A 57671-nucleotide genomic window follows, 5' to 3' on the forward strand; every position below is an offset into this window, starting at 1 on the left:
TTGGGTTTGAGCCGGTCTACTTCTGTGTCACGAAATTGCGCGTAGGGTGCCGGCTTGAAGCAGATGGCAATCTCGGTGCTGCGGGCACTCATGCGCTTGCCTGTCCGCAGGTAGAACGGCACACCCACCCAACGCCAGTTGTCGACCATGACTTTGAGCGCGACGTAGGTTTCCGTGGTGCTGTCAGGCGCCACCCGGTCTTCCTGACGGTAGCCGGTAACGTCCTTGTCACTCATCTGGCCTTTGGCATATTGGCCACGCACCGAATTGGCCAGCGCTTCTTCCTCGCTCCAGGGCCGAATTGCGCCGACCACTTTGGCTTTTTCGCCACGAACGGCGTCGGCGCCGAATGCTGCCGGAGGCTCCATCGCAACCATCGCCAGCAACTGGAACAGGTGATTGGGCACCATGTCACGCAGCGCCCCGGTGTGTTCGTAAAAACTGCCGCGCGTCTCGACACCGACTGTTTCAGCCGCAGTGATCTGCACGTGGTCGATGTAATGGTTGTTCCAGAACGATTCGAAAAGACCGTTGGAGAAACGGCTGACCAGAATGTTCTGCACCGTCTCTTTGCCCAGATAGTGATCGATTCGGTAGATCTGTTTCTCGCTCATGACTTTGAGCAGGCAGCCATTGAGTTCGACCGCACTGGCAAGGTCCGAGCCGAACGGTTTTTCTATGACGACACGGCGAAACCCGCCATCGGTTTCCTGCAGCAGACCCGAAGAGCCCAGACGCTGAGCGACTTCACTGAAAAAGCGAGGTGCGGTAGCGAGGTAGAACACCGCATTCGCGGTGCCCGTGCTCTCGATCTTGCTGGCGATATCCTGATACGTCGAATCATCAAGAAAGTCGCCCTGCACGTAGCTGATACGCTCGGCCAGTTTGCTCCAGAGCGCGGGGTCGAGCGGGTCCTTGCCACCCTCGGCGACCTTGCCGGCCGCTTCGTCGCGAATGAAATTCTCGAGTTTTTTCGCAAAATCGGCGTCGCTGATCGCGTTGTGATCGACGCCGACAATGTGCAGGCCTTCATCGACCAGGCCGTCGCGTGACAGGTTATAAAGCGCCGGCATCAGCAGCCGCTTTACCAGATCGCCGTGCGCCCCGAACAGAAACAGGGTCGTGGGCGGCGCCACTTCAGGCTGGTGCTCGGCGGTGCCCCGCGACAGGCCCATTACTTGGGTTCCTTGTGGCCACCGAATCCGAAGCGCATGGCGGACAGCATCTTGTCTGCATACGAACTGGTCTGACGAGAACGGAAGCGCGCAAACAAGGCACTGGACAGCACCGGGACCGGCACGGCCTGCTCGATGGCAGCCTCGATGGTCCAGCGCCCTTCACCACTGTCGGCAACCGAACCGGAGAACGCATCCAGTTGCGGATCCGTTGCCAGCGCATCGGCGGTCAGGTCCAGCAGCCAGGACGAAACCACACTGCCACGACGCCATACTTCGGCAATGTCCGCGGTGTTGAGGTCAAAGCGCTGCTCGGATGGCAGGTGTTCGGAGTTCTTCTGCTTGAGAAGATCGAAGCCTTCGGCAAAGGCCTGCATCATCCCGTACTCGATGCCATTGTGAATCATCTTCACGAAGTGACCGGACCCGGCAGGGCCTGAGTGAATGTAACCACGCTCCGCACGGTCATCTTCCGAGACTCGCCCCTTGGTACGCTCGATTGAACCCAGGCCCGGCGCCAGTGTTGCGAACAGCGGGTCCAGACGCCGAACAACGGCATCTTCGCCACCGATCATCATGCAATAACCGCGTTCAAGCCCCCAGACGCCGCCGGAGGTGCCGACATCGACGTAGTGCAGGCCTTTTTCGGTGAGTTCCTGCGCACGACGGATATCGTCTTTGTAGAAGGTGTTGCCGCCGTCAATGATCACATCGTCGGCTTCAAGCAACTGGCTGAGGGCCTGAATGGTGTCTTCGGTGGGAGCGCCAGCAGGGAGCATTACCCAGATCGCACGGGGCTTGTCGAGCGCGCCGACCAGTTCGGCCAGGTCAGCGACAGCAGTGGCCCCGTCATTGGCCAGGGCGCTGCGTGATGCCTCATCACGGTCGTACACCACGGTAGTGTGGCCGTCCAGCATCAGACGCCGCGCAATATTGCCGCCCATGCGGCCCAGCCCAATAATCCCAAGTTGCATGAAGGTGCTCCCAAATCATAAAAAGGTGCCTCACCTGCCGTACAGCGCATCGACAGAATGTGAGCATGCTGGTTAGTCAAGCGAGGCGGAACGTCGGTTCCCTTGAAGGAACGGCGAAGACGATAACGCCCTCCGTTGGTGCATTTTGTCGTGATCAAGAAACATTCGCGACAATTAAAAAGAAAAAAGTTCCAAAATCATGCAAAAGAAATCAAAATCGGTGCCGATAGAGAGGGTAAGCAGCGACGCTCACGGATCGAAAGTCATTGCCACGGACCTCTCTGAGGTTGAATCCGCCATTTGCGAGGTGAGCAATGGGTACTTTACTGCCAGCAGTTGCACCACAAACCCTGTATGTCACGATCCGTCGCGACGAGTTGCGTTTACTGAAAGAAGAGCGCGATCAGCTTCAGCGAAAGGTCGCCCACTTGAACATGATGCTACAGCAATCCCAACTGTCCGCGCCCGGCGCAATGATTCACGCCTGACCACAGTTGCATTGCGATTCAAACCGCACCGCGGCAAGCCTCGATACGCTGGCTTGCCCGCCTGACCTGCTTTAAACGCCCCCGCCCTTCCCCTTGAAGAAAACGCCGCCGCAGCCCTCTATTCTCATGCCATGCAGTTCATGCGACGGCAATGGCTAAAGCGACTTTTGCCAGAACATTGCACGGCCCATTTCCGGGTTCAACTGATAATTGTCAAAGCCGAGCTTTCTGTAGGCACCCTGGGCAACTTCGTTACCTTCCAGGACCTCCAGCGTCAATTTGCAGCAACCCCGCTGACGCGCAATTTCCTCAACCTTGAGCAACATCTTCTGGCTGATGCCCAACCCCCGGTATTGCGAGATGACCGCAACGTCGTGAATATTGACCAAGGGACGGCAGGTAAAGGTTGAAAAACCTTCAAAACAATTGACCAGCCCCACAGGCTCTCCGGAAATGAAAGCCAGCACGCTGAAAGCATGCGGGCGCTTGGCGAGTTCTATGGCCAACTGTTGCCGGGTGTCGCTCGACAGAGGCCGCCCCGTACCCATGACATCCATCGAATATTCGTTCAACACAAACCCGATCGCTTCCGCGTGTACGGGATTTGTGTAACTTGCTTGCAGTACCAGTACCTCGGGGGCTTCCATTTCCATCCTCGTCAATTCGATCAGGGTGAATCAGTAAAATCAGTCAAAAGGCGATGTATCAACACAAGCTCAATGGCTGACAGGTCTGGCCGATTCTATCCTGCCCGGACCTTAAATGTTCCAACACAGGCGTAGGAAACCTCTCACAAACCCCAGAGATTTACCGCCAGACGCACTCAGAAAAGGCGCGACGCACCGACCATGCTCATTCGGCCTTTCTTCCGCTGAAGGCATGCACCGAAAACGACCCGGCCCACGGTAATTGTCGAACGATCCGACGACCGGTCATGCCTGCTGCCGGCCCGGGATTCTGCCCTTAAAGTGCGCAGCGCCCCTCGGGCCGCCTCTTGCAGCACGCCTTCCGCGTCGGCCACAAAGCCCGTTCCAGACATTCTCGGATAAAAAAGTCGAAACTTCTCCAAAACGGCCCTGTCAGGTGAATAGAGCATCTATGCTATTGGCTGACATCCGGTTATGGCGACATCACGCCGCTTTGTCACTACGCATGATCGAAACGGGTATTGATCTTGCGTAGTGTACGTATGTGTACCCGGCCATAGGAAATGGCCAATAAAAATCAAAGTGATGCACCAAGACTGTTTAAGGGGAAAGATCGATGATTAGCGCCGCTGTCAAAACCCAGAAGGGAGAGAGTTTTAACCAGCCGGTTGGCGAGCTGACTCATCTGCCTATTTTTACTGCCAGCAGCCTTCCATCGCTGCAGTTGCCTGCCTCGCCTGTTCAACCGACCTTGTCTCAGGTCAACAGACGTAAAGTGCTTTTCGTGACATCGGAGCTGGCTGACCTGGTGAAAACCGGTGGGCTGGGTGATGTGTCTGCTGCATTGCCGCGGGCCATGCGCCACTTACATGACGTGCGCGTACTGATTCCTGGCTATCCGCAAGTCATCAACAGTGGCAACCCGATTCATATCATCAGCCAGCTGGGCGGACATGCCGCGCTGCCACCGTGCAAGGTGGGTCGCATGGACATGAAAGACGGCCTTGTGATTTACGTGCTGATCTGCCCGGAACTGTACGAGCGCGAAGGCACGCCTTACGCCGACAGCACAGGTCGCGACTGGGCAGACAACCACATTCGTTTCGCGCGCCTGGGCCTGGCGGCTGCAGAGTTCGCGGCCGGTGAAGTGAAAAGCCAGTGGTGCCCGGAGCTGATACACGCCCATGACTGGCCGGCCGGCCTTGCGCCCGCCTACATGCGCTGGCGCGGGCAGGCAACGCCAAGCATTTTCACTATTCACAATCTGGCCTATCAGGGAACAGTGAGCACCGCTTCGAGCCGTGAACTGGGCATTCCTGATGAAGCGATCACCCCTGAAGGCATGGAATTCTACGGCCAGCTGTCGTTCATCAAGGCCGGCATGGCGTTCGCCAGCCATATCACCACCGTCAGCGCCACCTACGCCCATGAGATCACCACGCCTGAATTCGGCTGTGGCCTCGAAGGCTTTCTGCAAAGCAAGGCCGACAAGGGTCAGCTCAGCGGGATTCCCAACGGGATCGATGAAAGCTGGGATGCCGCGACCGACGAACACCTGATCTGCCACTTTGCGCCCAACGAATGGACCCGCAAGGAAATCAATGCTGACTACGTTCGCGAACTGTTCGAACTGGACGCCTCTTCAGGCCCATTGTTTGCAGTGGTTTCACGGCTTGTTTTCCAGAAGGGCCTGGACCTGACCATCGGAGTTGCCGAGCACATCGTCAACAATGGCGGGCAGATTGCGATCATCGGTCAGGGCGAGCCAGAGGAAGAAGAGGCAATGCGCGAGCTGGCTGCCCGCTTCCCGGGACGTATCAGCGTGCGCATCGGCTTCAATGAAACCGATGCACGACGCATGTTTGCCGGCAGCGATTTTCTGCTGATGCCTTCCCGCTACGAACCTTGCGGGCTCAGCCAGATGTACGCCCAGCGCTTTGGCTCGTTGCCCGTCGCGCGGAACACGGGCGGCCTGGCGGACACGATTGAAGACGGTGTCACCGGCTTTCTGTTTAACGAATCGACGGTTGAAAGCTACATCGGCGCTCTGAATCGCGCCTTTCACGTCTTCAAATACCCCGAACTGCTCAACGCCATGCGCTGCCGCGCGATGGCTGCACCCTTCAACTGGCGCCAGGCCGTGGAGCCCTACGCAGAGCTTTATCGTGACCTGTTGAAGAAAAACGTGAGTATTTCCAGCAACTACTAGGTTAAGGATCAACGGATGCCCCCGCGTACAGAAGAGAACTGGCGCCACGGCGCCCTTTTGTTGAACTCGGAAAACACCCGGTTTGCCCTCTGGGCGCCGGATGCCTCACATGTAAGCGTTGAATTGCAGGACGGTCAGTCTCTGGCCATGCAGCAGAAGCCGGAAGGCTGGTTTGTTCTGGAAGCTCCCTGCAAGGCGGGTACGCGGTACCGCTTTAACATTGATGGAAAGCTTGAGGTGCCAGACCCGGCATCGCGTGCGCAGGTCGACGATGTTCATTCCCAGAGCCTCGTCGTCGACCCCAACGCTTATTCGTGGCAACACACCGCCTGGAAAGGCCGCGCTTGGCATGAGGCCGTTATCTACGAGCTGCATGTCGGTGCAATGGGCGGTTACGCCGGCGTCGAGAAACACCTGCCCCGCCTCGCTGCACTGGGCATCACTGCCATAGAACTGATGCCACTGGCGCAATTCCCCGGTGATCGCAACTGGGGCTATGACGGCGTTCTTCACTACGCGCCGCAATCATCGTATGGCACGCCTGAACAACTCAAACACCTGATCGACACCGCTCACGGCCTGGGCCTCATGGTGATTCTGGACGTGGTGTACAACCACTTTGGTCCGGACGGCAATTACCTGGGCAGTTACGCCAAAGAGTTTTTCCGCAGCGACCTGCACACACCGTGGGGCGACGCCATTGATTTCCGTCGCCCGCAGGTGCGCGACTTTTTCGTCGACAACGCACTGATGTGGCTGCTCGAATACCGTATCGACGGGCTGCGTATGGACGCCGTTCATGCCATTCGCGACGAGACCTTCCTGCCCGAATTCGCAACCCGCGTGCGTGCGCAGATCGAACCGTCTAGACACGTCTGGCTGAACCTGGAAAACGAATTCAATCAGGCTAGCCTGCTCGACAAAGGTTTTGATGCGCAGTGGGACGATGACGGGCACAACACTCTGCACGTACTGCTGACCGGCGAAACCGACGCCTATTATTCGGATTTTGCGAAAGAGCCGACGCAGAAACTTGCACGTCTGCTCAGCGAGGGTTTTGTCTATCAGGGCGAAGCGACTCGTCACGGGCATACCCGGGGCGAGCCCAGCGGTCATCTTCCGCCAAGTGCCTTTGTGCTGTTTCTTCAGAACCATGATCAGATTGGCAACCGGGCATTAGGTGAGCGCCTGCCACAGCTCTGCTCGCCCGCCGCACTCAAGGCGGCCACCACCCTGCTGTTGCTTTCGCCCATGATTCCGCTGATGTTCATGGGTGACGAGTGGGCGGCGAGCGAGCCTTTCCTGTTCTTTACCAGCCATCACGGCGAACTGGCCGATGCGGTACGTGAAGGCCGTCGCAAGGAGTTTGCCGACTTTGCAGCGTTTGCGGACCCGGAAAAGCGCGAGCATATTCCAGACCCTAACGACATCAAGACCTTCGAGGCGTCACGCCCTGCTTTTGCGGCAGTGGACCTGGAAACCGACAAAGGACTGGATCACCGTCACTGGGTCGATTTCTACACCCGGCTATTGGCCCTGCGCCACCAGGAAATCATCCCCCGGCTGCCCGGCGCACGCTTCCTGGACACCCGCGTGGTGGGCGACAAGGCGGTCAGCGCACGCTGGACGCTGGGCGATGGCAGCGTGCTGTGCATCGACCTGAACCTCAGCGAAAACGCCGTTACCGCGCCGCGTTCCAAAGAGGCCCGGGTGATTTTCTCCAGCGCCGGCAAATCGTCCGAACTTTCCTCGTCAGGCATCCTCAATCCTTACACGGCCGTTGTCAGCCTGAAAGCAAGTGATGTTCTGGAGGAACAGGATGAACAATGAGCAACTGGAGAGGCTTGCGACCGAGGCCGGTTTGTCGGTGCATTGGGTGGACGCCAACGCTCGTCCACAGACCGTCAGCCCTGACGTGCTGCGCAAAGTGCTTGATGCGCTGGGCTATCCGGCTGAAAGTGGCGAGGCCATTGACGCCAGCCTGCAACGTTTGCAAAACGCCAGTCATGGCACCAGTGCCCCGCCACTGCTGACGGTGGACCAGGACAGCAACCTGAATCTGTCGGAATGGTTTGCACCGGAAACGCCTTTCACCCTGCACCTTGAAGACGGCTCTTCACTGGACGCAAAACTGACGGCAAATGGCGAGTTGCCTGCGCTTGCGCCTCCGGGCTATCAACAGCTGGACATTGCCGGACAGCACCTGACCATCGCCGTCGCACCGAAAACCTGCTTCAGCATGGCCATGGCCACCCAGGCAGCGACGCCGCGCGGCTGGGGCCTGACGGCTCAGTTGTACAGCCTGCGCCGCGACGGCGACGGTGGTTTCGGTGACACCGAAGCGCTGGAAACGCTTGTGCGCTCTGCCGGCGAGCGCGGTGCTGACGCGCTGGGCATCAGCCCGATCCATGCGATGTTCGCCAATGATCCGCACCGCTACAGCCCGTATTCACCGTCCAGCCGGTTGTTCCTCAACAGCCTGTACGCCTCCCCTGGCGCCATTCTCGGCGAACGGGCCTGGCGCCAGGCTATCGAGGACGCGGGGGTTGGCGAAGAGATAAAGCGTCTGGAGTCAGTGCCGCTGATCGAATGGCCAGCCGCAGCCGAGGCCAAATGGAAAGCGCTTCACGCGCTGTATGAAGTGTTCAGTGCCAGTGCTCACCCCTTGCACGAAGACTTCAACAGCTTCCGCCACAGCGGCGGCGAAGCGCTGGAAAATCACTGCCGCTTCGAGGCGCTGCGTGCGGAGTCCGCGACGCTGGCGATCAGCGACAACTGGCATGAATGGCCGGAGCATTTCAAGGACCCGCGCAGTAACGCTGTGGCCGATTTTGCCAAAGCGCACGGCGAACAGATCAGCTTTCACGCATTCGCCCAGTGGCTGATTGCACGAGGCCTGGAGCGCGCGCAGGTGGCTGCGCGCAGCAGCGGAATGCGCATCGGCCTGATCGCCGATCTGGCAGTGGGTGCCGACGGTGCCGGGAGCCAGGCCTGGAGTCGTCAGGACGAATTGCTGTCGGCCCTGACGGTCGGCGCCCCACCCGATATCCTCAACCGCGCCGGACAAAGCTGGGGAATCTCTGCCTTCTCGCCTGATGGACTCAAGCGCAATGGTTTCCGGGCATTCATCGAGATGCTGCGTGCCAATTTCGCTCATGCCGGCGGCTTGCGTATCGACCACGTGATGGGCCTGCAACGTCTGTGGGTCATCCCGCAGGGTTCGCCTCCCAGCGAAGGCGCTTACCTGAATTTCCCACTGGACGACATGCTCCGTCTGCTGAGCCTCGAATCGTGGCGGCACAAGGCAATTGTGCTGGGTGAAGACTTGGGCACGGTGCCTGAAGGCCTCAGTGAAAAACTCAGCGCACGGGCCATTCTGGGCATGCGCGTGCTGTTGTTCGAACAAAACAACGGCCAGTTCAAACCGGTTCTCGACTGGTCCGATCAGGCGCTTGCCACCACCAGTACGCATGACCTGCCGACGCTGGCGGGCTGGCTCAGCGAGTTGGACATCGAATGGAATGCCCGACTGGGCCACATTGATGAACAGCACGAGTCGCAATGGCGTGAAGAGCGCCTGCGCGAATCCCAGAGCCTGCGCCGCGCGTTGAGCCAGAACTCCGACAGCCTGCCAGCGGACAGCGAAGCGCCGGATCAGATCATTGATGCGAGCATTCGCTACATTGGTCATACCCGCGCGCCTTTGGTATTGCTGCCGATGGAAGATGCGCTGGGCGTCGAAGAACAGGCCAATCTGCCTGGCACCATCGACAGCCACCCTAACTGGCGCAGGCGCCTTCCCGGCCATGCGGCCTCTTTGCTCGATAACCCGAATGCTGCTCGACGACTGGAATTGCTGTCCCAATCCCGGCTGCAAGCTGCGGAGCGTGACCAATGAATCGTCCACTACAGCCTTTGCGCGCGACCCAGCGTCTGCAATTTCACAAGGATTTCACCCTGGATGATGCGGTGCCGTTGGTGCCGTATTTCGCCAGTCTCGGTATCAGCCATATTTATGCGTCGCCGTTGCTCAAGGCACGTGCCGGCTCGATGCACGGCTATGACGTTGTCGACCCGACGGTGATCAACCCGGAACTGGGCGGCGAACCCGCCCTGTTGCGCCTGGTCGCGACCCTGCGTACACACGGCATGGGGCTGATCCTCGACATCGTCTCCAACCACATGGCCGTTGGCGGTGCCGACAACCCGTGGTGGCTGGACCTGCTGGAGTGGGGACGTCGCAGCCCGTACGCAGACTTCTTCGACATCCAGTGGAATTCGCCGGACCCATTGCTGGAAGGACAATTGCTGCTGCCGTTTCTGAGCAGTGACTACGGCACGGTGCTGCAGGCCGGAGAAATTCCGCTGCGCTTCAACGCCGAGCAGGGCTCGTTTTATATCGAGCACTATCAGCACCATTTCCCGGTCTGCCCGTTGACCTACGATGCGTTGCTTGAGGCGGTGGACCACCCGCAACTGAAGGAAATGAACCAGCGTTTCACTGCACTGGCTCAATACCCACAAGCCTATGAACGCGCGCGCCAAGCCAAAGCCGAATTGGCCGAACTGGCAAATGACCCGCAGATACTCAAAGCCATCGAGCACATCCTTGCGCGGTTTGACTCCAGCCAGCCTGAGGGCTTCCAGCGTCTGCATCAATTGCTGGAGCGTCAGCATTACCGCCTCGCCAGCTGGCGCACCGCCGGTGACGACATCAACTGGCGGCGCTTTTTCGACATCAATGAATTGGGCGGACTGCGCGTAGAGCGCCCGCAAGTATTCGAAGCCACCCACGGCAAGATCTTTCAACTGGTCGCCGACGGCCTGGTCGATGGGCTGCGTATCGACCACATCGACGGGCTGGCCAACCCGCGCGGCTATGGCCGCAAGCTGCACCGCCGGGTCAAGAGCCTGTTGAAGCAACGCCCTGCCGAAGCGCAGATCGAGCACTTGCCGATCTTCGTCGAAAAAATCCTCGGGCCTGACGAACCGCTGCGCGAAGACTGGAGCGTCGACGGCACGACCGGTTACGAGTTCATGAATCAAGTCTCGCTGCTGCAACACGACCCCAAGGGCAAAGAGCCACTGGGCGAGCTGTGGAGTCGTCTGTCCGAACGCACCGCCGACTTTGATCAGGAAGTACTGGTTGCCCGGGATCTGGTGCTGCATGGCACGCTGGCAGGCGACTTCGAGAACGTTGCGCAATCCCTGCTGCAGGTCGCACGCAGCGACCTGATGAGCCGAGACCTGACACTGGGTGCGATTCGCCGCGCCTTGCTGGCGCTGGTGGTGAACTTCCCGATCTATCGCACCTACATATCGGTGTGCGGCCGCTCTGAACAAGATGACCACTACTTCCAGCAAGCAATGGAAGGTGCTCGCACTACCCTGAATGAAGGCGACTGGCCGGTGCTCGATTATCTGGCACGCTGGCTGGGTGGAGAGTCGTGGCGCAAACTGCCGCGCGGTCATCTGCGCAAGCTGTACAAGAACGCCTGCGTGCGGTTCCAGCAACTGACCTCGCCTGTCGCGGCCAAGTCGGTTGAAGACACCTCGTTCTACCGTTCTGCGGTGCTGCTGTCGCGTAACGATGTCGGCTTCCATCCGCAGCATTTCAGCGCGCCGGTTGATGAGTTTCATAACGTCTGTCTGGAGCGCCTGGAAAAATTCCCCGACAACCTGCTGACCACAGCGACCCACGACCATAAACGCGGTGAGGACACTCGCACCCGCCTTGCGGTGCTGAGCGAGTGCGCTCCGTGGTATGCCGAACAGGTCGAGCGCTGGAGACAACTGGCCGTGCCGCTCAAGGGTGATGAACCCTCGATCAGCGCAGGCGACGAACTCATGCTCTACCAGGCGCTTCTGGGCAGCTGGCCATTGAATCTCGACGGCGAAGAAGCCCACGAAAGCTATGCAAAGCGCATGGTTCAGTGGCAGGAAAAAGCCCTGCGCGAAGCGAAACTGCACAGCAGCTGGAGCGCCCCGAACCAGGCTTACGAAACAGCCTGCCGCGAGTTTTTGCAACGGCTGTTGCTTGCGCCTGAAGCGCTGGGGCTTCGTCAGTCGTTGAGTGCAACGGCCAACCGCATCGCCACCGCCGGTGCGCTCAATAGCCTGGCGCAAACCTTGCTACGCTTGACAGCACCGGGTGTCCCGGACTTGTATCAAGGCACCGAGTATTGGGATTTCAGCCTGGTCGATCCGGACAACCGGCGCCCGGTGGATTACGCGGCCCGGCAGGCATCGCTGGCAGACGAAGCCAGCGCAGCCGAGCTGTTGGAGCATTGGCAGGATGGCCGAATCAAACAGGCCTTGATCGCGAAGGTACTGAACCTGCGGGCCAGTCACCCGACGCTGTTCAGCAAGGGGCGTTACATCCCTCTTGAGATAAAGGGCAGCCACGCCGATCAGGTGATGGCGTTTGCCCGAGAGACGCAAGGAGTGCGCGCAATCATCGTAGTCCCACGCATAAGCAGTGAACTATTGGGTACTGCACAAACTCCATTGATTAATGCTGCCAATTGGGGCGACACGCGGATTGTGGTGCCGTTTGCCGATTCCGGTACTCACTGGAAGGGGCTCTTTTCTGACGTTGTCGTGATGAATGATCGGGAAATACCGCTCACTGCGGCGCTGGAAAGTTTTTCCGTCAATTTGCTTATTCAAACTACGTAATAGCTGGGAGTCTCGACATGAGTGCAGACGAAAAAAGAATTCGCGATTTCGCCTATCAGATCTGGGAGTCGGAGGGTAAACCTTCCGGCCACGATGAGCGTCACTGGGAAATGGCGCGCAAGCTGGCGGAAGCGGAAGCACTGGCGCCTAACAAGTCCACCGTGCGCAAATCGAGCAAGCCCAAGTTGCCTGAAGTGGACAGCGCCAAGGCCCCTGCGAAGGGCGCTGCCAAGCCTGTGGCGAAGTCGGCACCTGCGGCCAAGCCCGCTGCAGCACCGAAAGCCAAGCCTGCTGCAAAGGCGGCTCCCAAGCCAGCACCGAAGCCTAAACCAACGCCCGGCGCTGCCTCTGACGCACCTGCCAAACCTGCTGCCAAGAAGCCACGCAAGCCGTCTGATTCTTGAAACTCTTCTGGCCGCTCGCCAGTCCATTGCAGCAGGCCTCACTCTGATCAGAGATGAGGCCCGCTGCAACTCCACTCGTTATCTTCAGTGTTGGAGCCTCTACGGCTTCGATAGCGGTCTCGGCTGCAGAGAAAATCATTCGACGTCAGGAAGTCACCATGAATACGAAGTCCACTACCGCGGCAGATGAAAGCTCCGCTGCGCATGACAATCCTGCCAGTACACCGACGCGCATTCGTGAAGGGCTCCCCTTCCCCCTGGGTGCGAGCTGGGACGGTCTGGGCGTCAACTTTGCCTTGTTCTCCGCGAACGCCACCAAGGTCGAACTATGCCTGTTCGATTCGACCGGTGAGGTCGAACTCGAGCGCATCGAGCTTCCGGAGTACACCGACGAGATCTACCACGGCTATCTGCCCGATGCCCATCCAGGCCTGATCTATGGCTATCGCGTGTACGGTCCGTATGATCCGGAGAACGGCCATCGCTTCAACCACCACAAATTGCTGATCGACCCGTACGCCAAGCAACTGGTGGGCGAACTGAAATGGTCGGAAGCCCTGTTTGGTTACACCATTGGCCATGAGAAAGGCGATTTGAGCTTCGACGAACGCGACAGCGCGCCGTTCGTGCCGAAAAGCAAGGTCATCGACGAGGCGTATACCTGGGGCCGCGATCAGCGCGTCGGAACGCCTTGGGACAAGACCATTTTCTACGAGACCCATGTGCGCGGCATCACCATGCGCCATCCTGAGGTTGCTGAAGAACTGCGTGGCACGTTCGCCGGTCTGGGGTCGGCACCTGTCGTCGAACACATCCGCAAACTGGGCGTGACGTCCGTCGAACTGCTGCCGATCCATGCGTTTGTCAACGATCAGCATCTGTTGCAAAAAGGCATGACCAACTATTGGGGCTATAACAGCATTGCGTTCTTCGCCCCGGACCCGCGTTATCTGGCGAGCGGCAAGATTGCCGAATTCAAGGAAATGGTTGCGCACCTGCACCATGCCGGGCTGGAGGTCATTCTCGATGTGGTCTACAACCACACCGCCGAAGGCAACGAGCTGGGCCCTACCCTGTCCATGCGCGGTATCGACAACGCCTCGTATTACAGGCTGACGCCGGAAAACAAACGCTTTTACATCAACGACTCCGGCACAGGTAACACCCTGGACCTGAGCCACCCTTGCGTGCTGCAGATGGTGACCGACTCGCTGCGTTACTGGGCGTCGGAGATGCACGTTGACGGCTTCCGTTTTGACCTGGCGACCATTCTTGGCCGCTACCACGATGGTTTCGACGAGCGCCACAGCTTTCTGGTCGCCTGTCGTCAGGACCCTGTCCTGCGTCAGGTCAAACTGGTTGCCGAGCCTTGGGATTGCGGTCCGGGCGGCTATCAGGTCGGTGGGTTCCCGCCGGGCTGGATGGAGTGGAACGACAAATTCCGCGACACCGTGCGTGCATTCTGGAAAGGTGACGAAGGCCAGTTGGCCGATTTCGCTGCACGCATGACGGCCTCCGGCAACATGTTCAACCAGCGCGGTCGTCGCCCTCAGGCTTCCGTGAACTTCATCACCGCTCACGATGGCTTCACGCTGCACGACCTGGTGTCGTACAACGACAAGCACAACGAAGCGAACGACGAAAACAATCAGGACGGCAGCAACAACAACCTGTCCTGGAACCACGGTGTTGAAGGTCCTACTGAAGACCCGGAAATCAATAACCTGCGTTTGCGTCAGATGCGTAACTTCTTTGCCACCTTGCTGCTGGCACAAGGCACGCCGATGATCGTTGCCGGTGACGAGTTCGCCCGTACCCAGCATGGCAATAACAACGCCTACTGTCAGGACAGCGAGATTGGCTGGATCAACTGGGATCTGGACGAAGACGGCGAGGCGCTGCTCAAGTTCGTGACCCGTGTGATCAAGCTGCGTCAGACCTACCCGATCCTGCGTCGCAGTCGCTTCCTGGTGGGCGATTACAACGAACAAATCGGTGTGAAAGACGTCACTTGGCTTGCGCCGAATGGCGAAGAGATGAGTGTCGAGCAATGGCACGATGCCAACGGCCGCTGCCTGGGCATGTTGATGGACGGCCGCGCACAGGAAACCGGTATTCGTCGCCCTGGCGCCGACGCCACGTTGCTGCTGGTGGTCAACGCCCATCACGACGGCGTCAACTTCACACTGCCGGAAGTGCCAGAAGGTACGCATTACGAGTGCCTGATCGACACCAATCAGGATGACGCGCGCAACAAGGAGCAGTTTGCGTTCGGCTCGGACTACACCGTGACGCCGCGTTCTCTGCTGCTGTTTGAACTGAAGCGTGAAGATCAGCAATGACCGATGCCTTGAGTGAGTTTCTCGACTGGCGCAAGCATGGCTATGCCGATGCGCGTGCGCTGGGCGAGTGCTTGCAGGCATTGGTCAGAGAAGGTCTGGATCAGCTTCCCCTGCCCGCCGGTGGTCAGACACTTGAGCGCTGGCAGGCGCTGGCCTGCGTGGCAGGCCACGACCTGGGGTTGTGCAAGTTGTACGAGGGGCACACAGACGCCTTGGCTATCATGGCGGAACTGGGTGCCCCGCCCCCCGAACAATTCAGCACCTGGGGCATGTGGGCGGCAGAGCCACCGCAGGCACGGGTGAGTATCAGCGGCTCCGGCGATTCGCTTCGTCTGGATGGCCGTAAAGCATGGTGCTCAGGTGCAACTGCACTGAGCCATGCATTGATCACCGCATGGGACCCGGAAAATCGCCAGCGACTGGTCGCCGTGCCACTTGACCAGCCAGGCGTCCACTTGACCGGCGATGGCTGGCGTGCGGTAGGCATGGGTGCAACCGGCAGTGTCGAAGTGGTATTCGAACACGCCAGTGGCCAATGGGTCGGTGCGCCGGGCAGCTACGTGGGTCGTCCCGGCTTCTGGCACGGCGGCATCGGCATTGCCGCGTGCTGGTACGGTGCTTCTCGCTCGATTGCCCAGCGCCTGCTTTCACAGGTCAGCAAGCGCGAAGATCCCCATGCGTTGGCGCATCTGGGGGCGGTGGATGTAGCCCTGGCTGCCGCAATCGACGTGCTGCGCGCCGCAGCTCTTCATCTGGATCAAGCCCCCGCTGAAAACGCTGAAGTGCTCGCCCGACGCTGCCGTGCCTATGTCGAACAGGCCGCCGATCTGGTGATTCGTCATGTAGGCCGCGCCGTGGGCGCAGGGCCTTACTGCAAGGACGCCCATTTCGCCCGGCTGATCACCGATCTGCCGGTCTTCCTGCGTCAGAGCCATGCCGAGCAGGACCTGGCGGCGCTGGGCCGGTTGACCGGCACCCGGCTCCCTGTGGCGCAGACGTGGTCATTGTGAGGGCGCAGTCTGATGAGTGAAGCGTTTGTTGTCAGCGATGATGCGTCAGGTCAGGGCACGTCGCTCGCCGCCTGGAATACGTCTGGGAAATTGCGCGAACTGGCAGTCATCACTGCCGACCTGTTGGTGCCGCCCAATTGCCGGGCCGTGATCATAGCGCCGCACCCGGACGATGAGGTGTTGGGCTGCGGCGGACTGCTAAGCCAGCTCGCGCAACTGGAACGCAAGCTGCTGCTGATTGCAGTCACTGACGGCACCGCCAGCCACCCCGGCTCCAGGCTGTGGCCTGTCGAGCGACTGGCGGAAGTACGGCCCCGGGAAAGCGTCGAAGCGCTGAACCGTCTCGAGGTACCCGTTGACCAGCTTGACTGGGCGCGCGGCGGCTTGCAGGACGGCGCGGTGGCTGATCAGGAGGATCGACTGGTGGCGTTTCTCGAGCAGCATCTGGGGCCGACAGACGTGGTCTTCGCCACGTGGTCGGGTGATGGCCACAGCGACCATGAAGCCGTCGGCCGCGCCAGCGCAAGGGCCTGTTTGACCACCGGTGCGCAGCTGCATGAATTCCCTGTCTGGGCCTGGCACTGGGCCGACCCCGAAGATGAACGCTTGCCATGGGACCGCGCGCGCAAGCTTTTGCTGGACCCTATGACCCTGGCACGCAAACGCCACGCCGCTCAGGCGTTCGTCAGTCAGTTGCAGGGCGACCCCGGCATCGGTCTGTCGCCAGTGCTGCCCACGACCGTTCTTGAGCGGTTGCTGCAACCCTTTGAAGTGGTGTTCACATGAGTGTCGCTGACAGTTACTTCGACGAGCTATTCCGCGACAACAATGACCCGTGGGCATTCAAACAACGCTGGTACGAGCGGCGCAAGCGCGCACTGACGCTGGCAGCCCTGCCCCGTGAGCATTACCACGCGATATTCGAACCCGGTTGCGCCAATGGCGAGCTCAGTGCAGACCTTGCCGAGCGTTGCGACATGCTGGTGTGTTGCGACACCTCAAGCAAGGCCGTGGACCTGGCGCGGCAGCGTCTGGCGGGCATGCCCCACGCGACGGTGGTGCAAGCACGCCTGCCGCAGCAATGGCCGCAGGGCCGGTTCGATCTGATCGTGTTCAGCGAACTGGGTTATTACCTGGACGCGGATGACCTGAATCGCCTGATCGACCGAGCCCTGTCGGCCCTGTCGCCTGACGGCCAGCTGCTCGCCTGCCACTGGCGCCCTGATATAGACGGCTGCCCGCTCAACGCGCAGGCGGTTCACGACATCCTTGCCGAACGGCTATCCATGCACCGGCTTTTCAGTCATCACGAACAGGATTTTTTGCTGGACCTGTGGAGTCGTGATCAAACCTCCGTAGCAGAACAGGAGTTCTCCGATGATCGGCATTCTGATCCCGGTGCATAACGAAGAGCAGCTACTCGATTCATGTCTTGAGACGATAATGCAGGCGGCGGCGCACCCGGACCTCAAAGGCGAACGGGTCGACGTGCTGGTCGTGCTCGACAGTTGTACGGACCGCTCGGCAGACATCGCGCGTGCCCACGGCGTGATGATTCTGGAAGTCACGGCACGCAACGTTGGCCAGGCGCGGGCCGAGGGCGCGTCTTTTCTTCTCGACAGAGGTGCGCGCTGGCTGGCATGCACCGATGGCGACAGTACCGTGGCCAGTGACTGGCTCGCCGAACAGCTGGCACTGGATGCAGACGCCGTCTGTGGAACCGTCACGCCCGGTGAATGGAACAGCCATATTTCGGTGGCTGCACAAGCGGCGTACAGCGAACATTACCAGCACCGTGACGGCCATCGACACATTCACGGTGCCAACTTGGGAGTGAGCTCGATTGCGTACGTCAGCGCAGGCGGATTCCCGTCGCTGGCCTGCCATGAAGATGTGCATCTGGTCCGCCAGCTGGAATTGATCGGCGCCCGGATTGCCTGGAGCAGCCGCCCGCGAGTCACCACCAGCACTCGCCTGGACTCGAAAGCCCGAGGTGGTTTCGGCGACTATTTGCGCTCGCTGGACGCCTGACAGGCCGTCACTGATGACCCGCTGTCTGCATGCCTGAATGGTCAGGATCGGCCGAATTGAGTGCAGCACTGAAAAACCGCACGGCCTCGGCACTCAGGTTGCGATGAATGTCCTCGCGATCCACGCCGTCAGGGTCATTGCACAGCAACGGTGCAGTCGAGCGCTGTTCGTCACTGCAAGGTGCCATGAACACGAAGTGCCCCGCTCCCGCGAGCAGTTTGTAATCCGGGGCCTGTGGCAGTTTGCGCGCCAGCGCCTCGGCATTTCGGTCCAGCGCCAGCAACTGGTCGTCATCCCCGGCGTACATCAGCACCGGGACGTGTACGTCACCCAGGGTATGGCGACCGAACATCAGGCTCAGCGGCGCCATCAGCATCAGTGCGCCGACTCTCGGGTCTGCCTGAGCATGCAAGTCGTCACGGTCTGCCACCAGCTCACCCTGAGTCTTGCAGGCGTCGCGATCAGTCGGTCGTTCAATGCAATAGCGGCGCAAACGCTGCAGGTCAGGCTGCGCCCCCGCCAGAATCAGCGCGGTTTCACCGCCAGCCGAGTAACCGATCACGCCCACCTGGCGAGCATTGAGGTAAGGCGCCAGCATCGGATCGAGCAGCGCCGTGCTGATCGCTTCAGAAATTTGCAGCGGCCGCCCGTACAGATTGCTCAGGCTGCCCAAGCGGCTGTGATCGCGGTCATTGTCGCCAGGGTGTACCACGGCGACGACCACAAACCCCTGGCGTGCCAGCGCCGTGGCCAGATCATGCAGCGCCAGCGGTGTGCCAGTGTTGCCGTGGGAAAGCATCAGCAACGGAAAGCGGCCCATGGCGATTGGCGCATCTTCGCTGGCATCGACGCGGTAGCCGTGCAAGGTGCTCGACTGTTCGCTGCCCGATGACGGATAGAAGGCAATCGCCTGCACGGGCCGTGAATCGAGCGGATCGGGGAAACTCAGTTCGTGGTAACCGGCGCTCCAGGACTCGTCGGCCTGAGCGTACAGCGGAATCAGGCTATCGAGCAGGCAAACCAGCATCACTGCACAAAGACGTACCATGGCAAGGCCCAACCTTTGCAATTCCGGAAGCGTGTCCGGACAGTCCGTTATGCGCTTGTGTCGAGCATCATGCTCCAGCGCGCCACTCTCACTCAGATGAGAGTCTTCAAAGCAGAAATAGTGCATAAGCCGAGCCACAATCCGTCGGCTCTTTTTCAGCCCGGTCGAAAAGCCCTGCCTTTTGCTGAACAGCGGTTCGTTTCGATCAGCCTTAGCTTAATACCGCAGCCGCCCGTTTACCTGTAAGGAAGCTGTCAAGATTGCGACTGTGTTTACAACGGCCAATAAAAAACTCCACCCCCCGACACGATACCGCGTACGGACAGTGGAGTTTCAGTGAGTCTGTTCCCGATCAGGCGGCGAACAGCTCGCTTTCGATCTGCTGTTGAGCGGCCGCCAAGGCGTTGGCCCGAGGCTCTTCACCGTAAGCCAGACCGTGCGCGCGAACGAATTGCAGGTCGGTGATACCGATGAAGGCAAACAATGCCTTGAGCAGCTCTTCGTGACCCGCGCCGGTTGGCTGCCCTTGATGCAGGCCACCGGAAGTGGAAACAATAATGACTTTCTTGCCGCCGCACAGACCTTCAGGTCCGGCTTCGGAATAACGGAAAGTACGACCGGCCACGGCAATACGGTCGATCCACGCCTTCAACTGGGAAGGCACAGTGAAGTTGTACATCGGCGCACCGATCACCACGACGTCAGAGTCGAGAAATTGCTGCAGCGTGGCCTCGTTGGCCTCGACTTCGTGTTGCTGGGCAGCGTCGCGGGCTTCTGCCGGAGTACCCGCCGCAGCCAGGCTGGCGGCAGAGAAGTGGCCAAGCGCTTCGCTGGCCAGGTCGCGGTAGGTCACCTGGCTGTCGGCATGGGTACGTTGCCAGGCCTGAACCACTTCGCGGGTCAGTTGGCGTGACGCGGAATGGTCGCCGAGGATGCTGGAATCGAGGTGCAGGATTTTCATAACGTAGCTTCCTGATGAAATCGCCACTGGGCGAGGGAGTGGCGAGCATCCTATCCTTCATCGCAATCGATGATTAGTGGCCCTGAATGCGACTGTTCGTTCTATGTAAGGAACAATAAAGCGAATCGGGACTGAGACTCTGCTCCTTGAAGGAGGTCTCGAATACGTCCAGCAACCCTCGAACCGCAGGCAGCAAGCCTCGTCGCGAAGCAAATACGGCGTGAACGATGCCGCACTTGGGACGGTGCTCACTGAAAAGCTCGACCAAACGCCCGTTGTGCAAGGCCTCCCTGACAATCAGCTCGGGAAGCTGCGCCACGCCAACCCCCTGCAAGGCGGCTTGCAGCATCATGTCCAGGTCCGAACTGGTCAGCCTGGGCGTGTGACGCACTTCGGCATAGTGGCCTCCTTGCGCTTCCAGCAACCAACGGTGTTCATGGCTGGAAGACGGCATGTCGAGGCTCGGCATATTCGACAATTCCTCGACCGACGCTGTCGCGGACAACCGGGCAGCCAGGTCAGGATGCGCAACCAGTCGCTGAGCGCTGTGCCCTAATATCTTGACCACCAACCCGTCGTCTTCCAGAGGCGGAAAGCGCACGCGCAGTGCGATATCGATATTTTCGGTCAGCGGGTCCACGCGCCGGTTGGTGCTCTCGACCTGAACCTGCACCTTGGGATGCTCAGCCATGAATCTGGCGATGGTTTCATTGAACCCCATCGCCGCCAGCGCTGGGGGACAACTGATCACCACCCTGCCCTGAGGCTCGGATTTGGAACGCAGAATGGCTTCTTCGGCCGCTTCGGCCTCGACCATCATCGCCACGCAATGGCCGTAATAATCGCGTCCGCTTTCGGTAACGGCAAACTTGCGGGTCGAGCGGTGAATCAGGGTCACGCCCAGGCGTTCCTCCAGCCCGGCAATGCGCCGACTGAGCTTGGACTTGGGAATCCCCAACTTGCGGCTGGCAGGCGCAAAGCCCCGGCATTCGACCACCTGGACGAAATAAAACAGATCATTGAGATCAAACACCCGGTCACCTCGTTTCAAGAACGCCGAGTATGCAGCGCCGAGGCACACCGCTCAAGATCGGGATTGTCCGACGCCAGCGGATTACGCTGCGGTCAGAAAGGCCAGGACAGCAGCCGAAAAGGCTTTCCCCGCCTCGACACTGGACAGGTGAGCGGCGTGCAGTTCGATCATGCGTGCCCCCTCGATGCGCTCGACCATGAAACGCCCGTCCGCAGGCGTCGTCACCGCATCTTCAGTACCGCAGACCACCAGCACAGGCAGCTTGATGGCCATCAACTGCTCACGAAAATCCGCGTCACGCACCGCCGCACAGTTGGCGGCATATCCCTGCGGCGAAGTGCTCGCCAGCATGCCGACGACAGCCTCGACCTTCGAAGGCTCGGCACCCGCGAACCGTGGCGTGAACCAGCGCGCAATCGAGGCGTCACGCAACGCCGCCATCGCTGACGGACCGTCACGCAGCACGGTTTCGATACGCGGGTTCCAGACATCAGGGTTGCCGATCTTTGCTGCGGTGTTACACAGCACAACCCGGTGCAGGCGCTGGGGGGCGTTGATTGCCAGCCACTGGCCGATCAGGCCGCCCATCGACAGGCCGCAAAAGAACGCCCGGTCGATCTGCAACGCATCCAGCAGCGCCAGCACGTCACGCCCGTTCTGTTCAATGCTGTAGCTGCCGTCGCTGACCAGTGATTTGCCATGGCCGCGAGTGTCGTAACGCAACACCCTGAAATGCCGGTCAAACGCTGGAACCTGGTTATCCCACATGTGCAGGTCGGTGCCCAACGAGTTGGAAAACACCAGCACCGGCGCATCGGCCGGGCCTTCAAGCAGGTAGTTCAATTCACCATCGGCAAGTTGCACGGCAGGCATACGAGGCTCCACGTAAAGGCAAACCCGCACACTAATGAGTGTCGCGGCAGCATACAATCCGCTGATCGAATATTCGTGCGGCTATCGAACAGCTTACCGTTCGACGTCCTACCAGGAGGTCCATACATGCACACAGAAGACATCGCCAGATTCTGCCTCGGCCTGCCGGGCGCGCGTGAGGATTACAAATGGGGTGGCGTGCGAGTGTTTTCCGTCGCCGAGAAGAAGATGTTCGCAGTCATGGACCTGGCCGGTCAGGCGATTGCCTTCAAGGTCCACCCGGAACTGTTTCTGGGCTATGTCGACCGGCCCGGCATCCGGCCTGCGCCCTATCTGGCAAGGGCGCACTGGATCAGCGTGGCAGAGCTGCACACGCTGGGCGAAGCGGAAATCCACGACCTGCTGACCCGCTCCCATCAACTGGTGGTGGGCAGGCTGCCGAAACTGAAACAGGTCGGCCTGAAGCTATAGGGAAGCGACCTGGAGAAAAGGCACTGCCTGCAATAAACGTTTGCCCAGAAACAGCCAGTCGATCCAGAACGCCTGATGCACCAGCACGATCAGCCAGAACACGACCTGAAACGAAACTTTACGGGTCTTGTGACGAAACACCTGTTGCGCCAGCAGCGCGCCTGGCCAGCCGCCCAGCAGCTCGAGCGTGTGCAGAACGTTTTCCGGTGTGCGCTGGCCGCCGCTCCCGGCCTGGCGCTTGTCCCGGCGGTAAAGCACAAAGGCCAGCAGGCTCATGACAACCAACGCAATGGCCGAAATCATCACGCCGCGGCTGATCCAGAGTGACACCGAACCGTAGACCGGCAGTGCGCACAGCAGCACGAGCACCAGCAGCTTGAGGCGCGCGTGTTGAACCGGCGCCCTGCCACGGTTGACAGGCTGCCCTGAACGGCGTGCGGCGGTCATGCCTTGGCCGACGCCCAGTCGATCCAGCCAAACTGCCAGGTCGCCAGAATCAGCAGGCCGAAGGCAATGCGATACCAGGCAAACACCGCGTAGCTGTGAGTGGCGATGAACTTGAGCAGCGCACGAACAGCGATCATCGCAAAGACAAACGAAGTGACGAAACCGATGGCAAAGACTGCGAAGTCGTCCGGGCGAAACATGTCACGGTACTTGTAGCCCGAATACACGGCGGCACCGACCATGGTCGGCATGGCCAGGAAGAACGAAAACTCGGTTGCGGCCTTGCGTGACAAGCCGAACAACAGGCCGCCAATGATTGTGGAACCTGAGCGCGAGGTACCCGGAATCATCGCCAGGCATTGCACCAGACCCACTTTCAGCGCATCGCCCCACGTCATGTCATCGACGGTTTCGGTGCGCACCGTGTGAACGCGACGCTCGGCCCACAGCATGATCACGCCCCCGACCACCAACGCCGTCGCGACGGTGATCGCGTTGAACAGGTAGTGGTGGATCATGTCGGCAAAAATCACTCCAAGCACGACGGCGGGCATGAAAGCAATGAGCAGATTCAGGGTGAAACGCTGAGCCTGTTGCTGCCGGGGCAGGCCTGTCACCACGTCGAGAATCTTGCGCCTGAACTCCCAGACCACCGCCAGAATCGCACCCAGCTGAATAATGATGTTGAAGGCCATCGCGCGCTCGCCGCCAAAATCGATCAGATCGGCAACGATGATCTGATGCCCTGTGCTGGAGATCGGCAAGAACTCCGTCAACCCTTCTACAACACCCAATATCAACGCCTGAGCAGCGGTCCAAAGATCCATCATTCCCCCATGAAGCGATGCCGCAGGCTCGCTGTTTAATGTTGTTGTGTAAAAAAATGGTTGCCACTATGCCGCTGCCAGCCTGAACGTAGCTTGAACCTGCTGCGGGCCTGTAATTAATCGACCGTGCCAGGCAAGGCGCGGAATGCTAGCAGACCTGCACGCACAGTGCCTGCCGGCGTAGTGCATTGCGAAACGCAAGCTCCCCGCCGCGCGCAGAAGCGCATACAATCGCCGCCCCTGCCTCTCACAACCCTTACCAAGGAGCCGCCATGTCCGGGCTTGAACTCTTCGCTGCCGCCATCGGCGTTATCGCGGTCTGGCTGACAGTGAAGCAGAATCCCTGGTGCTGGCCAATCGGGCTGGTGATGGTGGTCATCTACATCTGGATTTTCTTCGAAGTTAAGCTTTATTCGGACATGCTGCTGCAGGTCATCTATGCAGGCTTGCAGGTCTACGGCTGGCTGCAATGGACCCGCCACGGCAACGGTCTGCCCGCCAGGGCCGTCACCGTGTTGCAGAGTGGTCCGTTACTTAAGGGGTTGGCTGTCGGGGCGATCATCAGCCTCGCGCTGGGCGCCGGCATGGCGCACTTCACCGACGCCGCACAGCCTTGGCTGGATGCAGCCCTGACCGGTTTCAGCCTGGTGGCGCAAGTCTGGATGGCGCAAAAGCGCGTTCAATGCTGGCCACTGTGGATCCTGCTGGACGTGATTTTCGTCGGGCTGTTTGTCTATAAGGCGCTTTACCTGACGGCTGCGCTCTACGGGCTGTTTACCCTGCTGGCCGTGCAAGGCTGGCGCGAGTGGCGCAACGATCTGGCGCTGGCACGATGAAAGTGCTGGTCCTGACCGGTCCGGAATCCAGCGGTAAAAGCTGGCTGTCGGCGGAAATACAGCGTCGGTTCGGCGGGGTTCTGGTGGGCGAATATGTCCGCCACTTCATCGATCAGGAGGGTCGTGACACCACGTATGGCGATATACCGGCCATCGCGCGCGGTCAACTGGCCTGGGAAGACGCTGCGCGTGCCAGCACGCCCGAACTGCTGATTCTCGACACGCATCTGTTGAGCAACATGCTCTGGAGCCAGACCCTGTTCGGCGATTGCCCCGCGTGGATCGAGCAACAGCTGCTGAGCAGGCATTACGACCTGCACCTGCTGCTGTCGCCAGAGGGCGTGGAATGGGTCAGCGACGGCCAGCGCTGCCAGCCGCAGCCGGGCGAACGCCAAGCCTTTTTTGACGCCAGCCGGGATTGGCTGAGCCGCCATCACCAGGCCTGGCAAGTGCTCGGCGGAGGCTGGCCGCAGCGTCGCGAACAGGCGATGGCCGCCGTCACGCACCTGCTGGGCCGGTCAGCGGATCTGGTGCTTGTGTAGCAAGCGGTAGAATGTCGGTCGCGAAATACCCAGAACCCTGGCAGCCACGCTCAAGTTATCGCTGTGCCGGGTAAGCACATCACACAATGCCTGCCGCTCGGCGCGAGACTTGTATTCCTCCAGCGTCCCCATGCTCCCGGCCGTCTCTTCCTCACCCTGCAAGCCCAGGTTGGCCGCCTCGATCTGCCGCCCTTCCGCCAGGACCAGGCCGCGCCTTACACGGCTGGCCAGTTCGCGCACGTTACCGGGCCAGTCATGCTTGCCCAGTGCAACCAGGGCATCCTGACTAAAACTGCGCGCGCGTCTGCCGGTCTCCTGACTGTGCAGATGGACAAAGTGATTGGCAAGCAACGCCAGATCGCCATGACGTTCACGCAAAGGCGCTGTTCCCACCTGCAGCACATTGAGCTGGTAATACAGATCTTCGCGAAAGCGTTTTTTGCGTACTGCGGTTTCAAGGTCCTCCCGGGTGGCGGCCAGCACCCGGATATCCACCGCAATCGATTCACTGCTGCCCAAGCGCTGGAGTTGCCCGTCCTCCAGAAAACGCATCAGGTGGGCCTGGATTTCCAGCGGCAGATCACCGACCTCATCCAGCAACAGCGTGCCGCCGTCTGCCGCCTCTATCTGCCCTGCCCTGGGTTCATGAGCCCCTTCGAACGCGCCTTGCTCATAGCCGAACAATTCGGCATGAATCGAATGGCCAAGATCAGCACCGCAATCCACCACCACAAACGGTTTACTGCGTCGCGGGGACTGGGCATGCAGGCTGCGCGCAATCAGTTTTTTGCCCGTCCCCCGCTCACCACGAATCAACACCGGCGAGTCCGTGGGTGCCAATTTGCTCAGCAGCCTGCGCAATGCCCGAATGGGGCGACTGTCACCCAGCATTTCCGGCTCGACACTGAACGCCGGAGGCGCATCTCGCCTTTTTAGCTGACCCGTCGCGCACGCCCGATCCAGCGTGATTTGCATACGGCTCATGTCAAACGGCAGAAGATGAAAATCGAAGAAATACTGGCAGACCAGGTCGCTGTTCTTTTCGCGCCGCAAGTCGTCCGGCGCAAGCACTGCAATCCACTGATGGCCAGTTTCGGCGATCCATCTTTCAATCGGCTCTGGATGCTCGAAGTGGCCAGGCGTCAACCGGATCAGGCCGACGTCATAGTCAGAATCGCGAGCAGCATCGAGTGTGCCACGCTGTACCGTCCATCCGGTGTCGTCGAGCGCCAGGCTCAGTTCGTGAAAGTCGTCATCAGGGTCGATCATCAAAAGACGTCGCGTTGGGGGCGATTCGTGCATGAAGAGTCCTTGGCGCCCGACGTCGAGTGAGTAATTTTAAAAACTTTTTATAAACAGTGTGTTGGCGAGCCCAACTATCACCCTAGCAAATATTTGACACAGCCTTGTACCGATTACGTCTAACCGACATTGCCAAGTGTCATTACGTGTCTTTCAACTGACTCAGGGCTGGGTCAGGAGGACGTTTGCGGCGTCGAGTGAAAAAAAAATCGGGAATTTTCTTTTCAAGGGTGTGACTCGTGCCCCCCTGTCGTTCATCAACACAAGTAACCAGCCGGACGGTCAGCCCGCCGCCGTGACTGAATTGATACGGGCACTTGAGGATTTGACCATGAACGCCCCACTGCGCTTCAACGATGCACTTCTGATCGCTGGACACGCTTTTGAACCTTTCCAGTGTGTTGCCTGGGCACCACAGGACGGTAACGGCGAATTGAGCCTGACTGTGATTGATCGCACCAGTAACCGCATCGGTCGCAAGCAGATCCCGAGCAGCACGTACTCAGACAAGCGGCAACTGGCCAATGCGCTGGAACAGGCTCGGGCAGAGATCAGCAACGAAGGTTACGATCTCAAGCCGTGGACCATGCCTGCCTGATTGAGGCTCGTTCTCGCGCTCTGCGTCGCCTGGCTATATGCACATGACAGTGTGCGACAGCACAGAGGTGACGCAGAGCATCGGCACGAGTGCCGGCCAAGAGAGAGAATCAGCCTCCGTCAGATCAACTTCAGCTCATCAATGTGCTGATACTCTGCTCCCAGGCTTGACGCCAGTTCACGTGCTCTTCCCAGACGGATCGGGCCTTTTTCGATGTCGATCAGCAGGCTGGCGCAGGTGAAGGCAGGCAGCGTTGGCAATTGTTTGATTCTGCCGTCGGTCATGACCAGCACTTGCTGTTGTTCGGCGGGATAACGTTTTTGGCGTTGCTCCAGCCAGGTCATGGCCTGTTGCAGGGCCGCCGACAGCGGCGTGCCGCCTCCGGCGCCCAAAGCATCCAGCCAGGGAGTCAATGCCGACGAAGCCTTGAGCCCCTGATGTTGCCAGCGCGGTGTATGCCCACTGGCGGTCAGCAAGGCCAGCCGCGCACGGCGCCGATAGGCATCATCGAATACCTGCGACAGTACACCTTTGGCCTGGCTCAGGGCTTGATGACGGCGTGTCGAGGCCGACGCATCGACGATCACCAGCAACAATTCGCTCGGGCGACTGCTGCGTGGCTGGCGCACCAGATCCTCGCGGCTTTTCGGCCGGCCCCGCAACAGGGTCGGCAGCCATTGCACCGGCCCTTCATGACCTGAGCGCTGAGCACCCAGGCGGCCTGCGGCCAGTCGACCGGGACGGGGAATGGCATCCGCCCCCAGTGCAGCACGAGGGCGGATGCCTAAGGCTTTTTTGGCCAGCTCGGCACTTCACGTCGTGCCCCGGTGTTCACCGCCTGAGCAGGTAGCTCGCCCCAATGGCCCTGCCCGCTTTCAGGCTTGTCAGGCCTGGGCGATGTTTCAGGCGGTGGCGCTTCCTGATTCTGCGGCGGTGGCGTGGGCTCGCGACGTCTGTGGCGCAAGGCAAACTCGGCGACGGCTTCGATATCCTGCTCTTCGATCTGACCTGCACCGCGCCAGGCTGCATGCGCACGCGCGGCCCGCAGCCAGACCAGATCGGCGCGCATGCCGTCGACGCCCGCTGCGAAACAGCGTTCGGTAATCTCTGCCAGCGACGCGTCATCCAGTTCAATGCTCGGCAGCAGCGCACGCGCCTGTTCGCAGCGATGCCTCAAAGCGTCCTGCTGTGCCTGCCACTGCTGGCAAAAACTGACCGGATCGGCATCGAAATCCAGTCGCCGCCGGATGATCTGGCTGCGTTCGACAGGCTGCGTCTGACCGCTGAGCGCGACGTTCAAGCCGAAGCGGTCCAGCAACTGCGGGCGCAGCTCGCCTTCCTCGGGGTTCATGGTGCCAATCAGTACGAAACGCGCAGCATGGCGATGGGAAATACCATCGCGCTCGACCAGATTGACGCCGCTGGCGGCCACGTCGAGCAGCAGATCGACCAGATGATCGGCCAGCAGATTGACCTCATCGACATACAGCACACCACCGTCCGCCTTGGCCAGCACGCCCGGAGAGAAACGCGCACGGCCCTCGACCAGTGCGGCGTCCAGGTCCAGCGTGCCGACCAGGCGCTCTTCGGTCGCGCCCAGCGGCAAGGTGACAAACTGACCGCTGGCCAGCAGATCGGCCAGCCCACGCGCCAGGGTCGATTTGGCCATCCCGCGCGGCCCCTCGATCAGCACACCGCCAATACGCGGATCAATGGCGGTCAGGCACAGTGCCAGTTTCAGATCGTCGGCACCGACCACGGCGGCCAGCGGAAAGTGCGGAGTGTCGCTCGGACTTGAATCAGGCAAGGTCATCAACTCTCTTCTATGTCCAACAACAGGTCTTCCAGCGCTTGCTGATACTCGCCAGGTTCCTGCCAGAGCCCGCGCTGTTGAGCTTCAAGCATGCGCTCGGTCATGTCGCGCAGGGCGTCGGGGTTATGTTGCGCAATAAATTCGCGGGTCGACGGGTCCAGCAGGTACGCGTCAGCCAGCAGCGCGTATTGATGATCGTCGATCAGCTCGGTGGTGGCATCGAAGGCGAACAGGAAGTCCACGGTCGCGGCCATCTCGAACGCGCCTTTGTAGCCGTGACGCTTGACCCCGTCGATCCATTTCGGGTTTGCCGCACGCGAGCGTATCACCCGGTTCAGCTCTTCCTTGAGGGTGCGGATCTTCGGCAGGTCCGGCTGGCTGTGATCGCCATGATAGCTGGCTGTCTTCTGCCCGCTGAGGCTTTCGGACGCCGCGAGCATGCCACCCTGAAACTGGTAATAGTCGTTCGAATCCAGCAGGTCGTGCTCGCGGTTGTCCTGATTCTGCAACACCGCCTGCACCTGGGACAGGCGCTGGGCAAAGCGTTGCCGGGCCGGCGTGCCTTCGTCGGCCGCACCGTAGGCGTAACCGCCCCAGTTCAGATAGACCTCGGCCAGATCTTCGCGGCTTTGCCACAGGCGGCCATCAATCGCGCCCTGAACACCGGCACCGTAGGCACCGGGTTTGGCGCCGAAGATTCGCCAGCCTGCCTGCCGGGCAGCTTGCTCTTCGCTCAACCCTTCAGCCACAAAACCCTGGCGCTCTTCACGCACTCTGGCCGCCAGCGGATTCATGTCGTCCGGTTCATCCAGCGCCGCAACGGCCTGCACGGCCGCGTCAAACAGCTTGATGAGGTTGGCAAAGGCGTCGCGGAAGAACCCCGAAACCCGCAAGGTGACATCCACCCGTGGACGGTCCAGCAGGCTGATCGGCAGGATCTCGAAATCATCGACCCGCTGACTGCCGGTCGCCCACACAGGACGAACGCCCATCAATGCCATCGCCTGAGCAATGTCGTCACCGCCGGTGCGCATGGTCGCCGTGCCCCAGACCGACAGGCCCAACTGGCGCAAGTGATCGCCATGGTCCTGAAGATGGCGCTCCAGCAATAAATTGGCCGACTGAAAACCGATGCGCCAGGCCGTGGTGGTCGGCAGGTTGCGCACGTCTACGCTGAAAAAGTTGCGACCGGTTGGCAGCACGTCCAGACGTCCGCGGCTGGGCGCGCCGCTGGGGCCTGCCGGAACGAAGCGGCCGCTCAGTGCGTCGAGCATGCCCTGCATTTCGCCGGGGCCACAGGCGTCCAGCCGAGGCGCGACCACGTCGCGCAGGCTGTCGAGAATCAGCGCCAGGTCATCATGAACCGGCACGTCTTGCAGATCGGCACCGTCGGTGACGCGGTCAATAAGGGCGGCAGCATAGAGTTCCAGCCGCTCGCGGGTATCACCGGCGCTGCGCCACGGGTCTGCGCTGACGGCCAGCAACGCCGCAGGGCGCGCGCCGGTCCAGGGCTCGGCCAGTTCGCAATCCAGAGGGTCGAAACCCAGTTCGAACGCCTTGCTCAGTGCCCGCAACAGACTGGATTGTGCGCCGCGCCCGTCACCACGCGGAATGCGCAGCAGGGCCAGCAAGGTGTCGGTCCGCAGGCGGCCCTCCGGCGACTGACCGAAGATGTGCAGGCCATCGCGAATCTGTGATTCCTTCAAGTCGCACAGATAGGTGTCCAGACGCGGCAGCCAGACCGCCGCATCGGCATCGCTGTCAGTGGACGCGTCCAGCGCCAGCTCGCGGTCAATGCGGGTTTCCCGGACCAGCTCGAGGATGTCGCGTTGCAGCTCGCGGGCGCGGCGCGGATCGAGCAGTTGCGCTTCATAGAACTCGTCAGCGAGCAGCTCCAGATTGCGCAGCGGGCCGTAGGTTTCGGCGCGCGTCAGGGGCGGCATCAGGTGGTCGATGATCACCGCCTGCGTGCGGCGCTTGGCCTGGGCGCCCTCACCCGGATCGTTGACGATGAACGGGTAAATATTGGGCATCGCCCCCAGCACGGCGTCCGGCCAGCAGGTACGCGACAGCCCGACACCTTTGCCCGGCAGCCACTCCAGATTGCCGTGTTTACCGACATGCACCACGGCGTGCGCGCCATAGGCTTTGCGCAACCAGAAATAGAATGCCAGATAGCCATGCGGCGGCACCAGATCCGGGTCGTGGTAGACCGCGCTCGGGTCAACCTGATAACCCCGCGCCGGCTGGATGCCGACAAAGGTCAGGCCAAAGCGCAGGCCAGCGATCATCATCCGGCCACCGCGAAACATCGGGTCGGCATCCGGTGCGCCCCATCGGGCGTTCACGGCGTCACGGTTGCTCTGGGGCAGTTCGTTGAACGCTTCCAGGTATTCGTCCAGGGCCATGCTTTGCCGACACGGGCGCTGGTCGATGCTGTCCAGGTCATTGGTCACACCCCCCAGCAGTTGCTGGATCAGTTCGGTGCCGCTGTCGGGCAACGCTGCGAGCGGATAGCCCTCGACCTGCATGGCACGCAGAATGTTCAGCGCAGCCGCAGGCGTGTCCAGACCGACGCCGTTTCCGATCCGTCCATCACGGGTCGGGTAGTTGGCGAGGATCAGCGCCACACGCTTGTCGGCATTGGGCAGCCGCGCCAGTTCGATCCAGCGGCGCGCCAGTTGTGCGACGAAATCCATGCGTTCGGGGTGCGCGCGGTGGCAAACCACGTCCGACTGACTGCGCTCGCTGCGCCAGGCCAGGTCCTTGAAGCTGATCGGCCGACTGATGATCCGCCCGTCCAGCTCTGGCAAGGCAATGTGCATGGCCAGGTCACGAGCGCCCAGCCCTTGCTCGCTGGCTTCCCAGGCCGGTTGGTTGTCCTGGGCACAGATCGCCTGAATGACCGGCACATTGCGCCGGAACGGACGCACATGCGGCGCTTCCGGGCTCGACTGGGCAAAGCCGGTGGTATTGAGGATCAGCTCTGCACCCGTTTCATCCAGCCAGTTTTCCACCTGAACAAGACAGCCCGGTTCCTTGAGGCTGGCGACCGCGACAGGCAGCGGGTTGATGCCCTGCGCCTGCAAGCGGGTGCAGAACTCGTCGATGAAACCGGTGTTGGCGGCCTGCAGGTGCGAGCGGTAGAACAGCAGCGCCACCACAGGCTGTTCCGCGTGCCAGTCGGCCTGCCAGTCCTGCAAGCGGGCAGCGCCCAGCTTCGGGTGATACACCGCCGTGCGCGGCAGCGGCTGCGGCTCGGCCCACGGATAATCGCGATCCAGCCAGTGGCTGGCCATGCAGCGGTACAGGTCCAGCGCGTTCTGCAGGCCACCCTGACGCAGAAATTGCCAGAGCCGGTCGCGCGCTGTGGCAGGCACGGTGCTGAGGTCGCTCAATTCGGGATCAGGACGATCATCGCCAGGCACCAGAATGACTTGCACACCCCGCGCCGCCAGCTCCATCAAGCGCTCGACACCGTAGCGCCAGTAGCCAATGCCGCCATGCAGGGAAATCAGAATGACCCGGGCGTGACGCAATACCTCGTCAACGTACATGTCCACCGAGGCATGATTCTGCACCTGCATCGGGTTGGCCAGACGCAGACTGGGGTAATCCTCGGGCAGTTGCCGGGCGGCTTCGGCCAGCAGCGCCAGACTGGAATCGCCACTGCAGAGAATCACCAGCTCGGCCGGCGTCTGCCCCAGGTCGGCGATGCTGTCGTCCGGTACAAAACCGCCGGGCTGGGTTCTCAGTAAATGCATGGGTCAGCCGGCAATCGCGGCATTGAGCTGGGCTTGCAACGCAACGGCGTCCAGTTCCTGACCAATCAGCACCAGGTGCGTGGCGCGCTCTTCATCGGCGCGCCAGGCGCGGTCGAAGTGCTTGTCGAAACGCGTGCCTACGCCCTGAATCAGCAGGCGCATCGGCTTACCGGGGATCGCGGCGAAACCTTTCACCCGCAGAATGCCGTGCTGCACGACCAGTTGATTCAGCGCATCGAGCAGCACCTTTTCGTCGGCCTGAGGCAGTGTCAGGGAAATGGAATCGAATGCGTCGTGATCGTGGTCATCATGATCGTCATCGTCGTGGTGGTCATGATGCGTCTTGCGGCCATCGATGTGCAGCTCGGACTCGGCACCGACGCCCAGCAGAACGCTGATCGGCAGACGGCCACTGCTGGCTTCGACCACCTTCACCGCCGGCGGCAGCTCTTCGGCGACTTCGGCGCGCACGGCAGCCAGCCCGTCGGCGTCGATCATGTCGGCCTTGTTGAGGATCACCAGATCGGCGCTCGCCAGTTGGTCGGCAAACAGCTCGTGCAGCGGCGATTCGTGATCGAGGTTAGGGTCCAGTTTGCGCTGAGCATCGACCTGATCCGGGAAGGCTGCAAACGTACCTGCCAGCACCGCCGGGCTGTCGACCACGGTGATCACCGCATCGACCGTGCAGGCGTTGCGGATTTCCGGCCACTGAAAAGCCTGAACCAGCGGCTTGGGCAGTGCCAGCCCCGACGTCTCGATGAGGATGTGGTCGAGGTCGCCACGCCGGGCGACCAGTTCGCGCATGACCGGGAAGAACTCTTCCTGCACCGTGCAGCACAGGCAACCGTTGGCCAGCTCGTAAACACGGCCGTTGGCTTCTTCTTCGGTGCAGCCGATGGTGCATTGCTTGAGGATTTCACCGTCGATGCCCAGCTCGCCGAACTCGTTGACGATCACTGCGATGCGCCGCCCTTCGGCGTTGTCGAGCATGTGCCGCAACAGCGTGGTCTTGCCCGAGCCGAGGAAGCCGGTAACGATGGTGACGGGAAGCTTGGCCAGTGTTTTCATCAGGTGCCCTTTGGCAATGCGGCGGGCAAACAGGACGAGAACCCTATGCATGGCATACGGATCGGATCGCCACCGGATCACCCCGCCCGGTTGTAGTGAGAATTCGCAGGCCCAGGGCCTGGTTCGAGGCAGGTCTCCTGGCTCACGGCAGCGTGTGGCAGGCGTTGGACGCCTTGCCGACACAGGTTCATCGCGCCTTCCCGCCGCAGCAGTGGCTGTGCCATGAACATGACCGTTTACAGTTGCGGGGGCAGCTGCGGCATGTACCGCATTCCCGTCTTAGCTTCATGGTGTAACGCTGTACGCATGAAGAACCTCGAACCGGCAAGGCTACGCAGTGACCGCAGACAGGTCAATCGTTCAGATTGACGATGCCCCGCTGCCCATGCTCTCCTGTGCGCCTTGTTTCGGGTGCCCCTCACGGGGTGAAACGGGAAACCGGTGCGCTCAACCTTGAGTCAGTCCGGTGCTGCCCCCGCAACGGTAAGCGAGAGAAGGTCTGATCCACTGTGCCCCGGCATGGGAAGGTGACCTTGAAGGCCTGAACGCACTGGCGTCCCGGCCCCTCGCAAGCCCGGAGACCGGCCCGATATCCTTGCAATGACAAACCCGCGGTGGGCGGGCGCAGTCGAAACCTCTGGCGCTCGCCAGCGGGTTCGCGTGCGCATGGTCCACTTGCTGACACTCAAGAGGGATCGCCATGTCCAGCACCATCAGCAGCAGCCAGACCGCCGCTGCCCATTCCACTCAGACCCAACGCCTGACCGCCGCAATCAGCGCTGCGCTGCTGGGTGCCTGCCTGGTGTATTTCGCCGGCTTTTCGCACATTGCCGCCGTACACAACGCGGCACACGACACCCGTCATAGCGCCGCCTTTCCTTGCCATTGAGGGCAACACAATGTTCAAGCGAATCGCACAAACGGCGGGGTTCACCGGCCTTCTGGCAGCCCTGCTGCTGACCTTGCTGCAAAGCCTTTGGGTCGTTCCGCTGATCCAGCAGGCCGAAACATATGAGCATGCTCCCGCCGAGCTGGCCCACGAGCATGCCGACGGCGCAGCGGCTGAACACAGTCATGTGCATGAAGAAGCGGCATGGGAACCGGAAGACGGCTGGCAACGCGTGCTGTCCACCACTGGCGGCAATCTGGTGGTCGCCGTCGGCTTTGCGCTGATGCTGGCCGGGCTTTACACCCTGCGTGCGCCGGGCAGCACGGCTCAAGGCGCCGCATGGGGGCTGGCGGGTTTTGCGGTATTCGTTCTGGCGCCCACCTTCGGCCTGCCCCCTGAACTGCCGGGCACCGCAGCCGCCGACCTGAGTCAGCGTCAGCTGTGGTGGATCGGCACTGCCGCGTCCACTGCCGCCGGGCTGGCGTTGCTGGTGTTTGGTCAGAACTGGCTGCTCAAAGTGCTGGGCGCCGCGATTCTGGTCGTTCCCCATGTGATCGGTGCGCCGCAACCTGAAGCTCATGAAAGCCTGGCACCCGAAGCGCTGGAATTACAATTCATGATCGCATCGCTGCTGACCAATGCGCTGTTCTGGGTGGCAATGGGTCTGATCAGCGCCTGGCTGTTCCGCCGAAACACCGCCTACGAAAACACGGCCCAGCCAAACAATGCCGACCTGCATCAGGCATGACCCATCGGCCTTGCAACCCGGCGCGCCACTGGTGGTCGGGCTGGGCTGTCGACGCGGTTGCTCGGCGGTGGCGCTGCGCGAGCTGATCGGGCGCAGCCTTGAAGCGCTCGATCTGGACCTGAGCAGTGTCACTGCGCTGGCCTCCCTTGACCTGAAAGATCAGGAACCGGGGCTGCGTGAGCTGGCCGCGCAACTGGCAGTGCCGCTGGTGTGCTTCAACGCGGCGCAACTGGTGGCGTGGGAGCTGCACCTGACGCACCGCTCAGCACGGGTTTTTCAGACCACCGGCTGCCACGGTGTTGCCGAAGGTTCAGCACTGGCGCTGGCCGCGCAGCTAGGCGACGGCACGGCCAGGCTGCTGATCGAACGGCAAAAAAGCGCCCACGCGACATTTGCCTTGGCAACCAGCCCTGCGGCGGGCGGATAATCACGCCGTGCTCATTTATCTCCGGAGATTTCATTGACTGTCTATTTCATCGGCGCCGGCCCCGGTGATCCCGAGCTGATCACCGTCAAGGGCCAGCGCCTGATCCGTACCTGCCCGGTGATCATCTACGCAGGCTCGCTGGTGCCACTGGCCGTACTGGACGGCAACCAGGCCGTTCAGGTCACCAACAGTGCCGAGCTGCATCTGGAGCAGATCATCGACCTGATCAAGGCGGCTCACGCGCAGGGCCAAGATGTTGCTCGGGTGCATTCAGGCGATCCGGGCCTTTACGGTGCCATCGGTGAGCAGATTCGTCATTTGCGGGAAGCGGGTATTCCTTACGAAATCATTCCCGGCGTAACAGCGACTGCGGCCTGCGCCGCGCTACTGGGCGTTGAACTGACACTGCCGGACATTTCCCAGAGCGTGATTCTGACCCGCTACGCCGACAAGACTTCGATGCCGAGCGGCGAAGCGCTGGCCAGCCTGGCGAGCCATCGAGCGACCATGGCAATTCATCTGGGCGTGAATAACCTGCACAGAATTGTCAAAGAGCTGACGCCGCACTACGGGGCCGACTGCCCGATCGCCGTGGTGCATCGCGCCAGTTGGCCGGACCAGGACTGGGTACTCGGTACGCTGGAAGATATCGAGGAAAAAGTGCAGGCCAAAGGTTTCCGGCGCACCGCACTGATCCTCGTTGGCCGGGTGCTGGCCGCCGACACGTTCAGTGAGTCCTCGTTGTATCGGGCTGGGCATGCCCATGTGTTCAGGCCCAAGTAATGCTCGTCCCTCGCCATCACCGCCCTGGTCGCTCTTACAGGCACTGATAGTCATCCGGCCATGATGTTTACGTTCGTGCCTGCGCCACACAGGGCTCGGCATCCTTGCCGAGCCCTCCTCCCGGATCAGCGCCAGAACTCAGCCGTCACTTGCGTCATCAAGCTGCCACCTCATACAACTTCGGTGCCACCACCTCGCCGCTCTCCAGGCTTTTGCGCAGGATGTCGGCCTGTAACGCAGCGGCTTTCATGGCGGCTTCCTTGACGTGGCCATAGCCGCGAATCTTTTCGGGCAGACGCGCAAGGCTCAGCGCGGTATGGCGGTTTTGCGCCTGAAGGTGCTGCACGATCAGTTCGACATCGCTGATATAACTTTCAATCAGTTCCCGCTCCTGCCTGCGCTCCAGACTGCGACCAAACGGGTCAAACGCCGTGCCGCGCAGAAACCTGAAGGCCGCCAGTACATCGAACGCACGCAGCATCCACGGACCAAAGCTTCGTTTGCGCGGCTGACCATTGTGAGGATCGCGCTTGGCCAGCCAGGACGGCGCCAGGTGGAATTCAAGCCGGTAGTCACCTTCGAACTGCGCCTCCAGTTGCCGAGTGAAGTCGCCATTGCTGTACAGACGCGCCACTTCGTACTCGTCCTTGTAGGCCAGCAGCTTGAAATAGTTGAAGGCGACCGCTTCGGTCAACATCGGCTGCTGCCCCGGAAACACACGAGATTCGGCCTCACGCACCTGTTGCACCAACGCCACGTAACGCATGGCGTAGGCGCTGTTCTGATAACGCGTCAAGGTGTCCACATTACTTTGAATGCGTTGATCCAGGTCCATCTGTTGCGGCTCGCTGACCGGCTGTTGCGGGTTGACGAACGCCTCAACGGCAGCCGGATCGTGCGCGGTGCGGCGTCCCCACAAAAAGGCCTGCTGATTGAGGTTGACCGCCACACCATTGAGCTCGATGGCCTTCTCGATGGCCGCCGAGGTCAGCGGAATAAGACCCAATTGGAAGGCATAACCCAGCATGAACAGGTTGCTGGCAATGCTGTCGCCCATCAACCGGGTCGCCAGTGAAGTGGCTTCGACAAAATGGGTTTTATCGGCACCCACGGCATCGATGATGGTCTGTTTCATCGCCTCGGCCGGGAATACGGCGTCCGGGTTGCGAGTGAACTCAGCGGTCGGTGTCTGTTGACTGTTGATGACTGCGTAAGAGATCCGGCTGTCGAGCTTGGCAATGGCGTCCGGGCCTGCGGCCACCAGCAGGTCGCAACCCAGCAACAGGTGCGCCTCTCCGGCGGCGATGCGCACCGCGAACAGGTCCTGCTGACGCGCGGCAATACGGATATGGCTGACCACCGGGCCGAACTTCTGCGCCAGGCCGGCCTGATCCAGCACGCTGCAGCCCTTGCCTTCCAGGTTGGCGGCGTAGCCCAGCATCGCACCGACCGTGGTCACGCCCGTTCCTCCGACGCCAGGCAACAGGATATTGAAAGGCCGCTCCAGCGACGGCAGCACTGGCTCTGGCAGGCGGGCGAACGCCTCGACCTGCTTGGGCAGCGTCGGTTTACGCAATTTGCCACCGTGTACAGTGACGAAGCTCGGGCAAAATCCCTCCACACAGCTGAAATCCTTGTTGCAGGCACTCTGGTCGATTTCCCGCTTGCGGCCCTGGGCCGTTTCCTTGGGCAGTACCGACAGGCAGCCGGACTTGACCCCGCAATCACCACACCCTTCACAGACCGCCGGGTTGATCAATGCACGCTTTTCAAGCTCAGGCATGGTGCCGCGTTTGCGCCGACGGCGTTTTTCGGTGGCGCAGGTCTGGTCATAGATGATCACCGAAACGCCTTTGAACTCACGCAGTTCGCGTTGCACGCTGTCCAGGTCGCGGCGGTGGTGGAATGTAGTGATTGGCGCAAAGCCCGCCCGGTCCGGGTATTTCTCCGGCTCGTCAGACACCAGCGCGATGCGCTGCACGCCTTCGTTGAACACCTGGCGGCTCAGTTGATCGACACGCAAAACACCATCAATCGGCTGGCCACCAGTCATGGCCACCGCGTCGTTGTAGAGAATCTTGTAGGTGATGTTGACCTTTGATGCGACGGCCGCACGCAGCGCCAGGTGCCCCGAGTGAAAATAGGTGCCATCGCCCAGGTTCTGAAAGACGTGAGGGGTTTCGGTGAACGGTGCCTGGCCGATCCAGGTCACGCCCTCGCCGCCCATCTGAGTGAAGGTATCGGTTTCGCGGTCCATCCAGATGGTCATGTAATGGCAGCCGATCCCGGCCAGCGCCCGACTGCCTTCCGGCACACGGGTCGACGTGTTGTGCGGGCAGCCGGAGCAGAAATGCGGGGTGCGCAGCGTGTTGAACAGCGGGGCCTGAAGCGCGCTTTCCTTTTCACTGAGAAACTGCAGTCGCGCCTCGATCTGCGGGCTGCTATAGAAAGGGGCCAGGCGCTTGGCAATGACCCGGGCAATCATCGCCGGCGTCAATTCACTGAGGTTGGGCAACAGCGAGCGGCCCTGCTCATCGAATTCGCCCACCACCACTGGACGTCGGTCCACCGGCCAATTGTAGAGCTGGCCGGTCAGCTGATCCTCGATAACGCTACGTTTTTCCTCGACCACAAGAATCTCGTCCAGGCCTTCGGCAAAGTCATGGACCGACACGGGCTCAAGCGGCCAGCTCATGCCGACCTTGAGCACGCGGATGCCAACCTTGTCGCACAGGTCCTGATCGATGCCCAGTTCTTCCAGCGCCTGGCGCACGTCGAGATAGGATTTGCCGGTGGTGATAATCCCCAGCCGCGGCTGCGCGGAGTCGATGACCACCTTGTTGAGCTGATTGGCCCGGGCAAAGGCCCTGGCGGCGTAAATCTTGTAGGTGTTGAGCCGCGCTTCCTGGGCCAGCGGTGGATCAGGCCAGCGGATGTGCAGCCCGCCCTCGGGCAGCTCGAAGTCTTCAGGGATACGGGTCTTGATCCGCAACGGATCGACTTCCACCACTGCCGACGAGTCTACGTTCTCGGCAATGGTCTTCATTGCCACCCAGCACCCGCTGTAGCGCGACAGCTCCCAGCCAATGATGCCGTAGTCGAGAATTTCCTGAACATTGCTGGGGTTGAGCACCGGAATCATGGAGGCAATGAACGCGTGCTCGCTCTGATGCGCGATGGTCGATGACTTGCAGCCATGATCATCGCCAGCAAGAATCAGCACGCCCCCTTTGGCTGCCACGCCTGCCGAGTTGCCGTGTTTGAACACGTCGCCGCAACGGTCTACACCCGGCCCTTTGCCGTACCACAGCGCAAACACGCCATCGTACTTGCCGTGAGGAAACAGATTGACCTGCTGACTGCCCCACACCGCCGTGGCCGCGAGCTCTTCGTTGATACCCGGCTGAAAATGAATGGCGTTCTGCTGAAGATAGTCCTTGGCGTCCCAGAGGCTTTTGTCCAGATTGCCCAGCGGCGAGCCGCGATAGCCGGAAATGAACCCCGCCGTGTTCAAGCCCTGCGCTTCATCGCGCTGCTTTTGCAGCATCGGCAGGCGGGTCAGCGCCTGCGTGCCGGTCAGGTACAGATTGCCGGTGGCAAGCCGGTATTTATCATCCAGACGAATATCAGCCAGGGACATGCGCGTACCTCTCTTGTTCTTGTCTTGTTCTTATGAGGAGTCAGGCTTTTGCAACGGGACGGTCCTGCCCGCCAGCCTTGCCACTAGACTGCCTGTAGCAAAGAGGCTTTTTCTTTCTAAATGCATGCAAATCTGCTGATATTGAGCATGCTTTTTTCGACCAGAACAAAAAACAAGGTCAATTCATGCAGCCTAAATTGAGCCCCATCGATCGCAAGATTCTTCGCCTGCTGCAACATGACGCCAATCTGTCCGCGGCAGAAATCGCCGAACGCGTGGAGCTGTCACAGTCGCCCTGCTGGAGGCGTATCCACAGGCTTCAGGAAGAGGGGGTCATCGAGCGCACGGTCGCCCTGCTCAGCCCCCAGAAACTCGGGCTGAGCATGACCGTGTTCGTCGAGGTCAAGCTGTCAGGGCATGGCCGCCGCTACCTGGCCGAGTTCGAAGAAGCGATCATCGGCCACCCCGAGGTTCTGGAGTGCTACACGATGGCGGGCGGGATGGACTTCATGCTCAAAGTGGTGGCGCAGGACATTGCCAGCTACGAGCGCTTTCTACGCGACCATCTGCTGCAATTGCCTCATGTGCATGAGGCGCATTCCAACATCGCCATGAGCACGGTCAAGCGGACCACGGAGTTGCCGTTGGAGTAGAGAGTGCGGGGGCGCTGAAGCAGAAAATGATCCGCCAGACGAACGCTGGCGGATTATTTATTTCGATGAGGGCAATAAAAACATTTGATTTTCAAATGATAATGATTATTATTGCTTCAGCGGTTCGCGAGAACTGCTGGATAACCTGGAAGTCTTAGGTCGGCTTCCGGATTATCTCCTCATCAGGCTAATCACGGTTTTTGACCCGGCTTTTTGCCGGGTCTTTTTTTTGTTCTTTCTTTTAGTGGTTCCGCTGCTTCAGGCTAATGAAGTCTGGGTGCCGCATGTGCATGCAGCAATGGCGCGGATCATAGCAAAACCACCCAGATCAGGGTCATGTTTTTTGCCCGAAAAAGGGTGAATACGGCACATAAAATGTGAATGCAGCGACTTTTCAATTGAGAATGGTTCTCGGGCTTCCTGATCTATTCTCATCGTGGAAGGTCCGGGTCAGATCAAGGAGGAATTCCCATGGAAGATCAGCGAGCGGAACATCATGAATAGTCAGCTCTCTTCTCTGCTGCACCTGCCGACCGGCCTGCAACCTGCGCCGGACACGCTCGAACTCAGTCAGAGGCTGGGCAAGCTGTCGCGTCGTAGCCGACAGGTATTCCTGCTCAGCCGCCTTGACGGCTGGCCCTATGCCGACATCGCGCGCTTTATGGATATCGACGTTGCACGCGTCGAGCGCGCCATGCTCAGGGCGATGGGCAAGGCGCATGCCCACACGCCCAGCGACAGTACGTCCATTCAGGATCAGGCCAGCCGCTGGTACGTGCATCTGCAAAGCCCCGCAGCCACCGCCAGCGAGCGTATCGAGTTTCGCCACTGGCTTGATGCCGACGCCGCCCACCTGTCGGCGTTTCAGAACAGTGAGCGTGTCTGGCGCCTTTTGCAGGCACCCGCCTCGCTGCTCGGCGCTTCAGGCTGGCACCGTCGCAAGCGCCACGCGTATCTGGTCTGGTGCCTGCTGACAGCCTTCCTGTGCAGCCTGATGGTCACCGCCGAAGCGATTTCCTGAAGCACGGCTGAGTGCCGCGACGCATCCAGCGTCGCACAGCGTGAATTTTACGTCGCGGAGCACAATGTCGATCGGTGTACAGTTGCGGCCTGACATGGCACTAACGTACCCAGGAACACACTGTGACCCTCACTATCAGCGCAGATTTCGACAGCGGCAACATTCAGGTACTCGATGCCAGCGACCCGGCTCATATCAGGCTGGCCATTCGGCCCGATACCCGCAGTGACCATTTCCAGTGGTTTCATTTCAAGGTTGATGGCCTGAGTGCCGGCCAGAGCTATGGTTTCAGCCTGACCAACGCCAGTGAGTCCACGTTCAACACTGCCTGGACCGGCTATGACGCGGTGGCGTCCTACGACCACCAGAACTGGTTTCGTGTGCCGTCCAGCTTCGATGGCAAGGCCCTGAACTTCAGCCTTGTACCCGAGCAGCCGCACGTCTGGTTTGCCTATTTCGAACCCTACAGTCGCGAACGCCACCACCGGCTGGTCCTGCAGGCGCAGGAGCAGGCAGGTATGCAGGTATTGGCGACCGGTAAAAGTGTCGAAGGTCGTGATATTCCTTTGCTGCGCAAGGGTGACGGTGCCGAGGGTAAACGCAACGTCTGGATAATCGCTCAGCAGCATCCAGGCGAGCACATGGCCGAATGGTTCATGGAGGGCGTGATCGAACGTCTCCAGCAGGATGATGAAGCGATGCGGCAGTTGCTGAGCAACGCCGATATCTATCTGGTGCCGAACATGAACCCGGACGGCGCCTTTCACGGCCATTTGCGCACCAATGCCAATGGAAAAGACCTCAACCGCGCCTGGCAGGACAGTACCGAAGAGCAGACCCCGGAAGTCTTTTTCGCCAGGCAGCAGATGGAAAAGTACGGTGTGGATATGTTCCTTGATGTCCACGGCGACGAGGAAATCCCGTATGTATTTACAGCAGCCTGTGAAGGCAATCCGGGGTATACCCCTCATCAACAACAACTAGAGGAAGAGTTCCGCCGCCGACTGTGCGACGCCACGGTGGACTTCCAGACTGTTTACGGATACCCGCGCAGCGCCAAGGGCCAGGGCAACCTGAAACTGGCCGCCAATGCCGTGGGCGAGCGTTATCAATGTCTGGCGCTGACCCTGGAGATGCCCTTCAAAGACAACAATAACGCGCCGGACCCTGTCACCGGATGGTCCGGCAAACGTTCGGCACAACTGGCCAGCGATGTGCTGAGTGTGCTGTCGGACATGGTCGAGAACTTGCGTTAGAAGTTATCCGGGACAACACGCTGTGCATCCGTTCGAACTTCTGTATCCCGCAGACAGTCAGTTCAATGGATGACACGTCAACGCTAATCCTGCCCTCAATGCACCTCGGGCAGGATATAAACACATCACACTTAGCAACTGCTTGGAGCACCCATGTCAAAACTCGCTGAATACCGCCAGCTCGAACGTCACTTGGCCGAACAAATTGCTGCACTGGAGGCCATGAAAGGCGACAAGGGACTTGAACAGGAAATCGAGTTTGAAACCAAATTGCGCAAGCTTTTGGGCGAGTACAGCAAAAGCCTGAAGGACGTTGTCGCGATTCTGGATCATTCTTCAAGCTCGAAGCCCGGCAAGGCTTCCGGCGCGCCCGTCAAATCTACTCGTAAAGCGCGCTCGCTCAAGGTTTACAAGAACCCGCACACCGGCGAAGTTGTAGAAACGAAGGGCGGCAATCACAAAACCTTGAAAGAGTGGAAGGCCGAACACGGCTCCGACACCGTCGAGTCCTGGCTCTCCTGATTCAGGGATCAATGATCAGGGCCTGCATGGCCCTGTTCTTGGTCCGGCAATACACGCCCCTGTCTTTATTAAGCTCACTGCCTGCTCTTCAGTTCAGGAACATTGAAGCCTGACAACACGTCGCCACGAACAGGCCTTTTCCCGCACGCTCAACGCAGACCTGGCCGTTGCTGACTTCAGGCGTGGGTGTTTATCTTTTTCCTCGCTGCATGCCGCACTATCAGACTCGTCAACGCCATCAGCGCCAGTACGATCACCACCGCACCGTATACATTACTGGTCATCACCAGACCTGCCGTGTGCGCGCAATAACCTGCAATCAGTGCCGGAATGCAGAACGCCAGATAGCTGAGCACCAGAAACGCCGACATCAGACCGCCCCGCTCATGGGCCTGTGCCATCGGCATCAGCATGCGCAGAGCGCCCAGAAAGCTCGACCCGAAACCGATGCCTGCCACCAGTGCGCCGACGAAAAACAGCCACAGCAAACCCAGGTTGACCGCCAGCAGAATCACTGCGACCCCGATTGGCAGGACGCTTGCGCCGACCCACAACCCCAGCTCCGGCTCGCGCTGACGCAACGTCAGAATCGCCAGTGCGCCGCTGAGGGTCAGAGCCGCCACTGCCACCCCGCCATTGAGTGGCGAGGTCGAGCCGGTAGCCGCCACCAGCAGGGACGGACTCAATGACAGAAAAAAGCCGCCAAGTGCCCACGCCGCGATATCGACCGGCAACACCAGCCACAGCATGCGCCGGGCCTGTTGCGGGACATGCAGCGACGGTATGAGGGATCGCCAGACACCCGGCTGGCGGCTGACGGTTTCCGGAACCCGGCTGAGGTAGAAGGCCTGAATCACAAAAGCGGCCAGCAGAAAACAGTAGGCAAGCACGAGTGGCTGCGGCGCGAACTGCACCAGCAACGCCGTCCCCAGCGCGCCTACCGCCATACCCAGCATCGGCGAAATGCTGTTGATCATCGGCCCTTTGGCCTGATCACTGTCGAGCAATGCAGCGCCCAGTGCGCTCGCGGCAAGACCTGTCGCAAAACCCTGCACCAAGCGTGCGGCCACCAGCCAGCTGACATCTCGGGCGAAAATAAACAACAGCATCGAGACGATCTGCAGCAGCAACGCGCCAAAGATTACCGGACGTCGCCCCAGATAATCCGATAAAGAACCGCCCGTCAGCAATGCAGCCAACAGGCTGAATGCATACACTGCAAAAATCAGCGTCAGCACGCCGGAAGAAAAGCCCCATGCCTCCTGGTACACGTGATAAAGCGGCGTAGGCGTACTGGATGCGGCAAAGAAGCACAACGTGGTGAAGGCCAAAAACCCGAGATGGCTTCGCGCCTTGACATGAGGTTCCGGCCCTGACGATGTCAGAGGGGGTAATGAACGGGACATGACTGCATACTCCGCTAAGGCAAAACCGTTAAAGCCATAAATTAGCTTTTGCGGAGTGTGCGACTCGACAACGCTTAAAGCAAATACTTTGTGTTAAGGTCCGCCGTATGGTTATAAAAGAGGCAATACGCACCGGAGGCCGCAGCGCCCGGGTGCAGGAATCCATTCACCGCGCCGTTCGGGACTTGCTGCTCGAGCATGACCGCTCGGTGCTCAGCGTGCCCATGATTGCCGCTCAGGCCGGTGTCACGCCCTCGACCATTTACCGTCGCTGGGGTGATCTGACCACACTGCTGGCGGATGCCGCCATCGAGCGCATGCGACCCGACACGCCAATTGATCAAGGCAGTCTGCGCCGGGACCTGCTCACGTGGAGCGAGATGTACCTGGACGAAATGTCCTCTGCACCGGGGCGGGCACTGATGCGCGATGTGGCGGCCAGCACGTCGGGCTGCGTCGGTAAATGCGCAACGATGGTTCGCGAGCAATTGCAGACCCTAATTGACCGCGCCGTCGCTCGCGGGGAAGTGTCACCGACGGCCGACGACATGATCGACGCGATTGTCGGGCCGATGATCTATCGGATTCTGTACGCCGAATCGGCGCCATCAGTGGAGCGCGTGCATCAATGGGTCGACCGCTGCCTGTCCTGAGACGACGTTGCGGCAGTCAGCGACTGAAACTCCCGTTATGATGCGCGACTTGTCCGATCAATGACTGAACCTACTCATGCACACCCTCGCAGACTTACGCGCCGGCAAGCTGGCGGGCATCAAACGGCTGGACCTTTCGTGTGGTCTGAGCGAATTCCCCGTCGAGATATTCGATCTGGCGCAAACGCTGGAAGTGCTGAACCTCAGCGGTAATTCATTGACTGCGCTGCCTGACGACCTCCATCGTCTCAAGCATTTGAAGGTACTGTTCGGTTCGGACAACCTGTTCACGCATTTGCCGGAAGGCATTGGCCGTTGCCAGAACCTGCGCATCGTCGGCTTCAAGGCCAATCGTATCGAACAGGTCAGCGCGGCCTCACTGCCACCGCGCCTGCGCTGGCTGATCCTGACCGACAACCGGATCGAGTCGCTGCCGGATGAACTGGGCCATCGTCCCGACCTGCAAAAGCTGATGCTTGCCGGCAACCGGTTGCGCGCCCTGCCCGCCAGCCTGAGGCATTGCCAGAACCTGGAGCTGATCCGCATCGCCGCCAATCGCCTGACCGAACTGCCGGAATGGCTGCTGAATCTGCCCGCCCTCGCCTGGCTTGCCTACGCCGACAATCCGCTCTGCACAGAGCTTCCGGCAACGCCGATCCAGCAGATTCCGTGGCAGCAACTGAACCTTCGGCAGCGCCTGGGCGAAGGCGCTTCAGGGATCATCCAGCAAGCCGTCTGGCAGGACGAAAATGCAGAGCGAACGGTGGCGGTCAAGCTGTACAAAGGCAGTGTCACCAGCGATGGCTCGCCCGTTAATGAAATGGCGGCCTGCATTGCCGCCGGGCGTCATGAGCACCTGATCGAGGTGCTGGGGCAGATCATCGGGCATCCTGATCGACAAAACGGCCTGGTCATGGAGCTGATTGCCCCCGATTTCAGCAACCTTGCCGGACCGCCGAGCCTGGAATCCTGCAGCCGGGACGTCTACGCCAGCGAGGTACGCTTTTCGCTGGAGGTGCTGTTGCGACTTGCCAGAGGCATTGCGTCGGTGACCGCTCATTTGCATGCAGGCGGCATTACCCACGGCGACCTGTATGGTCACAATATTCTCTTGCAGCAAGACGGCACCTGCCTGCTGGGCGACTTCGGCGCGGCGTCGTTTCACCCTTCAGCGGCGCTGGGGCAGGCGCTTGAGCGTATAGAGACGCGGGCTTTTGGCATTTTGCTGGGGGAGTTGCTGGAACGCTGTGATGCCGCAACGCAGCACGACGCCGTCATCGCAAGCCTGCAGGCACTTCAGGCACGTTGCGTACAGCCCGAATGCCAGCAGCGACCATCGCTTGAAGAGGTACTCGGGCAACTGAACACATGGAGCGCGTGAAGCGCTCCATGTGGTTCGCCGATCAGCCCGCCAGACCTACGTAGACGTTCTGGACGTCGTCGTGGTTGTCGATGGCTTCGAGGAACGCTTCGACTTCAGCCATCTGCTCGTCGGTCAGGCCGCCTACCGTGCTTTTCGGGCGATAGCCCAGTTGCGCGGACTGAACCGTGAAACCGAACGCGGGAAGCGCTTTGCAGACAGCGTCCATATCGGTGTGATCGGTCAGGAACAGCGTGGCGCCCTCTTCACCCGGCTCGACGTCCTGGGCACCGGCTTCGATGGCTGCCATATCCGGATCAGCGTCCGGTGACGCAGGCACAGCCTCGATCATGCCCAGATACCGAAAGTCCCAAGACACCGAACCGGCTGCGCCCAGTTGCCCCTTGCGGAACAGCACGCGAATTTCGGATACGGTGCGGTTGATGTTGTCCGTCAGGCACTCGACGATCACCGGCACGCGGTGCGGAGCAAAGCCCTCGTAGGTCAGGTGCTCGAAGTTGACGCTCTCGCCCAGCAGGCCCGCGCCTTTCTTGATTGCACGTTCCAGGGTTTCACGCGGCATGGACGCCTTTTTGGCCTGTTCAACCACCAGACGCAGACGCGAATTCATGTCCGGGTCAGCACCCGCGCGGGCCGCGATCATGATCTCCTTGGACAGCTTGCCAAACGTACGTCCCTTGGCATTTGCTGCCGCTTCTTTATGCTTGACCTTCCACTGTGCGCCCATGTCTGCTCTCTTGATTCGATAGGCACCTCGCCGCCTGCGCCTGCATGACTGACAGAACACGGCACTGGCAAGGCGCTGAAAAAGGGTCACCGGCAAAATAGCCTGTCCGGCGCGGCGCATTTTATACGCGATCACCGCAGATGAAACCCCCGACAGGCACATTGACTGACGAACTCGCCAAGATGGCTGCCAATCTGGCGAAGTGCAACCATCCAATAGGCAGCACAGCTTGTAGTCCTTTTCCGAAAAAACATGCGGCAATGTTTTTGAGGCTTGGCTTTCCGTACCCTGCGCTCCCGAAATTCAAGGTGGGAGAGCCCGCGGATGTGCGAAGACCTGCAAGTGCCGATCACGCTGGCAATCGCCGACTGTAAGACGGATCTGCGCGTCATCGGCTTCACCGGCCGCGACGCCCTCAATGAAGCGTACACATTTGATATCAAGCTGATCGGCAGCGACCCGCATATAGATGCCCACGGCGTGCTGCATCGCACCGCGTTTCTGAGCTTCGGCCGCGCCGGCGAGGGTGTGCATGGCCAGATTTGCCAGTTCACCCGGATTCACTGCGGGGCGTGTGTCAGTCTCTACCATCTGGTCCTGAAGCCGACCCTCGTGAAGCTTGCGCAGCATCCACAGCGCCGCATTCATCACGACGTCAGCGTGCCGCAACTGATCCTTCAGCAACTGGCCAGGCACGCGATCGAAGCGAACGCCTGCCGGTTCGGCTTGATGACCGGCCTTTATCCGTCCAGCCCTCTGCGTATCCAGTACGACGAGACCGACCTGCAACTGCTGCAACGCCTGTGCGAAGAAGAAGGGATTCATTTCCGCTTCGAACATGAGCCCACCGGCCATTGGCTGGTCTTTTCGGATGACCCCGCGAGCTTTCCCGTGCAGCGCATGCCGATCCGGTTCAGGCGCAGCGATGAGGCAGACTCGACGCAGGCGACGCTCTTGCACATGGCTGAAATACTGACGATGCCGCTTGCCTCGCCGCATGACTGCGATTGCCGCAAAGAACTCCCGTCGCCAGGGTCGGCGCCGGACATGAGCACACCCGCGGCCAATCATCCCTTCGGGTCGACAGCCTTTCCCGGACCGATCAGTCAGGAGCAGGCGCTGGACCGGCAGCACGGTATACGCAGACTGGAGCGTTTGCGCTGCGAACGACGTGAAGTCAGCGGACACACCCGTCAGACCGCGCTCCGCAGCGGCGAGGTGATGCAGGTGCTAGACCACCCCGAACCCTTGTTCAACGATCAATGGCTGCTGACCGAAGTCATTCACACAGGCCGACAGTTGCAAGTGCTGCGGGACGCCGATCCCGACGATACGCGGGCCATTCTCAAGGCAATGCTCAATGAGCCTCGCCTTCCGTCCCAGACAAAGCACGCAGGCAACGGCTACCGCAACAGCTTCAAGGCCATCCCGTGGACCATGCCGTTTCGCCCCTCGATCAAACACCCTCGACCTGCAGCAACAGGCGATCACATCGCCACGGTGCAGGAGGACGACGCTTGCGCGCCGAGGCACGGCGTTCGGTCAATCCGGTTCGACTGGCAACCGGCACGCAAGCCAGGCAGCCATCCTCGACCCTGGCCGCGCGCGCAAGTCGCCAGCGACGACATGCTCCGTCTTGCGCCGGGCACGCGCGTCCTGGTTCGTTACCTCGACAACCACCCGGACCGGCCGGTGATCTGCGCCGCTCTCGCACAGGCTGAGTGCCTTGCGGGCATTCACCTGAGGCTGGACGATTCAGACATCGCCCCCATCGACCCCATTCACCTTGCGAGCGGCCAGCACCTGCACGCCACGACGAGCAAACGATTGATCGTGCGCAGTCAGGCGGCAACGCTGCATGTCGACCCGCAGCACATTCTGATCACTGGCCCGGTGCTGATCACAACGTCACTCACGGTGCCCACCACGCTGGCGACGCTCCTGGCAATGGACGATCTGCGCTTGACCGGAAAGCCGGGGCGTCAGGACGAGCCGCTGGCAGACCGCGTCTGGTATATCGTGCGAATGGAGACGCCGGGGTTGCAGTACCTGCCGCGAGTGGCGGCGGAAAACATCCTGTTCGAAGGCCGAACCGACCCGCGCGGCTATCTGGGCCTGAGCCAGGCGCAGCGTCAGCGCCTGGCCAATGAATACCGCCAGACGCCACAGATGCTTTGCCTGATTCACCCAGGCCATTGCCTTCCGCTGCATGAATGGTTCGAGCAGAACCTGAAGCAGGAACAGCGCGACGCAATCGGAATCAACAGTCCTTGAAAGCGGCCTGGCGCTTGTCGATAAACGCCTTCATGCCTTCTTTCTGATCCTGACTGGCAAACGCGGCATGAAACACCCGGCGCTCGAACCGAATGCCCTCGGCCAGACTGACCTCGAAAGCGCGGTTGACGCTTTCCTTGACCATCATGGCCACCGGCAGTGACTTCGCCGCGATGCTGGCTGCCACCGCCAATGCTTCCGGAAGCAGTTGCTCAAGCGGCAGCACGCGAGACACCAGACCGGCGCGCTCGGCCTCGTGAGCATCGATCAGGCGCCCGGTCAGGCACATTTCCATCGCCTTGGCCTTGCCGACCGCCCGGGTCAGGCGTTGCGTCCCGCCCATGCCCGGCAATACGCCGAGGTTGATCTCCGGCTGACCGAACCGGGCGTTTTCAGCGGCCAGAATGAAGTCGCACATCAGCGCCAGTTCACACCCGCCGCCGAGCGCGAACCCGGCGACTGCGGCGATCATGGGTTTGCGCCGGGCAGCGATCCGGTCGCTCTCGCGAAACAGATCATCGAGGTAGATCTGCGGGTAGGTAAGCTCGACCATTTCCTTGATGTCCGCACCGGCGGCAAACGCTTTTTCCGAGCCTGTCAGCACGATGCACCCGATGGCGCTGTCCGCCTCGAATCGGTCGAGTGCGTGGTTCAGTTCGTCGATCAGGCGTGCATTCAGTGCGTTCAAAGCCTTGGGGCGATTCAAGGTAATCACCGCGACGCTGTCGATAATCTCAGTGAGAATTGTCTCGTAAAGCATTGATAAATATCCTTTTTTAAAAATAACCTGTTAATGCGCTTTCTATAGAAATAGGTTCACGAGTCGTCAATAAGCCATTGAATATAAAGCTAAATTATTAGTTCGAGCGCCACGGCTGTGGCTTCCCCGCCGCCGATACACACAGCGGCCACACCACGCCTGAGACCCCGACGCTGCAACGCGGCCAGCAGCGTCACGATGATCCGCGCGCCCGAAGCGCCTATCGGATGACCGAGTGCGCAGGCCCCGCCATTGACGTTCACTTTGTCGTGCGGCAAGCCCAGCTCGCTCATTGCCACCAGCGGCACGACCGCAAAAGCCTCATTGATTTCAAACAGGTCAATGTCATCGACAGCCCAGCCTGTTTTGCTCAGCAGCCGCTGTATAGCCCCTATCGGCGCGGTGGGGAACAGGCCCGGTTTGTCGGCGAATGCGGCATGTGCGTGGAACACGGCCAACGGCTTCAAGCCTTGGCGCTGCGCTTGCGACTGGCGCATTAGCAACAGCGCCGCCGCACCGTCCGAAATTGAACTGGCGTTGGCCGCCGTCACCGTTCCACCCTCACGAAACGCCGGCTTGAGCGTGGGAATCTTTTCCGGCCTCGCCTTGGGGGGCTGCTCATCATGGGTGATCAGCCGGGTCACTTTGCCCACCGTGACCTGCACCGGAACGATCTCGGCGTCAAAATGACCGTCGCTGATGGCCTGCTGCGCACGGGCCAGTGACGCCAGCGCGAATGCGTCCTGAGCCTCACGGCTAAAGCCATTGAGCTGAGCGCAGTCTTCAGCGAAGGTACCCATCAGCCGTCCAGGCTCATAGGCATCTTCAAGACCGTCCAGAAACATGTGATCCAGCACCTTGCCATGCCCCATGCGATAACCGCTGCGCGCGCGGTCCAGCATATAGGGCGCGTTGGACATGCTTTCCATTCCGCCGGCCACCACCACGCTCGCACTGCCCGCCAGCAACAAGTCATGGGCCATGATCGCCGCCTGCATGCCGGAGCCACACATCTTGTTGACGGTGCTGCACAGCGTCGCGGTCGTCAGCCCGGCACCCAACGCCGCCTGGCGGGCAGGCGCCTGGCCGAGGCCGGCGGGCAACACGCAGCCAAAAAGCAACTGTTCTACGGCGGCAGGCTCGATCCCGGCCCGTTCAACGGCTGCCCGAATGGCGATCGATCCCAGGTGCGTAGCGCTGACGCTCTGCAGATCGCCCTGGAAACCGCCCATAGGCGTACGTGCGGCACTGACAATGACCACGGGGTCGTGCGGCGGGTTTGTCCGTTCTGTGGACATGGCTATCTCCAGTCTTGTTTTTATGGGATCGCTGAAATGATCAACCCGACGCGTCGGGGACGCAACGGGTAAGACAGGCAGATTAGCGGGTATCTGTGGATTGCGCCCCGCGGGACGAATCTCTTGTAGAAGACGGGGTCTGAAGATCAACGCCCACCGATGCCGGAACCCACCATGTCGCTACGCCCGATCCGTGTCTTGCTCTCAGGCCTGCTGATTCTCACCCTGAGCGCTTGCGCCTTGCTGCCCCATCGAGACCCGCTCGCCATCAATGTCGTCGGCATCGAGCCCATCCCCGGACAAGGCCTGGAACTGCGCATGGCCGTCACATTGCGTGTGCAGAACCCCAACGATGCCGAGATCAATTACACCGGCGTGGCGCTGGACCTGGACGTCAATGGAAAGTTGCTGGCTTCCGGCGTGAGTAACCAGAGTGGCACAGTAGGAAGGTTCTCCGAGGCCGTGCTGGTGGTGCCGGTCAGCGTGTCGGCGTTCGCCGCCTTGCGTCAGGCACTGGGGCTGACGCAAAGCCAGCGTCTGGACAATCTGCCTTACACCTTGCGCGGCAAACTGGCGGGCGGCCTGTTCGGCACGATGCGCTTCAGCGACAGCGGCACACTGGACCTGCGCCAGGCAGAGGGTGATCCCTGGTAACGCCTGATTGACACCGCAACGGGGTGCCAGGCAGGTGTCGAGGTGAACGGGTCAGGAACACTGGCATGCTTGCTGCTTGCTACAACGCTATAGGGTTCCGCCCTCTCACCCTCAAGGAAGATCTGCCAATGATGCTGCGTAAGCTGTCAGCAACGGTCCACACCCTGCCCTTTTATATGCTCCTGACGCTGATTGCGAGTGTATCTACCGCCCCAACCCTGGCGGCCAGCAAAAGCGCCAAGCGCGGTATTGCTTACGACCTCACACTGCCCGCCGACCTGAGCGCGTTATCGTCAGGTGTGAGTTGGTGGTACAACTGGAGCCCGAAACCGCATGACCGCCTGGCCTCGTACGATTACGCCTCGATGTACGGCGTCGACTTCATTCCGATGGTGTGGAACGACAACATCGATGACGGCCAGCTGAAACTCTATCTGCAGGCGCACCCCACCATCCGCTATCTGCTGGCCATCAACGAACCCAATCTGGTGGACCAGGCAAACATGACACCCGAGGCCGTCGCGCGTTTCTGGCCCAGGCTGGAGCAGATAGCGGCGCAGACCGGAATAAAACTGGTAGGCCCAGCCATGAACTGGGGAACCCAGCCAGGCTACGGCGACCCGGTGGTGTGGCTCGACGCGTTCTACGCAGCGTATCGGTCCATGAACCAGAATCGTGACCCGCAGATCGACTACCTGGCCTTCCATTGGTACGACTACGGCATGTCAGGAATGCTCGACAGGCTCGCTCGCTACGGGAAGCCGGTGTGGGTCACGGAATTTGCCAACTGGCACAGCCTGGATGACGGAATGCAGATTGACTCCGTACAAAAGCAAAAACAGCAAATGGCCGACATGGTTGCCACGCTCGAGGGACGAGCCGACGTGTTCAGGTACGCCTGGTTCACCGGACGTATGAGCCAAGACCCGCATTTCTCCAGTTTATTGAGTGATGAAGGCCGACTCACCGAGCTGGGTCAGTACTACCTTTCGTTGCCATACGCTGAATGAGGCCAGCACCTTCAACGAGAGCACGCTGCCTCTTCACTGCCTGTCAGAGAGGCGGCACCCATCTCGGTCAGGCCGCTGATGAGGTGCTGGGGATAGGGGAATGACAGGTCGTGCTCAAGGACCTTTGCCGACGTCAAAAGCCCTTCTCTGACCATCGTGTCGACCCTCGCAACGCAAACATCGATGGCCGGCAGGCTCGAATGACAGCGGACCAGTTCTCGGAAAATCTGCCCAAACGTCAGTTTTCGGGGCTGGCTGGAGCACAGACGCCTGACGACCTTCAAGATCGCCAGGTCAGTCCGGATAAGTGGGTAGCTCACCACAGTTGCCTTTAAATTACGAACGCTGGCGGTGAAGAGATACCTCCCTTCCCGACATAAAGAATAAACACACGCGCCTGCGCAAAACAGACCGTGCGCTGACTGACAGGTGAATGATTATAAAACCGGCTCTTTTGCAACGAGCACCGCGCCACAGCACTTATTATTAACAGTGCCGAAAGTTGCAAGTAAGCCCACAGAGGCTCATTGATAAAAATGGCTGAAAAGCGCTCTTATCATTCAGAGCGCAAAGCTTAACAGATCACTAAACCTAACGACAGTTAGGTTTATAAAAAAGCAATTAAAACCTAATCTATATGAAAAATTAGCCTTAAATATCGATATATAACCGTATTTTTGGCATTTAATCCCAATATCTGCGGACATTTCATTTTATTTCAGAGCGTGTAGCGCCCAAAAACCCAGGAAAATTGACAGGTAGCGAAGTGACATCATTTATTTAAAGGGGTGTTGCGAATACTTTACCCGTCGACGAACTTTCCAGTGCCGCGCTGAGCATAATATTCGGCCCGGCCATGCACGATTTCGACAGCCGTCCGTAATTAATCCGACCACCCTCAATCGAGATGCAATCGATGACTAGAACCCTGCTGTCTGTTTTCAGCGCAGCGCTTCTGTGCGCGCAAAGTATGTCCGCTCTCGCAGCGGACTCGACGCCAACAGCCAATACAGCTGATCAACAGGTCCGCGTACAGGTTGAAGCCAAACGCGATCAGTTGTCTGGCGCTGACAAAATCAGCCCGACGACGCAGAAGAGTTCCTCCACCCTGCTCGATACGCCGGTGGACACCGACGATGCACCTGCGCAGGCACAACGACCATGAACCGCCCTCACCCACCTTTCGCATTGACCAGAAGGACACTTGCCTTGTCAGCGTTCAAACAGACATTGGGCCTGAGCCTGCTGACGTTCAGCATCATGCAGGCCAATCTCGCCCTCGCGGCAGTGACCCCGGCCACCGGCAACGACGTCGAGGCCCGTGTCAGTTCTATTCTCGACAACATGAATCAGTCCGAGAAGATCAACTTCACCCGCGTGGACGACGGGCACATGATCCCGTCCCTGCCCAAATGGGGCATCAAGGGCACCGTAGCGTATGATTCGTCGATGGGCGTGCATGTCAATAACGCCACCTTCGGCGCCCAGTACCCGTCGCAATCCGCACTGGCCGCCACCTGGAGCATCAACAGGGCCAAGGAGTTCGGCCTCGCCATTGCCTACGAGACACGGATTTCCGGCGGCCAACAGATGCTCTCGCCCGGCGTGAACCTGTATCGCACGCCCTATAACGGTCGTTCGGCAGAGTACGTCAGCGGTGAGGACCCGTTCCTCGGCGCAGTGCTGGCACCGGCCATCGTCAACGGTATTCAGGCACAAGGCATCCAGGCCAGCGGCAAGCACTACCTGGCCAACGAGCAGGAAGCCAATCGTCAGGCGGTCGACGTCAAGGTCGATGAACGCACTCTTCGCGAGCTGTACCTGCCAGGCTTCGAGTCGATGGTGAAAAACGCCAATGTCGCGTCGATCATGTGCGGCTTCAACAAGGTCAATGGCGACTACGCCTGTGAAAACCATCACCTGATCACTGAAGTGCTTAAAGGTGAGTGGGGCTATCAAGGCACGGTCATCAGCGACTTCAACGCCATTCACGATGCGTTCAAAGGCGCCTGGGCCGGCACTGACATTGACATGCCATCAGGTCTGCAGTTTACCGAAGCCAAGCTGCTGCCTTACCTGTGGAGCGGGCAACTGACCCAGAACGTGATCGACGACAAGGTCAAGCGCAACCTGCGGGCCATCGTCAGCTACGACTTCCAGGAGCATCTCAATAGCGCCAAGACCCTGGACCACCCCGAATACGGCATGCGCGCAGCGTTGAATACGGCACGTGAGTCCATTGTCCTGCTGCGCAACGAAAACACGGCGGCGGGCAAACCGCTGCTGCCACTGGCGCGCTCGGCGAAGATCGCAGTCATTGGCAACTGGGCACATGAAACACCTGCGTCGCCGTTCGGCACCGCGAACTCGCCGCCCAACAGCTACGTCACCGAGCTGAGCGGCTTGCAGCAACTGGCGTCCAGCAGCGATGACGTGACCTACCTGCCGGAGATGAGCCTGAACCCGGTCAGCTCGGCGTGGTATCAACCGGCGACAGGAGCCAACGGGGTCAACAACTCCGGGGTGAAAGCCGAGTACTTTTCCAACACCCTCTTTTCCGGCGACCCGGTGCTGACGCGCGTCGAGCCAGGCGTCAACCTGAACTGGGCCACCGGTACCAACGTTACCAATGCAGGCACGACGGCCGTTTCAGGCTTCAGCCCGTCGCCCGGCGCGTTCTCCGCCCGGTTTACCAGCACCATCAAACCCACCGTTTCAGGCCCTCAGGTGTTCAAGGTTCGGGCTGACGGTCCTTACAAACTCTGGGTCAACGATGAGCTGGTGTTGCAGAGCGACGGCGTGCCTTACTCGGGCGATGTCGTGAACGCACTGACCACCTCGGGTAAAACCGCAGCGCTGACGGCCGGCAAGCCGTACACCGTGAAGCTGGAGTACCAGCGCGTTCAGGGTAATTTCATCCCGGTACTGGGCGGCCTGACTGGCGTGCAAATGAGCTGGGCCTCGTTGCGTCCGCCAAAGGATCTGTCGACGTACGATGCCGTCGTGGTCGCCACCGGCACCACGTCTGAAAACGAAGGTGAAGGTTCTGACCACGGCTTCGATCTGCCGGATCAACAGGCAGAGCTGATCAGCTACGTGACCAAGGCCAACCCCAATACCATCGTCGTCATGCACGGCGGTGGCGTGGCCAACATGCAGCCGTGGGCGAACAAGGTCGGCGCAACGCTGCAAGCCTGGTTCCCGGGTCAGCAAGGCGGTCAGGCGCTGGCCGAAATTCTTTACGGCAAGGTCAACCCGTCAGGCAAGCTGCCGGTCACCATCGACAAGAAGATCGAGGACAACCCGAGTTATGCGTCCTACCCGGACCCGGCAGCCTATCGTGGCAACAATGCCCTGACCGAAATGACCTACAGCGAAGGCCTGTACATGGGTTATCGCGGTTATGACAAGAAGCACGCCAAACCGCTGTACCCCTTCGGCTATGGCCTGTCCTACACCACGTTCAGCTACAGCGACCTCAAGCTGTCGACCAATGTGCTGACCCCTGGCGCCACGATTGACGTCAAGTTCACCGTGACCAACACCGGCGACAAGGCAGGCTTCGAAGTGGCACAGCTTTATGTGCAGCCGGTGAAACCCGCAGTAGACCGTCCGGAGAAAGAGCTGAAAGGCTTTACCAAAGTCTATTTGCAACCCGGTGAGAGCAAGACGGTCAGCGTGCCGATTGATTCGCGCTCACTGGCCTACTACGTCGACAAGACCGCCAGCTGGGATGTCGATGCCGGTAAATTCAAGATCCTCGTGGGCGCAGACTCTGAGAACCTGACGCTTAACAGAACGTTGATCACGCTGTACCCCGAAAAACTGACCACTCGCGACAGCAACCCGCTGCCGTTGCCACTGCGCAAGGCAGTGCAGGTCAGCGCGGCACAGACTTACTGATGCACCCGTCAAGGCTCAGGGACGAGCCTTGATATCCCTTCCCAGGCGCTCAACATAGGTACCGAAAACGGCCATGACGTCGACGTCTTCGGGGCTTCTCAGCCACTGAATCTGCAAACCGTCCA

The 57671-nt window shown here is 60.3% G+C and carries 51 protein-coding genes and 2 riboswitches (2 of these 53 running past the window's edge); of the genes, 30 read left to right on the forward strand and 21 right to left on the reverse strand.

Annotated features, from left to right (window positions below):
• Both zwf and gnd read right to left on the reverse strand, forming a co-directional pair.
• A protein-coding gene (zwf, locus tag BW686_RS08370) for a glucose-6-phosphate dehydrogenase (RefSeq protein WP_084915864.1) crosses the window boundary here: on the reverse strand, positions 1-1175 show its 5' portion. Its footprint begins 358 nt before the window's first position; 1175 of the gene's 1533 nt are visible here — the first part of the coding sequence; it begins with the start codon at positions 1173-1175; the stop codon falls past the left edge of the window.
• Positions 1175-2149 (reverse strand): phosphogluconate dehydrogenase (NAD(+)-dependent, decarboxylating), encoded by a 975-nt coding sequence (gene gnd, locus BW686_RS08375; protein ID WP_084915865.1) that lies wholly within the window; start codon positions 2147-2149, stop codon positions 1175-1177. Before gnd ends, zwf begins: the two co-directional genes overlap by 1 nt.
• Positions 2150-2463: 314 nt before the next feature.
• Between gnd and BW686_RS08380 the strand changes: the two genes are divergently transcribed.
• Positions 2464-2637, forward strand: coding sequence for a DUF6026 family protein (locus tag BW686_RS08380; protein WP_084915866.1), 174 nt, complete (start codon positions 2464-2466; stop codon positions 2635-2637).
• A gap of 155 nt (positions 2638-2792) precedes the next feature.
• Here BW686_RS08380 and BW686_RS08385 read toward each other — a convergent pair whose 3' ends face one another.
• Complete coding sequence (locus BW686_RS08385) at positions 2793-3284, reverse strand: GNAT family N-acetyltransferase (protein WP_084915934.1); 492 nt, start codon at positions 3282-3284, stop codon at positions 2793-2795.
• A 616-nt stretch (positions 3285-3900) separates the two neighbouring features.
• On the opposite strand from BW686_RS08385, the gene glgA reads away from it, so the two are divergent.
• The 10 genes from glgA to BW686_RS08435 all read left to right on the forward strand — a co-directional run bounded on the left by glgA (position 3901) and on the right by BW686_RS08435 (position 17958).
• Positions 3901-5493, forward strand: coding sequence for a glycogen synthase GlgA (glgA, locus tag BW686_RS08390; RefSeq protein ID WP_084915867.1), 1593 nt, complete (start codon positions 3901-3903; stop codon positions 5491-5493).
• Positions 5494-5508: 15 nt separating this feature from the next.
• Positions 5509-7323 carry a malto-oligosyltrehalose trehalohydrolase gene (gene treZ, locus BW686_RS08395; protein WP_084915868.1) on the forward strand — a complete coding sequence of 605 codons (1815 nt, stop codon included), beginning with the start codon at positions 5509-5511 and terminating at the stop codon, positions 7321-7323.
• On the forward strand, positions 7313-9391 hold the full coding sequence (malQ, locus tag BW686_RS08400; RefSeq protein WP_084915869.1) for a 4-alpha-glucanotransferase: 2079 nt from the start codon (positions 7313-7315) through the stop codon (positions 9389-9391). The genes treZ and malQ overlap by 11 nt, the downstream gene beginning before the upstream one ends.
• The gene (locus BW686_RS08405) at positions 9388-12171 is read left to right on the forward strand and encodes a malto-oligosyltrehalose synthase (protein ID WP_084915870.1); all 2784 of its coding nucleotides are present in this window, start codon (positions 9388-9390) and stop codon (positions 12169-12171) included. The genes malQ and BW686_RS08405 overlap by 4 nt, the downstream gene beginning before the upstream one ends.
• Positions 12172-12188: 17 nt before the next feature.
• Positions 12189-12575, forward strand: coding sequence for a DUF2934 domain-containing protein (locus tag BW686_RS08410; protein WP_084915871.1), 387 nt, complete (start codon positions 12189-12191; stop codon positions 12573-12575).
• A 158-nt stretch (positions 12576-12733) separates the two neighbouring features.
• A complete protein-coding gene (gene glgX, locus BW686_RS08415) occupies positions 12734-14917 on the forward strand; it encodes a glycogen debranching protein GlgX (protein WP_084915872.1) in 2184 nt (727 codons plus the stop codon).
• Entirely contained in the window at positions 14914-15927 is a 1014-nt protein-coding gene (locus tag BW686_RS08420; RefSeq protein WP_084915873.1) for an acyl-CoA dehydrogenase family protein, read from the forward strand. The genes glgX and BW686_RS08420 overlap by 4 nt, the downstream gene beginning before the upstream one ends.
• A 12-nt stretch (positions 15928-15939) precedes the next feature.
• A complete protein-coding gene (locus BW686_RS08425) occupies positions 15940-16713 on the forward strand; it encodes a PIG-L deacetylase family protein (protein ID WP_084915874.1) in 774 nt (257 codons plus the stop codon).
• Complete coding sequence (locus tag BW686_RS08430; RefSeq protein ID WP_084915875.1) at positions 16710-17333, forward strand: class I SAM-dependent methyltransferase; 624 nt, start codon at positions 16710-16712, stop codon at positions 17331-17333. The genes BW686_RS08425 and BW686_RS08430 overlap by 4 nt, the downstream gene beginning before the upstream one ends.
• Complete coding sequence (locus BW686_RS08435) at positions 17305-17958, forward strand: glycosyltransferase (RefSeq protein ID WP_084915876.1); 654 nt, start codon at positions 17305-17307, stop codon at positions 17956-17958. The genes BW686_RS08430 and BW686_RS08435 overlap by 29 nt, the downstream gene beginning before the upstream one ends.
• A 7-nt stretch (positions 17959-17965) precedes the next feature.
• Here the strand turns inward: BW686_RS08435 and BW686_RS08440 are convergent, their stop codons facing one another.
• From BW686_RS08440 to pcaD, 4 genes are all read right to left on the reverse strand, one after another.
• A complete protein-coding gene (locus BW686_RS08440) occupies positions 17966-19006 on the reverse strand; it encodes an alpha/beta hydrolase family protein (RefSeq protein WP_084915935.1) in 1041 nt (346 codons plus the stop codon).
• Positions 19007-19358: 352 nt separating this feature from the next.
• Positions 19359-19967: an FMN-dependent NADH-azoreductase gene (locus BW686_RS08445; RefSeq protein WP_084915877.1), complete on the reverse strand. Its 609-nt coding sequence runs from the start codon at positions 19965-19967 to the stop codon at positions 19359-19361.
• Positions 19968-20040: 73 nt separating this feature from the next.
• Positions 20041-21000: a LysR family transcriptional regulator gene (locus tag BW686_RS08450; RefSeq protein ID WP_084915878.1), complete on the reverse strand. Its 960-nt coding sequence runs from the start codon at positions 20998-21000 to the stop codon at positions 20041-20043.
• 81 nt (positions 21001-21081) lie between these two features.
• On the reverse strand, positions 21082-21873 hold the full coding sequence (gene pcaD, locus BW686_RS08455) for a 3-oxoadipate enol-lactonase (RefSeq protein ID WP_084915879.1): 792 nt from the start codon (positions 21871-21873) through the stop codon (positions 21082-21084).
• Positions 21874-21999: 126 nt separating this feature from the next.
• Between pcaD and BW686_RS08460 the strand changes: the two genes are divergently transcribed.
• Complete coding sequence (locus tag BW686_RS08460) at positions 22000-22344, forward strand: MmcQ/YjbR family DNA-binding protein (RefSeq protein WP_084915880.1); 345 nt, start codon at positions 22000-22002, stop codon at positions 22342-22344.
• Here the strand turns inward: BW686_RS08460 and BW686_RS08465 are convergent.
• Positions 22339-22791 carry a DUF1294 domain-containing protein gene (locus tag BW686_RS08465; protein ID WP_084915881.1) on the reverse strand — a complete coding sequence of 151 codons (453 nt, stop codon included), beginning with the start codon at positions 22789-22791 and terminating at the stop codon, positions 22339-22341. The genes BW686_RS08460 and BW686_RS08465 overlap by 6 nt on opposite strands.
• Positions 22788-23618 carry an undecaprenyl-diphosphate phosphatase gene (locus tag BW686_RS08470; RefSeq protein ID WP_084915882.1) on the reverse strand — a complete coding sequence of 277 codons (831 nt, stop codon included), beginning with the start codon at positions 23616-23618 and terminating at the stop codon, positions 22788-22790. The genes BW686_RS08465 and BW686_RS08470 overlap by 4 nt, the downstream gene beginning before the upstream one ends.
• 272 nt (positions 23619-23890) lie before the next feature.
• Between BW686_RS08470 and pnuC the strand changes: the two genes are divergently transcribed.
• Both pnuC and BW686_RS08480 read left to right on the forward strand, forming a co-directional pair.
• Positions 23891-24454, forward strand: coding sequence for a nicotinamide riboside transporter PnuC (gene pnuC, locus BW686_RS08475; protein ID WP_084915883.1), 564 nt, complete (start codon positions 23891-23893; stop codon positions 24452-24454).
• A complete protein-coding gene (locus BW686_RS08480) occupies positions 24451-24996 on the forward strand; it encodes an AAA family ATPase (protein WP_084915884.1) in 546 nt (181 codons plus the stop codon). The genes pnuC and BW686_RS08480 overlap by 4 nt, the downstream gene beginning before the upstream one ends.
• Here the strand turns inward: BW686_RS08480 and BW686_RS08485 are convergent.
• A complete protein-coding gene (locus tag BW686_RS08485) occupies positions 24973-26298 on the reverse strand; it encodes a sigma-54 dependent transcriptional regulator (RefSeq protein WP_084915885.1) in 1326 nt (441 codons plus the stop codon). The genes BW686_RS08480 and BW686_RS08485 overlap by 24 nt on opposite strands.
• A 331-nt stretch (positions 26299-26629) precedes the next feature.
• Between BW686_RS08485 and BW686_RS08490 the strand changes: the two genes are divergently transcribed.
• A complete protein-coding gene (locus tag BW686_RS08490) occupies positions 26630-26896 on the forward strand; it encodes a hypothetical protein (RefSeq protein ID WP_084915886.1) in 267 nt (88 codons plus the stop codon).
• 119 nt (positions 26897-27015) lie between these two features.
• On the opposite strand, the gene BW686_RS08495 is transcribed toward BW686_RS08490, so the two are convergent.
• From BW686_RS08495 to cobW, 4 genes are read right to left on the reverse strand one after another with little or no spacing between them, the layout of a single operon-like run.
• Positions 27016-27627, reverse strand: a complete 612-nt coding sequence (locus BW686_RS08495) for a vWA domain-containing protein (RefSeq protein WP_084915887.1) — start codon at positions 27625-27627, stop codon at positions 27016-27018.
• A 53-nt stretch (positions 27628-27680) separates the two neighbouring features.
• Positions 27681-28709 carry an ATP-binding protein gene (locus tag BW686_RS08500; protein ID WP_084915888.1) on the reverse strand — a complete coding sequence of 343 codons (1029 nt, stop codon included), beginning with the start codon at positions 28707-28709 and terminating at the stop codon, positions 27681-27683.
• Complete coding sequence (cobN, locus tag BW686_RS08505; protein ID WP_084915889.1) at positions 28709-32473, reverse strand: cobaltochelatase subunit CobN; 3765 nt, start codon at positions 32471-32473, stop codon at positions 28709-28711. Before cobN ends, BW686_RS08500 begins: the two co-directional genes overlap by 1 nt.
• A gap of 3 nt (positions 32474-32476) precedes the next feature.
• Complete coding sequence (cobW, locus tag BW686_RS08510; RefSeq protein ID WP_084915936.1) at positions 32477-33541, reverse strand: cobalamin biosynthesis protein CobW; 1065 nt, start codon at positions 33539-33541, stop codon at positions 32477-32479.
• A gap of 110 nt (positions 33542-33651) precedes the next feature.
• A riboswitch (cobalamin riboswitch) is annotated at positions 33652-33875 on the reverse strand.
• A gap of 58 nt (positions 33876-33933) precedes the next feature.
• A riboswitch (cobalamin riboswitch) is annotated at positions 33934-34145 on the forward strand.
• Positions 34146-34241: 96 nt separating this feature from the next.
• Here cobW and BW686_RS08515 point away from each other — a divergent pair.
• The 4 genes from BW686_RS08515 to cobM are packed head-to-tail and all read left to right on the forward strand — an operon-like array spanning position 34242 to position 36388.
• Positions 34242-34430, forward strand: a complete 189-nt coding sequence (locus BW686_RS08515) for a CbtB domain-containing protein (protein WP_084915890.1) — start codon at positions 34242-34244, stop codon at positions 34428-34430.
• Positions 34431-34440: 10 nt separating this feature from the next.
• Positions 34441-35178 carry a CbtA family protein gene (locus BW686_RS08520; protein ID WP_084915891.1) on the forward strand — a complete coding sequence of 246 codons (738 nt, stop codon included), beginning with the start codon at positions 34441-34443 and terminating at the stop codon, positions 35176-35178.
• A complete protein-coding gene (locus BW686_RS08525) occupies positions 35156-35605 on the forward strand; it encodes a cobalamin biosynthesis protein (protein WP_084915892.1) in 450 nt (149 codons plus the stop codon). The genes BW686_RS08520 and BW686_RS08525 overlap by 23 nt, the downstream gene beginning before the upstream one ends.
• 33 nt (positions 35606-35638) lie before the next feature.
• A complete protein-coding gene (gene cobM / locus BW686_RS08530; protein WP_084915893.1) occupies positions 35639-36388 on the forward strand; it encodes a precorrin-4 C(11)-methyltransferase in 750 nt (249 codons plus the stop codon).
• Positions 36389-36545: 157 nt separating this feature from the next.
• Here cobM and BW686_RS08535 read toward each other — a convergent pair whose 3' ends face one another.
• Positions 36546-40028, reverse strand: a complete 3483-nt coding sequence (locus BW686_RS08535) for an indolepyruvate ferredoxin oxidoreductase family protein (protein ID WP_084915894.1) — start codon at positions 40026-40028, stop codon at positions 36546-36548.
• A 185-nt stretch (positions 40029-40213) separates the two neighbouring features.
• On the opposite strand from BW686_RS08535, the gene BW686_RS08540 reads away from it, so the two are divergent.
• From BW686_RS08540 to BW686_RS08555, 4 genes are all read left to right on the forward strand, one after another.
• Positions 40214-40681, forward strand: a complete 468-nt coding sequence (locus BW686_RS08540) for an Lrp/AsnC family transcriptional regulator (protein WP_084915895.1) — start codon at positions 40214-40216, stop codon at positions 40679-40681.
• 496 nt (positions 40682-41177) lie between these two features.
• Positions 41178-41702: a sigma factor-like helix-turn-helix DNA-binding protein gene (locus BW686_RS08545; protein ID WP_084915937.1), complete on the forward strand. Its 525-nt coding sequence runs from the start codon at positions 41178-41180 to the stop codon at positions 41700-41702.
• A gap of 122 nt (positions 41703-41824) precedes the next feature.
• Positions 41825-42958 carry a M14 family metallopeptidase gene (locus BW686_RS08550; RefSeq protein ID WP_084915896.1) on the forward strand — a complete coding sequence of 378 codons (1134 nt, stop codon included), beginning with the start codon at positions 41825-41827 and terminating at the stop codon, positions 42956-42958.
• A gap of 153 nt (positions 42959-43111) precedes the next feature.
• Complete coding sequence (locus BW686_RS08555; RefSeq protein ID WP_084915897.1) at positions 43112-43480, forward strand: histone-like nucleoid-structuring protein, MvaT/MvaU family; 369 nt, start codon at positions 43112-43114, stop codon at positions 43478-43480.
• Positions 43481-43656: 176 nt separating this feature from the next.
• Here BW686_RS08555 and BW686_RS08560 read toward each other — a convergent pair whose 3' ends face one another.
• Entirely contained in the window at positions 43657-44886 is a 1230-nt protein-coding gene (locus BW686_RS08560; RefSeq protein WP_084915898.1) for an MFS transporter, read from the reverse strand.
• A gap of 107 nt (positions 44887-44993) precedes the next feature.
• Between BW686_RS08560 and BW686_RS08565 the strand changes: the two genes are divergently transcribed.
• The gene (locus BW686_RS08565; RefSeq protein WP_084915899.1) at positions 44994-45539 is read left to right on the forward strand and encodes a TetR/AcrR family transcriptional regulator; all 546 of its coding nucleotides are present in this window, start codon (positions 44994-44996) and stop codon (positions 45537-45539) included.
• 76 nt (positions 45540-45615) lie between these two features.
• The gene (locus BW686_RS08570) at positions 45616-46920 is read left to right on the forward strand and encodes a leucine-rich repeat-containing protein kinase family protein (protein ID WP_084915900.1); all 1305 of its coding nucleotides are present in this window, start codon (positions 45616-45618) and stop codon (positions 46918-46920) included.
• 22 nt (positions 46921-46942) lie between these two features.
• Here the strand turns inward: BW686_RS08570 and BW686_RS08575 are convergent, their stop codons facing one another.
• Positions 46943-47647, reverse strand: coding sequence for a YebC/PmpR family DNA-binding transcriptional regulator (locus tag BW686_RS08575; RefSeq protein ID WP_084915901.1), 705 nt, complete (start codon positions 47645-47647; stop codon positions 46943-46945).
• A 324-nt stretch (positions 47648-47971) separates the two neighbouring features.
• On the opposite strand from BW686_RS08575, the gene BW686_RS08580 reads away from it, so the two are divergent.
• Positions 47972-49921 (forward strand): type VI secretion system Vgr family protein, encoded by a 1950-nt coding sequence (locus BW686_RS08580; RefSeq protein WP_084915902.1) that lies wholly within the window; start codon positions 47972-47974, stop codon positions 49919-49921.
• On the opposite strand, the gene BW686_RS08585 is transcribed toward BW686_RS08580, so the two are convergent.
• Together BW686_RS08585 and BW686_RS08590 are read right to left on the reverse strand one after the other, a co-directional pair.
• The gene (locus BW686_RS08585; RefSeq protein WP_084915903.1) at positions 49908-50681 is read right to left on the reverse strand and encodes an enoyl-CoA hydratase; all 774 of its coding nucleotides are present in this window, start codon (positions 50679-50681) and stop codon (positions 49908-49910) included. The genes BW686_RS08580 and BW686_RS08585 overlap by 14 nt on opposite strands.
• 89 nt (positions 50682-50770) lie before the next feature.
• Positions 50771-51979, reverse strand: coding sequence for an acetyl-CoA C-acyltransferase (locus tag BW686_RS08590; protein ID WP_084915904.1), 1209 nt, complete (start codon positions 51977-51979; stop codon positions 50771-50773).
• A 174-nt stretch (positions 51980-52153) separates the two neighbouring features.
• Here BW686_RS08590 and BW686_RS08595 point away from each other — a divergent pair, with 174 nt between their 5' ends.
• Both BW686_RS08595 and BW686_RS08600 read left to right on the forward strand, forming a co-directional pair.
• A complete protein-coding gene (locus BW686_RS08595; protein WP_084915905.1) occupies positions 52154-52633 on the forward strand; it encodes an LEA type 2 family protein in 480 nt (159 codons plus the stop codon).
• 128 nt (positions 52634-52761) lie between these two features.
• The gene (locus BW686_RS08600) at positions 52762-53643 is read left to right on the forward strand and encodes a glycoside hydrolase family protein (RefSeq protein ID WP_179149204.1); all 882 of its coding nucleotides are present in this window, start codon (positions 52762-52764) and stop codon (positions 53641-53643) included.
• A gap of 11 nt (positions 53644-53654) precedes the next feature.
• Here the strand turns inward: BW686_RS08600 and BW686_RS27085 are convergent, their stop codons facing one another.
• Positions 53655-53966: a hypothetical protein gene (locus tag BW686_RS27085; RefSeq protein ID WP_086934799.1), complete on the reverse strand. Its 312-nt coding sequence runs from the start codon at positions 53964-53966 to the stop codon at positions 53655-53657.
• A 605-nt stretch (positions 53967-54571) separates the two neighbouring features.
• On the opposite strand from BW686_RS27085, the gene BW686_RS08610 reads away from it, so the two are divergent.
• Both BW686_RS08610 and BW686_RS08615 read left to right on the forward strand, forming a co-directional pair.
• Complete coding sequence (locus BW686_RS08610) at positions 54572-54808, forward strand: hypothetical protein (RefSeq protein WP_179149212.1); 237 nt, start codon at positions 54572-54574, stop codon at positions 54806-54808.
• Positions 54805-57546: a beta-glucosidase gene (locus BW686_RS08615; protein WP_084915909.1), complete on the forward strand. Its 2742-nt coding sequence runs from the start codon at positions 54805-54807 to the stop codon at positions 57544-57546. The genes BW686_RS08610 and BW686_RS08615 overlap by 4 nt, the downstream gene beginning before the upstream one ends.
• Before the next feature lie 15 nt (positions 57547-57561).
• Here BW686_RS08615 and BW686_RS08620 read toward each other — a convergent pair whose 3' ends face one another.
• Positions 57562-57671, reverse strand: partial view of a TetR/AcrR family transcriptional regulator gene (locus BW686_RS08620; RefSeq protein WP_084915910.1) — the 3' end only. Its footprint extends 541 nt past the window's final position; the window shows 110 of its 651 coding nt (coding positions 542-651); the start codon falls outside the window, past its right edge — the gene reads right to left on this strand; the stop codon is at positions 57562-57564.

It is taken from the genome of Pseudomonas syringae (assembly GCF_002157375.1).
Lineage (GTDB): Bacteria > Pseudomonadota > Gammaproteobacteria > Pseudomonadales > Pseudomonadaceae > Aquipseudomonas > Aquipseudomonas syringae_T.

Excerpts from the sequence above, each read along its gene's own strand:
- BW686_RS08480 (WP_084915884.1), top strand. The coding sequence starts at position 24,451 with ATGAAAGTGCTGGTCCTGACCGGTCCGGAATCCAGCGGTAAAAGCTGG.
- treZ (WP_084915868.1), top strand. The coding sequence starts at position 5,509 with ATGCCCCCGCGTACAGAAGAGAACTGGCGCCACGGCGCCCTTTTGTTG.
- BW686_RS08560 (WP_084915898.1), bottom strand. The coding sequence starts at position 44,886 with ATGTCCCGTTCATTACCCCCTCTGACATCGTCAGGGCCGGAACCTCAT.
- BW686_RS08500 (WP_084915888.1), bottom strand. The coding sequence starts at position 28,709 with ATGACCTTGCCTGATTCAAGTCCGAGCGACACTCCGCACTTTCCGCTG.
- BW686_RS08410 (WP_084915871.1), top strand. The coding sequence starts at position 12,189 with ATGAGTGCAGACGAAAAAAGAATTCGCGATTTCGCCTATCAGATCTGG.
- cobW (WP_084915936.1), bottom strand. The coding sequence starts at position 33,541 with ATGAAAACACTGGCCAAGCTTCCCGTCACCATCGTTACCGGCTTCCTC.
- BW686_RS08465 (WP_084915881.1), bottom strand. The coding sequence starts at position 22,791 with ATGACCGCCGCACGCCGTTCAGGGCAGCCTGTCAACCGTGGCAGGGCG.
- BW686_RS08570 (WP_084915900.1), top strand. The coding sequence starts at position 45,616 with ATGCACACCCTCGCAGACTTACGCGCCGGCAAGCTGGCGGGCATCAAA.
- glgX (WP_084915872.1), top strand. The coding sequence starts at position 12,734 with ATGAATACGAAGTCCACTACCGCGGCAGATGAAAGCTCCGCTGCGCAT.
- BW686_RS08600 (WP_179149204.1), top strand. The coding sequence starts at position 52,762 with ATGATGCTGCGTAAGCTGTCAGCAACGGTCCACACCCTGCCCTTTTAT.
- BW686_RS08440 (WP_084915935.1), bottom strand. The coding sequence starts at position 19,006 with ATGGTACGTCTTTGTGCAGTGATGCTGGTTTGCCTGCTCGATAGCCTG.
- BW686_RS08420 (WP_084915873.1), top strand. The coding sequence starts at position 14,914 with ATGACCGATGCCTTGAGTGAGTTTCTCGACTGGCGCAAGCATGGCTAT.
- BW686_RS08445 (WP_084915877.1), bottom strand. The coding sequence starts at position 19,967 with ATGAAAATCCTGCACCTCGATTCCAGCATCCTCGGCGACCATTCCGCG.
- BW686_RS08580 (WP_084915902.1), top strand. The coding sequence starts at position 47,972 with ATGTGCGAAGACCTGCAAGTGCCGATCACGCTGGCAATCGCCGACTGT.
- BW686_RS08435 (WP_084915876.1), top strand. The coding sequence starts at position 17,305 with ATGATCGGCATTCTGATCCCGGTGCATAACGAAGAGCAGCTACTCGAT.
- glgA (WP_084915867.1), top strand. The coding sequence starts at position 3,901 with ATGATTAGCGCCGCTGTCAAAACCCAGAAGGGAGAGAGTTTTAACCAG.
- BW686_RS08525 (WP_084915892.1), top strand. The coding sequence starts at position 35,156 with ATGCCGACCTGCATCAGGCATGACCCATCGGCCTTGCAACCCGGCGCG.
- BW686_RS08615 (WP_084915909.1), top strand. The coding sequence starts at position 54,805 with ATGAACCGCCCTCACCCACCTTTCGCATTGACCAGAAGGACACTTGCC.
- malQ (WP_084915869.1), top strand. The coding sequence starts at position 7,313 with ATGAACAATGAGCAACTGGAGAGGCTTGCGACCGAGGCCGGTTTGTCG.
- BW686_RS08590 (WP_084915904.1), bottom strand. The coding sequence starts at position 51,979 with ATGTCCACAGAACGGACAAACCCGCCGCACGACCCCGTGGTCATTGTC.
- BW686_RS08540 (WP_084915895.1), top strand. The coding sequence starts at position 40,214 with ATGCAGCCTAAATTGAGCCCCATCGATCGCAAGATTCTTCGCCTGCTG.
- BW686_RS08470 (WP_084915882.1), bottom strand. The coding sequence starts at position 23,618 with ATGGATCTTTGGACCGCTGCTCAGGCGTTGATATTGGGTGTTGTAGAA.
- pnuC (WP_084915883.1), top strand. The coding sequence starts at position 23,891 with ATGTCCGGGCTTGAACTCTTCGCTGCCGCCATCGGCGTTATCGCGGTC.
- BW686_RS08565 (WP_084915899.1), top strand. The coding sequence starts at position 44,994 with ATGGTTATAAAAGAGGCAATACGCACCGGAGGCCGCAGCGCCCGGGTG.
- BW686_RS08575 (WP_084915901.1), bottom strand. The coding sequence starts at position 47,647 with ATGGGCGCACAGTGGAAGGTCAAGCATAAAGAAGCGGCAGCAAATGCC.
- BW686_RS08520 (WP_084915891.1), top strand. The coding sequence starts at position 34,441 with ATGTTCAAGCGAATCGCACAAACGGCGGGGTTCACCGGCCTTCTGGCA.
- pcaD (WP_084915879.1), bottom strand. The coding sequence starts at position 21,873 with ATGCCTGCCGTGCAACTTGCCGATGGTGAATTGAACTACCTGCTTGAA.
- BW686_RS08485 (WP_084915885.1), bottom strand. The coding sequence starts at position 26,298 with ATGCACGAATCGCCCCCAACGCGACGTCTTTTGATGATCGACCCTGAT.
- BW686_RS08545 (WP_084915937.1), top strand. The coding sequence starts at position 41,178 with ATGAATAGTCAGCTCTCTTCTCTGCTGCACCTGCCGACCGGCCTGCAA.
- cobN (WP_084915889.1), bottom strand. The coding sequence starts at position 32,473 with ATGCATTTACTGAGAACCCAGCCCGGCGGTTTTGTACCGGACGACAGC.
- BW686_RS08535 (WP_084915894.1), bottom strand. The coding sequence starts at position 40,028 with ATGTCCCTGGCTGATATTCGTCTGGATGATAAATACCGGCTTGCCACC.
- BW686_RS08460 (WP_084915880.1), top strand. The coding sequence starts at position 22,000 with ATGCACACAGAAGACATCGCCAGATTCTGCCTCGGCCTGCCGGGCGCG.
- BW686_RS08430 (WP_084915875.1), top strand. The coding sequence starts at position 16,710 with ATGAGTGTCGCTGACAGTTACTTCGACGAGCTATTCCGCGACAACAAT.
- gnd (WP_084915865.1), bottom strand. The coding sequence starts at position 2,149 with ATGCAACTTGGGATTATTGGGCTGGGCCGCATGGGCGGCAATATTGCG.
- BW686_RS08425 (WP_084915874.1), top strand. The coding sequence starts at position 15,940 with ATGAGTGAAGCGTTTGTTGTCAGCGATGATGCGTCAGGTCAGGGCACG.
- BW686_RS08405 (WP_084915870.1), top strand. The coding sequence starts at position 9,388 with ATGAATCGTCCACTACAGCCTTTGCGCGCGACCCAGCGTCTGCAATTT.
- BW686_RS08515 (WP_084915890.1), top strand. The coding sequence starts at position 34,242 with ATGTCCAGCACCATCAGCAGCAGCCAGACCGCCGCTGCCCATTCCACT.
- BW686_RS08385 (WP_084915934.1), bottom strand. The coding sequence starts at position 3,284 with ATGGAAGCCCCCGAGGTACTGGTACTGCAAGCAAGTTACACAAATCCC.
- BW686_RS08595 (WP_084915905.1), top strand. The coding sequence starts at position 52,154 with ATGTCGCTACGCCCGATCCGTGTCTTGCTCTCAGGCCTGCTGATTCTC.
- BW686_RS08380 (WP_084915866.1), top strand. The coding sequence starts at position 2,464 with ATGGGTACTTTACTGCCAGCAGTTGCACCACAAACCCTGTATGTCACG.
- BW686_RS08490 (WP_084915886.1), top strand. The coding sequence starts at position 26,630 with ATGAACGCCCCACTGCGCTTCAACGATGCACTTCTGATCGCTGGACAC.
- BW686_RS08555 (WP_084915897.1), top strand. The coding sequence starts at position 43,112 with ATGTCAAAACTCGCTGAATACCGCCAGCTCGAACGTCACTTGGCCGAA.
- BW686_RS08585 (WP_084915903.1), bottom strand. The coding sequence starts at position 50,681 with ATGCTTTACGAGACAATTCTCACTGAGATTATCGACAGCGTCGCGGTG.